This is a genomic window from Serratia sp. PAMC26656 (assembly GCF_016469055.2).
GTDB lineage: Bacteria > Pseudomonadota > Gammaproteobacteria > Enterobacterales > Enterobacteriaceae > Serratia > Serratia plymuthica.
The window spans coordinates 1-57,671 of record NZ_CP150486.1; the positions used below are offsets into that span (position 1 = coordinate 1).

Genomic DNA, 57,671 nt, shown 5'->3' on the forward strand with positions numbered 1-57,671 from the left:
GTGTCACTTTCGCTTTGGCAGCAGTGTCTTGCCCGATTGCAGGATGAGTTACCTGCCACAGAATTTAGTATGTGGATACGCCCATTGCAGGCGGAACTGAGTGACAACACCCTGGCGCTTTATGCGCCCAATCGCTTTGTGCTGGATTGGGTTCGCGACAAATACTTAAACAATATCAATGGTCTGCTGAATGATTTCTGCGGTACGGATGCCCCTTTGCTGCGTTTTGAAGTCGGCAGCAAACCGCTTACCCAAATCATCAGCCAGACCGTTACTGCCAGCGTCAGCGCACCTAGCGCGCCGGTGGTGCGCGCCGTAGCGCCTTCCCGGCCAAGCTGGGATAACGCGGCGCCACAGCCCGAACTTTCTTACCGCTCCAACGTTAACCCAAAGCACACCTTTGATAACTTTGTTGAGGGTAAATCCAACCAACTGGCGCGCGCGGCGGCCCGTCAGGTGGCGGATAATCCGGGCGGTGCCTATAACCCGTTGTTTCTGTATGGCGGTACCGGGTTGGGTAAAACTCACCTGTTGCACGCGGTCGGCAACGGCATCATGGCGCGCAAGGCCAACGCTAAAGTGGTCTATATGCACTCTGAACGTTTCGTGCAGGACATGGTAAAAGCCTTGCAGAACAACGCCATTGAAGAATTTAAGCGTTACTACCGTTCGGTCGACGCGTTGCTGATCGATGACATCCAATTTTTTGCCAACAAAGAGCGTTCACAGGAAGAGTTCTTCCATACCTTTAACGCCCTGTTGGAAGGCAATCAGCAGATTATCCTGACGTCAGATCGCTATCCCAAAGAAATTAACGGGGTGGAAGATCGCCTCAAATCCCGTTTCGGTTGGGGCCTGACGGTGGCAATCGAGCCGCCGGAGCTGGAAACCCGAGTGGCGATCCTGATGAAAAAGGCCGACGAGAACAATATCCGTCTGCCGGGCGAAGTGGCGTTCTTTATTGCCAAGCGCCTGCGTTCCAACGTGCGTGAGCTCGAAGGGGCGCTGAACCGCGTGATCGCCAACGCGAACTTTACCGGCCGTGCCATTACCATTGATTTCGTGCGCGAAGCGCTGCGCGATCTACTGGCACTGCAGGAGAAGCTGGTCACCATCGATAATATTCAAAAGACGGTGGCCGAATACTATAAAATTAAAATCGCGGATTTGCTGTCCAAGCGGCGTTCGCGTTCGGTTGCCCGCCCGCGCCAGATGGCGATGGCATTGGCAAAAGAACTCACCAACCACAGCCTGCCAGAAATCGGCGATGCGTTTGGTGGCCGCGACCATACCACGGTGTTGCACGCCTGCCGGAAGATTGAGCAGCTGCGTGAGGAAAGTCACGACATCAAAGAAGATTTCTCAAATTTAATCAGAACCTTATCTTCCTAGCGCTATGAAATTTATCGTTGAACGTGAGCATCTGCTAAAACCGCTGCAACAGGTGAGCAGCCCGCTGGGCGGCCGCCCAACATTGCCAATTCTGGGTAACTTGCTGCTGCAGGTGACGGAAGGCTGCCTGCTGCTGACCGGCACCGATCTGGAGATGGAGATGGTGGCGCGCGTTGCGCTGTCCCAACCCCATGAAGCGGGCGCGACTACCGTCCCCGCGCGTAAATTCTTTGATATCTGCCGTGGCTTGCCGGAAGGGGCAGAGATCGCCGTAACGCTTGAAAGCGAACGCATGCTGGTGCGCTCCGGCCGCAGCCGTTTCTCGCTCTCAACGCTGCCGGCGGTAGATTTCCCGAACCTGGACGACTGGCAGAGCGAAGTTGAATTTACTCTGCCGCAGGCGACGCTAAAGCGCCTGATTGAGGCCACGCAGTTCTCGATGGCTCATCAGGACGTGCGCTACTACTTAAACGGCATGCTGTTCGAAACCGAAGGTGAAGAACTGCGTACCGTAGCGACCGACGGTCACCGCCTGGCGGTGTGCTCGATGCCTATCGGTCAGCAGCTGCCTTCGCATTCGGTGATCGTGCCGCGTAAAGGGGTGATGGAGCTGGTGCGTCTGCTGGACGGTGGCGATACGCCGCTGCAACTGCAGATCGGCAGCAACAATATTCGTGCCCACGTCGGTGATTTTATCTTCACCTCCAAGCTGGTTGACGGCCGTTTCCCTGATTATCGCCGCGTATTGCCGAAGAATCCGGACAAAACGCTGGAAGCCGGCTGCGACTTGCTCAAGCAGGCGTTTGCCCGCGCAGCCATTTTGTCGAACGAAAAGTTCCGCGGCGTGCGCCTGTATGTGAGCCAGAACCAGCTTAAGATCACCGCCAACAACCCGGAGCAGGAAGAAGCTGAAGAGATCCTTGATGTCAGCTACGACGGCACCGAGATGGAAATTGGTTTCAACGTCAGCTACGTGCTGGATGTGTTGAATGCACTCAAGTGTGAAGATGTGCGCCTGCTGTTGACCGACTCGGTTTCCAGCGTGCAGATCGAAGACGGTGCGAGTCAGGCGGCGGCGTACGTCGTCATGCCGATGCGGTTGTAGAAATTATCGGGCTATCTTACTTGCCCCTTTGCTATTGGGCAGTGCTCGCAATCCTCACGTACTCTGTGTACGCTCCGGTTGCTGTGCGCTGGCCGTACGCAAATGGCCTGCGACGATTACGCCCTGGGCTGTTCGATGATTAAGATAACTGCAGCATGGCTCTGACGCGTTTACTGATTAAAGATTTCCGCAATATCGAAGCGGCGGATTTGGCTCTGGCGCCGGGATTCAATTTCCTGGTTGGGGCCAACGGCAGTGGGAAAACCAGCGTACTTGAGGCGGTGTATACCCTTGGCCACGGGCGCGCATTTCGCAGCCTGCAGGCCGGAAGGGTGATCCGCCACGACCAGCCGGAGTTCATTTTGCACGGCCGTATTGAAGGCGCTGAGCGTGAAATATCCGTTGGATTAAGCAAAAGCCGTCAGGGAGACAGCAAAGTACGCATCGATGGCAGCGACGGCCACAAAGTGGCTGAGCTGGCGCAGTTATTGCCGATGCAGCTGATTACCCCCGAAGGTTTTACCCTGCTAAACGGCGGGCCGAAATTTCGGCGCGCCTTCCTGGACTGGGGTTGTTTTCATAACGAACCCGGTTTTTTCACCGCCTGGAGCAACCTGAAACGGTTACTGAAGCAGCGTAATGCCGCGCTGCGCCAGGTCAGTCGCTATGCGCAGATCCGCGCCTGGGATCAGGAACTGATCCCATTGGCCGAGCGTATCAGCGAGTGGCGGGCAGCTTACAGCGACGCGATTGCCGCGGATATCACCGCGACGTGCGCGCAGTTTTTGCCCGAATTTGCCCTGAGTTTCTCTTTCCAGCGCGGTTGGGACAAAGAGAGCGACTACGGAGAGCTGCTGGAGCGCCAGTTTGAGCGCGACAGGGCGTTAACCTATACCGCTGTGGGGCCGCATAAGGCGGACTTCCGCATCCGTGCCGAGGGCACGCCGGTAGAGGATTTATTATCGCGCGGTCAGCTAAAGCTGCTGATGTGCGCGTTGCGCTTAGCGCAGGGTGAGTTTCTCACCCGGCAGAGCGGGCGGCGTTGCCTGTATCTGATTGATGATTTTGCCTCCGAGCTGGACACCGGCCGTCGCCGGTTGCTGGCCGATCGCCTGAAAGCCACCCAGGCCCAGGTCTTTGTCAGCGCGGTAAGCGCTGAACAAGTGACCGACATGGCCGGTGAAAAGGGCAAGATGTTCCGCGTGGAACAGGGTAAAATAGAGGTTCAACCACAGGACTAAAATGAGCGAGAAACGTTGATGTCGAATTCTTATGACTCCTCAAGTATCAAGGTATTAAAAGGGCTGGATGCGGTGCGTAAGCGCCCGGGCATGTATATCGGCGACACCGATGATGGCACCGGTCTGCACCACATGGTATTCGAGGTTGTGGACAACGCTATCGACGAAGCACTCGCGGGCCACTGTAGTGACATTCAGGTGGTCATCCATGCCGATAACTCCGTTTCGGTACAGGATGACGGCCGTGGTATCCCGACCGGTATTCACGAAGAGGAAGGGGTTTCTGCGGCGCAGGTCATCATGACCGTGCTGCATGCCGGCGGTAAATTTGACGACAACTCCTACAAGGTATCCGGCGGCCTGCACGGCGTGGGTGTCTCCGTTGTTAACGCCCTGTCCGAGAAACTGGAACTGGTTATTCGCCGTGAAGGCAAGGTGCATGAGCAGACCTACGCCATGGGTGAGCCACAGGCGCCGCTGAAAGTGGTCGGTGAAACCGATCAGACCGGCACCACGGTGCGTTTCTGGCCGAGCTATGAAACCTTCACCAACAACGTTGAATTTGAGTACGACATTCTGGCCAAGCGCCTGCGCGAGCTGTCTTTCCTTAACTCCGGCGTGTCTATCCGCCTGAAAGACAAGCGCACGGATAAAGAAGACCACTTCCACTACGAAGGCGGCATCAAGGCGTTTGTTGAGTACCTGAACAAAAACAAAACCCCAATCCATCCTAACGTGTTCTATTTCTCCACCGTGAAAGACGACATCGGTGTGGAAGTGGCGCTGCAGTGGAACGACGGTTTCCAGGAAAACATCTACTGCTTCACCAACAACATCCCGCAGCGCGATGGCGGTACCCATCTGGTCGGTTTCCGTACCGCGATGACCCGTACCCTGAACAGCTACATGGATAAAGAAGGCTACAGCAAAAAGGCTAAAATCAGCGCCACCGGCGATGATGCGCGTGAAGGCCTGATTGCCGTGGTTTCGGTGAAGGTGCCGGATCCCAAGTTCTCTTCTCAGACCAAAGACAAGCTGGTTTCTTCCGAGGTGAAAACCGCGGTTGAAACGCTGATGAACGAGAAGCTGGTCGATTATCTGATGGAAAACCCGGGCGATGCGAAAATCGTCGTCGGCAAAATCATCGATGCGGCGCGTGCCCGTGAAGCGGCGCGTAAAGCGCGTGAAATGACCCGTCGTAAAGGCGCGTTGGATCTGGCCGGCCTGCCGGGCAAACTGGCGGACTGCCAGGAACGTGACCCTGCGCTGTCCGAACTCTACCTGGTGGAAGGGGACTCTGCGGGCGGCTCTGCCAAGCAGGGGCGCAACCGTAAGAACCAGGCGATTTTGCCGCTGAAAGGTAAAATCCTCAACGTCGAGAAGGCGCGCTTCGACAAGATGCTGTCTTCGCAGGAAGTGGCGACGCTGATCACCGCGTTGGGTTGCGGCATCGGCCGTGACGAATACAACCCGGACAAGCTGCGTTACCACAGCATCATCATCATGACCGATGCCGACGTCGACGGTTCGCACATCCGTACGCTGCTGTTGACCTTCTTCTACCGCCAGATGCCGGAAATCATTGAACGCGGCCACGTGTTCATTGCCCAGCCGCCACTGTACAAGGTGAAAAAAGGCAAGCAGGAACAGTACATCAAAGATGACGAGGCGATGGATCAGTATCAGATCGCCATTGCGATGGACGGCGCAACCCTGCACACCAACGCCAGCGCGCCGGCACTTGCCGGTGAACCACTGGAAAAACTGGTGGCCGAGCACTACAGCGTGCAGAAGCTGATCGGTCGTATGGAACGCCGCTACCCGCGCGCGCTGCTGAATAACCTGATCTACCAGCCAACCCTGAATGAAAGCGATCTGAGCGATCAGAGCAAAGTCCAGGTATGGATTGAGTCGCTGGTGAAACTGCTGAACGATAATGAGCAGCACGGCAGCAGCTATGACTCGGTGATCTTCGAGAACCGCGAGCGCCAGATGTTTGAGCCGGTGCTGCGCATCCGTACCCACGGCGTGGATACCGACTACCCGCTGGACTTCGAGTTCTTCCACGGCGGCGAATATCGCAAAATCTGCCAGCTGGGCGAAAAACTGCGTGGCCTGATCGAAGAAGATGCCTTCATCGAACGCGGCGAACGCCGTCAGCCGGTAGACAGCTTCGAGCAAGCGCTGGAGTGGCTGGTGAAAGAGTCACGCCGTGGCCTGTCGATACAGCGTTATAAAGGTCTGGGCGAAATGAACCCTGAGCAGCTGTGGGAAACCACCATGGATCCGGAAAGCCGCCGCATGCTGCGCGTGACCGTGAAGGACGCCATCGCTGCCGATCAACTGTTCACCACCCTGATGGGTGATGCCGTTGAGCCGCGCCGTGCCTTTATCGAAGAAAATGCCCTGAAAGCGGCTAATATCGATATCTAACGCGTACTTTTGCCGTAAAAATCCGCGCCGGGCAACCTGCGCGGATTTTTTTACGCTTTTTTTAGCGCTGACACTGCAGGCTTAAACGCGTTAGCATGAAGAAAATACACCTGGGAGAGGACGTTATGGCTATTGAACTGATTGCAATTGATATGGACGGCACGCTGCTTGATCCGCAGCACCAGATTACGCCTGCGGTGAAGCAGGCCATCACCGAGGCGCGCCGCAAAGGGGTTCACGTGGTGCTGGCTACCGGACGGCCTTACGTCGGCGTGCAGGATTATCTGCGTCAATTGGACATTCAGGGCAGCGGTGATTTCTGCATTACCTATAACGGTGCCCTGGTTTTACAGGCCGCAGACGGCGCCTGTATCTTGCAGGAAACCCTGGATTTCGAAGACTACGTCTATGTTGAACGGTTGGCGCGCGAGTTTGGCGTGCACTATCAAGCGTTTGATTTCGATACCCTGTATACGCCGAACAAGGACATCGGCAAATACACCATCCATGAAGCCCACATGACCGGTATTCCATTGAAATACCGCAGCGTGGAAGAAATGGATCGCCAGATGCGTTTCCCTAAAGTGATGATGATTGATGAGCCGGAGCTGCTCGACAGCGCGATTGCCCGCCTGCCGGCCGAAGCGTGGGAGCGTTACACCATCCTGAAAAGTGCGCCTTACTTCCTGGAGATTTTGCATAAGCGGGTTGATAAGGGCACCGGGGTGAAAATGCTGGCCGAACACCTCGGCATTGCGCAGGAAAACGTGATGGCGCTGGGCGATCAGGCCAATGATACCGCGATGATCGAATACGCCGGCGTTGGCGTAGCGATGGGCAACGCCATCCCGGAACTGAAAGCGGTGGCGCAGTTCGTTACCACCGCCAATACTGAAGACGGCGTGGCGCGCGCCATTGAGAAGTTTGTGCTGAATGCCTGAGGCGTTTTTTGCACCCAGGGGCGCCTCTGCGCCCCTGAAGCGCGTTAGAGCCGCGCTAAAATGCCTTTCACAATTTGTACGTCCTGAATCGCCAGCCCGGTAAGATCGGCAATAGTGATCTGTTGTGGGCTGCTGCGCAGCCTTCCCCCCTGCGCCAGAGCAGTGCCAAATTCAACGATCGGCTTCGATGTCAGCAAACCTTGCCGATAAGCGGTGGCGATCTCGCCATAGTCTGCACACTGCGATAAAGCATCAACCAGCAACAGGTCCGCCTTGGCGACCAAATCGGTCGCCAGCTCCTGCTTGCCGTGGGCGTCTGCGCCAATCGCCGTAATATGGGTGCCAGGCTGAATATCCGCCGCCTGCAAAATGGGCTCGCGGCTGGGGGTGGTGGTGACAATCAGCCGACAATGCGCCGCCAGCTCTGCCGCATCCTGGGTGGTCTGCACCCGAAAGCCCTCGGCTTCGGCATCTTGGCGAAAGGCTTGCAGAGCCGGTTCGTTGCGGCCCCATACCCAGACATCGCGGCATGGGGTGAGCGGTTTTAGCTGCTGCAGTTGCAACCGGGCCTGCATGCCGCAGCCGACGATGCCGATCGCCGGGATGTCCGTCGGGGCGCACAGCTCGGCGGCAATACGCCCCGCCAGCGCGGTGCGTAACGCGGTCAGCCAGCCTTCGTCCAGCAGCAGCGCCTGCGGTTCACCGGTCAGAGCAGAGAAGGCCATCAGCAATCCCTGATTGCTGGCCAACCCTTGCGCCGGGTTGCGATAGAAACCGGCGGACACCTTGACGACAAACTGTTCATCGCCTTCCAGCCACGCCGATTTAATACAGCAGTCGCCTGCGGCCTGCTCAAACAGAAAATGCTGCACCGGCGGCTGTTGTACCTGTTGGCGTGAGTAAGCAATAAATCCAGATTTAAGCAGTGAGGTGATGTTATCTGCGTCGAAACTGTCAATTATCTGCTGCTGGTTAATGATTTTCATCGGCGATGGCCTTGAGGTATTTCTCCAGCACGATGTTTTTTCCGCACAGCACGACCGCCACTTTTTTTCCCTGAAATTCCGGCGCCAGTTTGATAGCCGCCGCCAGAGCTACCCCGGCCGCGCCTTCAATAATCCAGCGATCGCTGGCGGCAATCTGGCGCATCGCCCGTTTGATTTCCGTTTCACTGACCAGAGTTTTGCGATCGATCAGCCGTTGGCACAGTGGGAAGGTAATGGCGTTAGGCTCCACGCCGCCGGCTGTGCCGTCGGACAAGGTCTCCTGCTCCTCTACCGGGAAAATATGGCCGGCTTCCAGCGCGCTGTACATGCTGGTGGCATTCTCAGGCCAACAGGCGATAAGCTGGGTTTTCGGCGACAATTGCTGCAGAACGGTGCCAATACCTGAAATATAGCCACCGCCGCCTACGGCGACAATCACCGCATCCAGATCCGGCTGCTGTTCGACCAGCTCCATGCCGCAGGTGCCTTGGCCGGCAATCACTTGTTCGTCGTTATAAGGGGAAACATAGACCTTCCCCTGTTCCTGCGCCGCTTTCTCGCCCGCCTGTTCTGCTTTCAGAGCATCCCCCGGCACTGTCACGACTTTACCGCCCAAAGCGCGGATGGTTTCAAGCTTGATCGCGGCGGCGGTTTCCGGCGCATAGACCGTCACGCTGACGCCCATCAGTTTGCCCGCCAGCGCCATCGCCTGGCCGTGATTACCGCTGGAGGCGGCGATCACCCCGCGTTGACGCTGTTCGTCACTCAGCAGCCGCAGTTTATTGCTGGCACCGCGAAACTTGAATGAACCGGTTGGCTGCAGATGATCGCATTTCAGATACAGCTCGCAACCCAGTTGCTGCGACAGCAGCACGCTGCGCTCCAACGGGGTCACGCGTACCTGAGGACGCAACTGCTGATGGGCGGAAACAATTGCGTCGAATAAGCTGCTCATACCGGTTCCTTTTATTTTCATCGGGTTGACGACCTTGTTGATCTGATTTTCCACATGGGTATCGCTCATTGATGTGGACTTTAAAATCCATATTGTACTTTATTGTATTTATTGTAAACCCCCTGCGTCGACGGAAAGCACCTTGATGGGCGATGTGAAGCCTTTGCCCAATCCGGTAAGATGGTGACTTAGTGCCAACATGTGCAGGGGAGCCGCCATGAGCTATCGGGAAAAACAGCTGACTTTTGAAGCACGTGGACACCAGTTAACCAATATCAACGTCTGGACGCCAGACAGCCAGTGGCTGGCTTACGACGTGCGCCCGAACGGCGCTTCTTTTACCGGCCTGAGTATTGAACGGGTGAATGCCAACAGCGGCAAGGTCGAGGTGGTATATCGCGCGCAGCACGGCGCACATGTGGGCGTAGTGACCGTTAGCCCGGACGCGCCGGCCCGTTACGCTTTTATTCACGGCCCGGAACATCCGGACAGCGTTTGGCATTACGATTTTCATCACCGCCGTGGCGTGATCGTCAGCGAACCGGATCTCGAACTGGCCATGACTCTTGATGCGATGGATATCACCGTGCCCTATACCCCCGGGGCGCTGCGCGGTGGCACGCACGTTCACGTGTTCAGCCCGGACGGCAGTCGCCTGAGTTTTACCTATAACGACCACGTGATGCACGAGCTGGACCCGGCACGGGATCTGCGTAACGTCGGTGTGGCTGTGCCGTTGCAGGGCGTAAATCCACCCAAGCAGCATCCGCGTGAATATGATGGCAGCCATTACTGCGTGTTGGTCAGCGAAACGACGCCGCAGCCGCAGCCGGGCAGTGACCAGATTAACCGTGCCTACGAAGAGGGTTGGGTCGGGCAACGTGGCTATCTGCGGCCCGATGGACGTCAACAGCGTTGGGCATTGGCGTTTATCGGCGACACGCGTTCCGCTGCCGGCGAAAAGTTGCCGGAAGTGTTTATTGTCGACCTGCCGCGCGACGACGCCGATTACGCTAAAGCCGGCTCCCGGCCACTGCAGGGTACCTCGACCCATTTACCCGCACCCCCTTTGGGGGTGCGCCAACGTCGCCTGACATTTACCGGCGGGCGTCGTTATCCCGGCGTTGTCACCGCACCGCGCCACTGGCTGCGCAGTTCGCCTGATGGCAGCATGATTGCCTTTCTGATGAAAGATGACGAGGGCGTAGTGCAGCTGTGGACAGTTTCGCCGAACAGTGGTGAGCCGCGCCAAATTACCCGGGGTGAGCATGGGATCCAGTCTGCGTTCAGTTGGCACCCGCAGGGCGGGCGAATCGCGCTGGTGTGCGATAACAGCCTGATGCTGTGCGAGGTGCCCAGCGGCCGCATGCAGCGCCTGACGAAACGCACCGCGCAGCCACCGTCGGGCGATGCCATTGTCTTTTCGCCGGACGGTAACCAAGTGGCGTTTATGCGCGAGGTTGAGGGTTTCAGCCAGATTTTTGTGGCTGCGGTGTGATCAGGATGCGGGCCGGGCAGCCCGCGTCAGAGTCTTTTAATGTGCGGCTACGCTGGCTGCATGGCTGGGATCGCCGCTGGCCGCCAGGTTCTGCTCTTCGCCGCGCAGGATACGTGCTCTCGGTGAGTCTGTTGTGTCGTCACTGCCGGAGCGCATATAGTCGTAAGGCAGCAGCACGGTGTCCATCACGGCCGAGAAGGGCAGATCCAGCGCCACCAGCGGCATCATCGCCCAACTGGTGTTGTCGTCCTTCAGCATGCCCACGCTGGCGCGGGTACCCGGATAGTAGCCCTGATTCGGGCCGGTGTGGCTCATGACGCTGGAGCAGCCGTTTGTCGCCAGCAGCATGCAACTGGTTGCTATCACTTTTATCGTTTTCATTATTCCATCCTGCAGGGTGCTGTTCCCTAAAATTTGCTGATCTATAACATCTTGTCGATGTTTTAAAAGGAGCAAGGTCTCGCTCTGTGGCGGCTCTCTCACTTTATTGTAAGGGATAAAAAAACTTTCGCCGAACTGATTGTCATTTTTTTGATCGCCGCCGGTTGAAATGAGGCAATCAACCCCCATTTTCTTATCAGAACAAAATTAAGAATTTGCCGTAAGGGAATTCTTATTATTAGCCGGTCCATAGTGGAAGGCTTAATTATTAAACCTCGCTGAAGTGCCTTAGGAGGCTGTTTTATGCGCAATTTTGACCTTTCCCCGTTATACCGTTCCGCCATTGGTTTTGACCGCTTGTTTAACGCGCTGGAGGCTGGGCAAAGCCAGGGGAATGGCGGCTACCCACCTTATAACGTTGAGCTGGTGGATGAAAACCATTATCGCATTGCGATCGCCGTGGCCGGGTTTGCCGAGCAGGAACTGGAGATCACCACCCAAGACAATCTTCTGATTGTACGTGGCGCCCATAATAACGAACCTGCTGAAAGAACCTACTTATATCAAGGTATTGCCGAGCGTAACTTCGAGCGTAAATTCCAGCTGGCCGAGCATATCCAAATTAAAGGTGCGAAGCTGGAAAATGGGTTGTTGTATATCGACATGGAACGCATTGTACCGGAAACATTAAAACCGCGCCGGATTGAAATTAAATAACTTTTATTTCATCAGCGAAACGTCTCGCTGGTGTTAAATGTTAACTTGCCCGCCGTCAGGGGGCATAGCTTAATTTACCCTATGAATTTTAAGTGACAGCCAGGCGACCCGCTCATTCATCCCACGGCGCTTACTAAGGTCAGTGACTGGGGTGACAAATTTGCCGGGAGCAGATTTGAACGGGCCACATAACCGAGAACGACGCTGTAGCTTGAAAGACAACGGGTAACATCTCGCTTCATAGAAGGAGTTTTATATTATGCGTAATTACGATCTGTCACCTTTGCTGCGTCAGTGGATTGGTTTCGACAAGTTGGCCAGCTCAATGGGCGGCCAGGAACCCCAGGGCTTCCCGCCGTACAACATCGAGAAAAGCGACGACAACCACTACCGCATTTCTCTGGCACTGGCTGGGTTCAAACAAAGCGAATTGAATATTGAAGTGGAAGGGCCACGCCTGACCGTGAGCGGTAAGCCGACGCCGCCGGAAAAACAGGTGGAATATCTGCATCAGGGGCTGGTGTGCAAAGAGTTTACTCTGACTTTCACGCTGGCTGAGCACCTGCAGGTTTCTGAGGCGCAGTTTGAAAATGGCCTGTTGCACATAGATCTGGTGCGTCAGGTGCCGGATGCCTTGCAACCGCAACGTATTGCCATCGGCACCACGCCGGGGTTAGAAGCTCAGTAACCGACAGAAAAAAATCGGTAATAACACGGGGGAAGTCCAAACGGGCTTCCCCCGTTGCATTCTGTGGCGTAACCCACATTCCCCCCGTCCCGCTTATGCCAGAATCCCTATTAATTGTGTGCTTTTAACCGCAGACCGGTTGTTAAACTTCTGGCAAGGATGTGACCTATGAGCGATATCGCCCTGACCGTCAGCATGTTGGCGTTGGTGGCCGTTCTCGGGCTGTGGATGGGTAACTGGAAGGTGTATGGCGTCGGGCTGGGCATTGGCGGGGTCCTGTTCGGCGGCATTATCGTGGGGCATTTCGCCCAGAGCTGGCAAATCAGTCTTAACGGCGACATGCTGCATTTCATTCAGGAATTCGGGCTGATCCTGTTCGTTTACACCATTGGCATTCAGGTGGGCCCAGGTTTCTTCTCTTCCCTGCGGGTGTCCGGGCTGCGGCTCAACGGTTTCGCCATTTTACTGGTGCTGGTTGGCGGCGTGGTGGCGGCGGCGGTTCACAAGCTGTTTGCCGTGCCGCTGCCGATCATTCTCGGCGTGTTCTCCGGCGCGGTCACCAATACCCCCGCACTCGGTGCCGGGCAGCAAATTCTTACCGATCTGGGGTCAGATCCGGCGCTGGTCGATCGCATGGGGATGGGCTACGCCATGGCCTATCCGTTCGGTATCTGCGGCATCCTGCTGGTGATGTGGCTGATCCGCCTATTCTTTCGCATCAATATCGATAAGGAAGCGCAGGCGTTTGAAAACAGCCTGGGCAATCACCACGAACTGCTGCACACCATGAACGTGGCGGTGCGTAATCCCAATTTGCAGGGGATGGCGATAAAAAATGTGCCGCTGCTGAACGGGGAGGAGATCGTCTGCTCACGGCTGAAACGCGGCGAGCTGCTGATGATACCCGCGCCGCTCGAGAGGCTGGAGTTGGGTGACTATCTGCATCTGGTAGGAAAGCGCGAGAGCCTGGAAAATGCCCGGCTGGTGATTGGCGAAGAGGTGGACGTTTCGTTGTCAACGCGTAGCACGGCGTTACAGGTGGTGAGGGCGGTGGTGACCAATGAGAAGGTGCTGGGCAGCAAAATCCGCGATCTCAACCTGAAGAAAAAATATGACGTGGTGATCTCACGCCTGAACCGTTCCGGGGTTGAACTGGTGGCCGGCAGCAACGTTACGCTGCAATTTGGCGATATCCTCAACCTGGTTGGCCGGCCGGAATCGATTGAAGCGGTTGCGGCCATCGTCGGCAACGCTCAGCAGAAATTGCAACAGGTGCAGATGCTGCCGGTATTTATCGGCATCGGGCTGGGGGTGTTGCTGGGTTCTGTCCCGCTGTTTGTTCCGGGTTTCCCGGCGGCATTGCGCCTTGGGCTGGCCGGCGGTCCGCTGGTGGCGGCATTGATCCTCGGGCGTATCGGCAGCATTGGCAAGCTGTACTGGTTTATGCCGCCGAGCGCCAACCTGGCGCTGCGCGAGTTGGGCATTGTGCTGTTTCTGGCGGTGGTGGGGCTGAAATCGGGGGGGAACTTTGTCGATACCCTGATGCATGGCGAAGGGCTGGCGTGGATTGGCTACGGCGCATTGATTACCGCCATCCCGTTGTTCAGCGTAGGTGTGCTGGCGCGGGCAGTGGGCAAGATGAATTATCTGACGCTGTCCGGCATGCTGGCAGGTTCGATGACCGATCCGCCGGCGCTGGCCTTCGCCAACGGCCTGCACCCGACCAGCGGTGCTGCCGCGCTGTCTTACGCCACGGTTTACCCTCTGGCGATGTTCCTGCGCATCATGTCTCCGCAGTTGCTGGCGGTGCTGTTTTGGGCGATGTAGCGAGCCGGGGCGCTGCTGTTACCTGCTAACTGCGCCCCGGCTCAGGCGTTAGCCCGCTTCCTGATGCGCGCGTTCGATCTCTTCCGCCAAAATCGCCACGCCGCGCTCGATTTTCTCCGGATCCGGCACGTAGTTCATCCGCATGCACTGGTGAGTATGCGGCCATTCATGCTCCAGCCCCGGGAAGAAGTAGTGGCCCGGCACCATCAGTACGCCGCGTTTTTTCAGGCGCTGATACAGCAGCTCGGTGGTGATCGGCAAATCCTTGAACCACAACCAAAGGAAAATCGCCCCTTCCGGTTTGTGGATCAGGCAACGCTCTGGCGACAGATAGCGGCGGATTATCTCGATGGTGTGTTCAACGCGCTGTTTGTAGAACGGGCGGATCACCTCGTTCGACAGGCGCAGCAGATCGCCGCGTTCGATCATTTCCGCTGCCATCGCCGGCCCCATGCTACCCGGTGACAGGCTGATGATGCCGTTCATGTTGGTCAGGGCGCTGATGACTTTCTCATCGGCAATCACGATACCGCAGCGTGAGCCGGGCAACCCGAGCTTGGACAAGCTCATGCACAGGATGATGTTCGGGTTCCACAGCGGCGTCGCTTCGCTGAAAATGATACCGGGGAATGGCACGCCATAGGCGTTATCGATCACCAGCGGAATATTGCGCTGTTGCGCCAGCAGATCGAGCTTCATCAGCTCTTCGTCGGTGATCACGTTACCGGTTGGGTTGGTCGGGCGTGACACGCAGATCATGCCGATGTCGTCGCCAATGTGCAGGTGTTCGAAATCAACGTGATATTTGAACTGGCCTTCCGGCAGCAGCTCGATATTGGGCTTGGCCGAAACGAACAGACCCTCGTCCAGCCCGGCGTCGGCATAGCCGATATATTCCGGCGCCAGTGGGAACAGCACGCGGCGACGGCTGCCGTCGGCATAACGCCCGGCAAACAGGTTAAACAAGTAGAAAAATGCGCTCTGGCTGCCGTTTGTCAGTGCAATATTCTGTGGTGAAATCTGCCAGCCCAGCTCGTTGCGCAGCAAAGTAGCCAGTGCTTTCAGCAGGGCGTCTTTGCCCTGCGGGCCATCGTAGTTACACAGCGCCTCGGTCAGTTTGCCCTGGTCGAGCATGTCCTGACACAGCTGTTTGAAGTAACTTTCCATCTCTGGAATTTGCGCCGGATTGCCGCCGCCGAGCATGATGGCACCGGGCGTGCGCAGGCCTTCGTTCAGGTCATCCATTAAACGGGTAATGCCCGCGTAACGGGTAAATTTGTCGCCGAAAAGTGAAAAAGTCATAGGTGCAGCAGTATTGTTTTTAGCAGGTAATCGCCCACCATACCGCCAGATAATTTTCGGCGCAATGCGGTTCATAAAACAACCACCGGGGATAAACTTCACCCGGTGGTTGTTTTCCAGCAGATTGTACTGAATTAATGTGACCGATCGCCGACCCACACCACCATCACCTTGTCGTCGCCAAGCCGGCGGCTGAAGGCATAGTAGCCTGCGGTTTGCTGCGACAGTTGCACACCGGCCCCGATCGCCGGATGGCGGGCGCGGAACTGCCCAAGCCGTTGCCAATGCGCCAGCAGCGGCGCTTTGGCGCCTTGCAGTTCACTCCAGTTCATATCGGAACGCGTGCCCTGCAGCGGATCCGACCCGGTCGGGCCGAGCTGACGACCGCTTTCATCACCGTAGTAAATTTGCACCGCCCCAGGGGCCAGCAGCAGCAAATCTGCCGCACGCTGCTGCAATGGCAGCGAATCTTTGGCGTCGCTGGCGAAGAACAGCCGGGTATCGTGCGAGGAGAGGTAGCTCAGTACGTTGAAATCCTGCAGCTTGTCGGCCATTTGCTGGTAAGTGGCATCGATACTGGAGAAACAGCTCAGCGCCTGCGAAGCCTGATCCTGAAAATCGAAATTGATCATCGCGTCAAAGCCATTCTGGTAATAGTCGCTTTTCATTACGCCGTGGCCCCAGGCTTCGCCGGTCACCCAGAATGGGGCGTCATCCAGCGCCTGGTGTGGGTTGGCGGCTTTCCATTGCGCCAGCGCCGCCGTGGCACGCTGTTTCAGCAGCGCCAGCGTGGGTTTCTCCACGTGCTTGGCGGTATCGACGCGGAAGCCGTCGATACCGTAATCGCGCACCCATTGGCTGAGCCAGGTGGTCAGGTAGTCGCGGGTCGTGGCACCGGGAATATCCTGTGCGGCGGTGTCGGGTTTGTGGCGATAGAACAGCGGCAGGCCACTGGCGCCGGGCGCTTCAGTTTTGATGTCCGGGAGGAAGGCCAGTGACATGGTGAGGTCGTTATAACCCGGCGAGTCATAGTCGCCGATATCGGTACGGATCCAGTTTTTTCCCCACCATGGGCTCCAGCCTGCCTTGTCGCTGAAATTAATGTAATCGTTGAAGCTGTGCCAGTTTTGGCCTGGACCAGGCCGCCAGTCGCCCCAGTTTTTACCCAGCGTTTTTTCGATCTCCGCGTCCTTCAGGTAGAGCAAGCCGAATTGGAAGGTCTGCATATCGGCCAAGGTGGCGTAGCCGACATGGTTAACCACCACGTCGAACAGAATGCGGATGCCGCGTTGGTGCGCCTGTTCGACCAGTGTGCGCAGGTCTTGCTCGGTACCCATATTGGCGTCGAGCCGGGTCCAGTCCAGTGCGTAGTAGCCGTGATAAGCGTAGTGCGGGAAATCGCCTTTGGTGCCGCCGCCGACCCAACCGTGGATCTGTTCCAGCGGCGAGCTGATCCACAGTGCGTTGACGCCAAGCTGTTGCAGGTAATCCAGCTTTTGCGTCAGCCCAGCGAGATCGCCGCCGTGGAAGGTGCCGATCTCCTGCATGCCGTCGCTGCGACGGCCGTAGCTGTGGTCGTTGGCCGGGTTGCCGTTTTCAAAGCGATCGGTCAGTGCGAAATAGACCGTGGCGTTGTGCCAGTTGAACGGTGCCGGTTTTTCCGTGCCGGCGGATTCCAGCAGCAGCATGCCGCCGCTGCCTGCGGCAGGCTGAAGGGTCACTTTGCCCAGGCTGACCTTGGCCGTTTGGCCGGAATAGAAATCGCGTATCGTTTCGCCTTCGGCGAAGGTCGCCGCGACGTCAAGGGTGACGGGTTTTCCGTCCCAGCGCTGGCAGGTGCGCGTTGCCGCTGCTGCGGTGGCCTCTGGGGCCGTTTTCAGGCTGAGTTGCAGCGTTGGCGTACCGCTGCGGGTATCGACCCGCACCTGGTATTCACCGTCGCGAAACAGTCGCCAGTTGACCTCTGGGCCATCGCCGCATGGTTGCAGCGACAGGGTTTGATTCAGCCTGGCCGCAGTGGTCGGCTGCCAGCATTGCCGATCCTGATAAATTTTCAGCGGTAGTTCGCCCTTGGGCAGCGTGGCGTGGCTGGTGAACAGCCCGGCGGTCGATTCGTCAAAGGTCGGGAAGCTTTTCAGCGTCCAGCTTGCTAGTGCGGCCGGTGACAGCAGCATCAGCAGGGGTAGGGTCAGGCGTTTCATGGCTCTCCTTACGCGTGGCAGGAAGCGTTTTTATTCTGGGGTAATGCTCAGTGTGACAAATGAAGAAAAAATAGCCTCATCCCGATGGCGTATTTTCGGGGAGGAGAGAGAAGGGGGAGAATCCAGTCTGTTATCCGGTGTTTTTTTAATCTATATTACAATGTATACATTGTAGTGTGAGGTGACCTATGAGCGTGATGTCCGTTCGACTCCCGGAAGATCTCAGTGAGCAACTAGAAGCTTTGGCCAAAGCGACCGGCAGAACAAAATCATTTCTGGCCGGACAGGCTATCCGGGATTTCATCAACCGTGAAGCCTGGCAAATTGCGGAAATTCAACAGGCCATCACTGAGGCGGATAAGGGGGATTTTGCTGCTGATGATGAAATGGAAGCCCGCTTCAAGAGGATGGGAGTGAGTGATAACGATGAAAATTAAATGGCTAAGGAAAGCCGCAAGCAATTTTGACGATGAATACGATTGGCTTTATCTGGAGAGTCCGCAGGTAGCGACAGAATTTGCCAGGGAGGTTTTTCGTTTAGTGAGTTTACTGGTTACGAATCCGGCCCTGGGCCGGGCCGGCAGAGTGATGGGAACCCGGGAAATCGTGATGCAGACCTTCCCTTATCTGATCCCCTACAGAATTAAAAGCAATGAAATACATATTCTTAGGATATTTCATATGCGGAGACGCCCACCGAAAGGCGGTTGGTAGTTTTGCATGGATGCCAGTGGGTCACCCGCTGGCATCCGGGCAAGTTACTTCTTCAGCAATTGCGGATTGACGCAGTTTTCTTTTACCGTACCGGTCAGGGCGGCAATCAGGTTATCCACCGCGCATTCGGCCATCGCATTGCGGGTTTCATGAGTGGCGGAGCCGATGTGCGGCAGCGCCACCACGTTCGGCAGCGTCAGCAGCGGCGAAGAGACCGGCAGCGGCTCTTTCTCGAAGACGTCCAGCCCGGCGGCGTGGATCGTCCCGTTCTGCAACGCTTCGATCAGTGCTGCTTCATCCACCACCGGGCCACGGCCGGCGTTGATCAAAATACCGCTCTTTTTCATCTTCGCCAGTTGGTCGCGGCTGATCATATGGAAGGTTTCTTCGGTCAGCGGCAGCGTGATGCAGATGAAATCGGACTCGGCCAACAGGGTATCCAGATCGCAGCGGCGGGCGTTAAAACGCGTCTCGGCCTCTTCGTGAGTACGGCGGGCGTTGTACAGTATCGGCATGCCGAAGCCGAAATGCGCACGCTGCGCCAGCGCCAGGCCGATGCGGCCCATGCCGAGGATGCCGAGGGTTTTATGGTGCACGTCGACGCCAAACCAGTCCGGCCCGATGCTGCCTTGCCATTCACCGGTTTTTACCCGCTCGGCCACTTCCACCACGCGGCGCGCCGTCGCCAGCACCAGGCTCATGATGGTATCGGCGACGGTTTCGGTCAGCACGGTCGGGGTATGCATCAGTACCACGTTATGGGCGTTAAGCGCGTCGACGTCGAAATTGTCGTAACCGACGGAAATGGTCGAAGCGGCGCGCAGCTTGGGCGCCTGTTGCAAGAAAGCTTCATCAATCTTGCCGCCGGAACCGATGATCCCTTCCGCCTGAGCGAGTGCTTGTTTCAGCTCGTCGCGGTTATCCGGCGACAGGCCGTCGAAGGCGTGCACGGTGAAGTGCTGTTCCAGCCGTTGACGCAGGTCGGTGGGGATGCTTTTGTACAATACGATAGAAGGCTTCATCACGAACTCCAGCAATACCCTTTGTCTTTCAGGCTGTAGCGTTGTTGGCTACAACCTGAAATCCATTGGATATGTTCAACAGAAAATAAAGTATAACGAGATCAGGCTACTTGTGGATGAACCTCGTTGCGGGCGGGTTTGACGATCAGCGTCACGACTACCGCCACGACCAGCGCTATCGCCATAAACATATAAGAAGCGGACGGGTTGCCGGTTGCGCCGTTCAGGTAGCCGACGAACCAGGAGCCGAAGAAGGAGCCCAGCGCACCCATGCTGTTGATCAGTGCCATCGCGCCACCGGCGACGTTTTTCGGCAGCATTTCCGGAATGATGGCGAAGAAGGGTCCGTACGGGGCATACATTGCCGCACCGGCGATCACCAGCAGACCGTAGGAAACCCAGAAATGGTTGGTGCCGACGGCATAGGAACCGAAGAACGCCAGCGCGCCAATCAGCAGCAGCGGCCAGACGAACAGTTTGCGGTTCTGCATTTTGTCCGAGGCCCAGGACACCAGGATCATGGAGATAGTCGCCGCCAGGTAAGGCACCGACGACAACCAGCCGGCTTCCACCATGCCCATTTGCATGCCGCTGCGCAGAATGGACGGCAGCCACAGCACGAAGCCGTATACGCCGATGCTCCAGGCGAAATACTGTACGCACAGCAAGATCACGTTGCGTGAACGGAAGGCTTCGCCGTAGTTGCGCACCGCCTTGATGCCTCTCTGCTCCTCGTCAAGCTGCTTTTGCAGCGCAGATTTTTCGTCTTCGCTCAACCATTTGGCCTGCGCCGGCTTGTCTTTCGCCAGCACCCACCAGCAGAAGGCCCAGAGTACCGCCGGAATACCTTCGATGATGAACATCTCGCGCCAGCCGAAGGCGTGGATCAGGTAGCCGGAAACCACCGACATCCACAACACGGTGACCGGGTTACCGAGGATCAGGAAAGTATTGGCGCGTGAACGTTCTGATTTGGTGAACCAGTTGCTGATGTAAATCAGCATCGCGGGCATCACGGCGGCTTCCACCACGCCGAGAATAAAGCGAATGGCGGCCAGCATCGGGATATTGCTGACCACGCCGGTCAACGAAGCGCAGCCACCCCACAGGATCAGGCACCAGAAGATCAGTTTTTTTACGCTGCGGCGTTCGGCATAGATCGCGCCGGGAATTTGGAAGAAGAAATAGCCAAGGAAAAACAGCGCGCCCAGCAGCGAGGACATGCCTTTGGTGATGCCCAGATCGTCGTTGATGCCGGCGGCTGAAGCAAAGCTGAAGTTAGCGCGGTCGAGGTAGGCCAGGCTGTAGGTGATAAACACGATGGGCATGATGTACCACCAGCGTTTGGCCGCGAGAGTGACTGTATTCATGTTCAGATTCCTCAGTGTCGGAGTGGTGCTCTCCCGGCGAGTCTGGTTGTAGGGCCAGAGGTGTGTGCCGTTCGGAGAAGGCTGTTAACTGTTTTATGTTTGTTATTTTTATTCAGCCAGTGCCGCGCGGGTTGGCAACCCTTCGCTGTCGCCGATAGCCTGGATCGCCAGCGAGCCGATTTTATTGCCGCGTTGCACCGCCTGTTTCAGCGTTTTGCCCTCCAGCAGGGCGCTGATCGTCCCAACGGCAAAGCCGTCTCCCGCACCTACGGTATCCACTACGTTGCTGACTTTGATCGCCGGCACCGTGGCCCGATCGCCGGCGGCGGTTTTAAACCAGGCGCCGTCCGGGCCGGTTTTGATGATCACCGCTTGGACGCCGCGTTCCAGGTAGAAGTCGGCGATGCCTTCCGGCGTGGATTGGCCGGTAAGAATTTGCCCCTCTTTGAGCCCCGGCAGTACCCAGTCGGCAGCGAACGCCAGCTTGTTCAACTGGTCGATCATCACCTGTTGGCTGGACCACAGCACCGGGCGCAGGTTGGGATCGAATGAAATGGTCTTGCCCATGGCGCGCATTTCACGGGCGGCATGGTTGCACAGCTCCAGCGATTGGCCGGACAGGGCCGCAGCCACGCCGCTCAGGTGCAGATGGCGTGCGGAGCCGAAGTAGTCGCGGTTAAAGTCGGCGGTCGACAGGTGGCTGGCCGCTGAGCCTTTGCGAAAATATTCCACGCTGGGATCGGTACCATCGGTGGTTTTCGATTTGATCTGAAAACCGGTTGGATAGTTGCCGTCTACCGTGACTTGCTGGAAGTTAATGCCTTCTTTTTTCAGCTGTTGCAGGGCGAAACGGCCGAAAGCGTCGTTGCCGACCCGGCTGACCCAGCCCACGTTCAGGCCCAGGCGCGCAAGGCCAATCGCCACGTTCAGCTCGGCACCGGCAATGCGTTTGGTGAAGGTCTCGACTTCAGCCAGATCGCCGGTTTGCGTGGCCACGAACATCGCCATGGCCTCACCCAGCGTAACTACGTCCAATGGCGCATTACGCGCCGCTGTCAGCGTTGTCATGATGTTTACTCCGCACGCAGAAGGTTAACGTAGTGGCGGGTAACGGCTTCCAGGCTGTCACCCTGCAGAGGGAATTCGATGCCGCGCGGCGCGTCCAGCGGCAGGCGGGCCAGCAGATCGCGCCAGCTGCCGTCGGTGTCGTCCAGCGCCACTGCGCGCCAGCCGCGCGGGCCGTGGGTGGCGGCTTTAACGTGAACATAGCTGACGTGGTTCGCCAGGCGTTCTGCGGCGGCGAAGGCGTCTTGCTCCACCCAGTGCCAGTTGGCCATATCGAACGTCATGCTGACCGGCAGGTGGTTGTCTTCCGCCGCATGGAAAAAGGCATTCAGCAGCGACAGAATGCCGCAGTCAGGGGTCTGGTCATTTTCCACCACCAGGTTGACCGGGTGCTGCTCCAGCGCCACTTTCAGTTCGGTAAAATCGAAGCCCGGTTGGTAATGCCCAAGGGAGAGCTTCAACTGACGTGCATGCAGCACCTGGGCTTCGGCCAGCAGCGCCGGCAGGTTTGGGTTCAGCGTATGCTGTGGGGTAAACAGCGCTTCAGGAGCGGAATAAACGGCAAAAAGCTGCTGCTGTTCAATCGCCTGAGCCAGCGCCGGCAGGCTTTCCAGCTCCTGAGCGGAAAACAGCTCGCGGCGGATCTCCACGCCATCAGCGCCCGCCCCGGCAATGATCGGCAGTAAAGCGGCTTGCCCACCCTGTTGCTGAACCACATCGGTGCCGTATGCGCCGGTCACTACGATAATTTCTCTTTTCATTTTGGCTCCTGAGGTGGCGTTATTCCCACCGCTGCTGTTAAGGGTACGTTAAATGGAACCGGTTCCAGGTGAAAGCGACAGAATGTAAAAATATGATCGCAATCACGAACATGAGCAAAAAATAGTCTTTCGGAGGAGGCGGAGAGGCGCCGTAAACCGCGCCACTGCTGGGGAAAGAGGAGGTTAGCGGGTGGTGGAGCCGCGCACGATCAGTTCACCGGAGAACATCTGTTCGCCGATAGGCGCATCCAGGCCCTGAATACGTTGCACCAGTTGTTCCAGCGCCGCGTGGCCCATTTGATAGGTCGGCTGCTTCAAGGTGGTGATGCCTACTCCCGCCAGTTCGGCCCATTCCAGCTCGTCAAAGCCGAGCAGGCCGATATCGCTGCCCCATTGAATGCCCAACCGGCGCATGGCGCGCGCTACCTGCAACGTCAGCGCGCCGTTGGCGGACATCACCGCCTTGCGCATACCGCGGTGGCGGGCATTAAAGCCGCTGAGCACGCTTTCCAACTGCTTCAGGTCGTTAAGCGGCGTCTCGGCCTGTTCGGCCAGCAGCCCGTCATGTTGCGCCATGGTTTGGTTAAAGGCGTGCAGCCGCTCCAGCCGGGTATTGACCGTGCCGATGGGTTCGCTGAGAAACAGGATGGCTTCGAATCCCTGCTGCAACAGATGTTCGGTGGCGGTGGTCGCCGCCTCATGGTTGTTCAGGCCGACCACGTCGCAGGCGAAATCAGGGATTTTGCGGTCGATCAGGACCATCGGCAGCATGGATTGTTGCAGCGTCGACAACGCTTCTTCACGCATGCCGACGGCGTTGACCACGATGCCCTCCACCCGGTAGCTGCTGAGCAGCTGCAGGTAGTGTTGCTCCTGATTGACCTCGTTATTGGTGTTACACACCAGCAGGGTAAAGCCGTGTTGACGGCAGGCGGCTTCGATACCGCGCATGACGTCCACCGAGTAGGGGTTGGTGATATCGGCGATGATCAGACCAATCAGGCGCGTTTGCCCGCCCTTCAGGCTGCGGGCCATCTGGCTCGGCCGGTAGTCGAGCTGGTGGATTGCCTGTTCGATGCGCTGTTTGAGATCGTCAGAAAGCAGGTGCTGCTCACCATTCAGATAGCGCGATACGCTGGTCTTGCCGGTTTTGGCGGTTTTCGCCACATCGCTGATGGTGGCGCGCCCCGAGGCGCGCATTGCCTTAACAGTGCTCACTGCCGATCTCCCCTGCGGTTAATTGCCAAGGAGACTACCACACCCGGCGCGGAGCCGGGAATGCTGAATGGCAGGTTGTGTGTGACTAAGGGATGGGCGGAAAGCGAGAAGCGGCGGGGCTTGGCGCCCCGCACGGGATTACTGCAGCGGACTGAGGGTGATCTCGACGCGGCGGTTTTGCGCCTTGCCTTCCGCCGTGCTGTTGGAGGCGATCGGATTATCCGGGCCTACGCCTGAGGTGCGGATGCGGTTTGCCGCCACGCCCTGGGTGATCAATGCGCTACCTACGCCGTCGGCGCGCTGCTGCGACAGGGTCATGTTCAGGGAGCGGGAACCGGAGCTGTCGGTGTAGCCGATCACGTTAACCGCCGTTTTTGGGTATTCCTTCAGCACCATGGCAACGCCGGTCAGGGTGTTGGCACCCGCCGGTTTCAGGGTAGCGCTGCTGCTGTCGAAGGTGACATTGTTCGGCATATTCAGCACGATATTGTCGCCCTGGCGGGTGACGCTGACGCCCGTGCCTTTCATTTTGTCGCGCAGCTTGGCTTCCTGCACGTCCATGTAATACCCCGCGCCGCCGCCCAGCGCAGCGCCGGCTGCTGCGCCGATCAGCGCACCTTTGCCGCGGTCTTTTTTCGACGAGGAGATCATGCCCACGCCGGCACCCAGCGCCGCGCCAATGCCGGCGCCAATACCGGATTTACCGGCTTCAGATTCCCCGGTGTACGGGTTGGTGGTACAGGCTGACAGCGTGAGCGCAACGCTCACCGCGCCGGCAATAATCGCAATGCGTTTCATGTTTTTTCCTTAACAAGCGGATAGAAGCTGAGCCTGTTATCAGGGAAAAATCAGAGGAATACCATGCAGCGGATTCTGAATTGACCGCACCCCGGTGCGGGATGCGTTATTTTTAAGCGAAATCGACAGAATTCAGACGGCCGGCGGCCAGTTCATGATCAGCGTATAAGCCTGGGTTTCTTCATTGAACAGCCGTTGGGATACCTGAAAACCCTGCTTGCGGTAGAACGCGCAGGCACGCAGATTTTGCTCGTATACCTCCAGACTCAGTTGGGGATAGCGCTGCTGTACGTGCGTCATCAGCGCCTGGCCGACGCCGTGGCCGTGAAAGGCCTGTTCGACAAACAGCGCCCCGATAAAACGGTCATCCAGCACGCTGATAAACCCGACGATCTCCCCTGCGTGGCAATACGCCCAGCTTTGCGCCCGCGGCAGATAGCTATCCCGCACCAGCACAGCGCTTTCCCGCCAGTAACTTTCCACCACGAACGGGTGGGCGGCGATGGTGCTGGGTAACCACAGGGCCATCAGCCGCGGCATATCGGTCGGGCGGCAGGGGCGGATCATTTCTGCTTTGGGTAGCAAATACACCCGGTCAGATGATCGTTCACCAACCCGCAGGCCTGCATAAAGGCGTAACAGATGGTGGAGCCGATGAATTTGAAGCCGCGTTTTTTCAACGCTTTGGACAAGGCATCGGACAGCTCGGTTTTCGCCGGCACCTGGCTCAGCGCTTGCCAGCTGTTGAGCTGTGGCTCGCCACCGACAAAGCCCCAGATAAAGGCGGAAAAATCTTCGCCGGCCGCTTCCATGGCCAAATAAGCTCTGGCGTTGGTGATGATGGCCTCGATTTTGCCGCGATGGCGGATGATGCCGCTGTCTTGCAGCAGCGTTTCCACGTCCTGCTCGGTCATGGCCGCCACCCGTTGCGGATCGAAATTGTGGAAGGCGCGACGGTAATTTTCACGCTTTTTCAGCACAGTGATCCAGGAAAGCCCGGCTTGCTGGCCTTCCAGGCACAGCATTTCAAACAGTTCACGCGCATCGGTGGTCGGTGCGCCCCATTCTTTATCGTGATAGTCGAGATATAACGGATCTGCCGTCACCCAACCGCAACGTTCGCTGGCCATACTGCCTGTCCTTAAGCTGTGTTTATTTACAGTAATCATCGCCTGAAGCGGCAAGCTTGGCAAGCCCCTGATTGTTTTATCATCAACTGGCTTGACGTGACGGAAAAGCCAGCAATATTTACTAGATGGCCGCAGGCAGAAAAAGGCCAATGATAAAAAACGGGTTTCCTTCATTTGCTGGCTCTCAGGAGTCTCTTCATGCCTCTAAAAATAACTTGCATGCCCCGCCCGGCGGTGCTTGCAGTGGCGATATTATGCAGTATGACTGCTCCGGCGCTGGCCTATGACCAGGTTTACGTATTTGGCGATAGCCTGAGCGATACCGGCAACAATGGCCGCTTTACCTACGACGGCAATAAACACCTGCTGTATGACGAAGTGCTGGCGCAACGCATCGGCGCTGCGTTGGTGGCGTCGGACGACGGTGGCTACAACTATGCCGCCGGCGGCGGTGTGGCGGTGCCGGCGCTCAACCCGGCGGACAATACTCAGGATCAGGTGCAGAGCTACCTTGCCAGGGCCCATGGCCGGGCCGATGGCGACGGTCTGTATATTCACTGGATTGGCGGCAACGATCTGGCGGCGGCGGCGTTAAACCCGACAACCGCGTCGGGCGTGGCCTATAACAGCGCAGCCGCCGCAGTGCAGGTTCGTTCGCTGTTGAATGCCGGCGCCGGTACGGTGATCGTACCGACGGTACCGAATATTGGTTCAACGCCGCAGCTGATGGAGCTGATTATCCAGCAGGCGCTGACGCCGGTGCAGGGTGCCGCAGTCCAGGCGGCCTATGCCACTCTCCATTCGCTGACTACGCCGGATAATGCTTCGCGCACCCTGGCTATCCATCAGGCGCTGACTTCCGCCGCCGCACAGGCCAGCGCAATCCCGCAGGTGCAGCAGGCGATCGCCGCACAGCTGATTGCCGCCTTTGACAGCCTGAGCGCTCAGGCCGCGCAACTGACCGATTTTTATAACCAGAGTGAGGATCGCCTGCTGGCGCAGGGCGGTGGCAATGTTGTTCGCGTCGATGTGAACAAGCTGTTCGCCGAAGCGATAGCCAATCCGGCGGAGTTTGGCTTCGCCAATACCGCCGGCATGGCTTGTCCGGCTGGCGTGTCGTCGGCGGTGTGCAGTTCCGCCGCGCCAGGTTTCGACGCCAGCCAGTCCTATCTGTTCTCCGATCATTTTCACCCCAGCCCGCAGGCGCATCTGTTGATTGCCGATTACATTCAGGCGGTGCTGGATGGCCCGGCGCAGGTGGTGGCGCTGAATCAGGCGACGGCGGCGATGGCGCGTGACAGCCGCGCGACGCTCGACAGCCGTTTCCAGCAACTGCGCAATGGCGACAACCCGCAGGGTGCGCTGGGCGTCTTCGGCGGCTATGCCGGGCAGCATTATGATTACTCAGCCAATAAGGCGGCGGGCGACGGCAACGCCACCACCCATAATATGACGGTTGGGGTAGATTATCAGTTGACCGAAGGCTGGCTGATTGGCGCGCTGATATCCGGTTCCAATGACGATCAGCAGCCGTCCAGCCGCTATGAATACAAGGCGCGCGGCCTGCTGTTGTCGGCCTTTACCGCCCTTGATCTGTTTGAGCACGGCTGGGTGAATGCCGATCTGCACTACGCGACCATGGATTACGACGACATTCGCCGCAGCATGCAACTCGGGCCGCTAACCCGCACCGAAACCGGCTCGACCTCCGGCAAGCAGTGGGGCGCACGCCTCACCGCCGGTTATGATTTCCCGATCACCTCTTATCTGACGACCGGCCCAATGGCGCAGTTTGCCTGGGATTACAGCAACGTCTCCGGTTACAGCGAGGATGGCAACAACAGTACCTCAATGCGTTTTAACGACCAGACCTACCATTCGCAGATCGGCGCGTTGGGCTGGCGGCTGGACAGCCAATTTGGCCTGTTTAATCCGTATGCCGAGGTGAGCTATCAGCATCAGTTTGGCGACGATGTCTATCGGGCCGGCGGTGGGCTGAAGTCCACGCAAACCTCGTTCACCCGCGACAGCGCTGGGCAGGATAAAAACTGGGTGGATGTGACGCTGGGGGCGAACATGCCTCTGACTGACCAGGTGGCGGCGTTCGCCACCGTTTCGCAAACCGGCGGCCTGAGCAGCGGCGAGCAGTTTATGTATAACGTCGGCGTCAGCGCGCGGTTTTGATCGTTAAGGCTCGTGGGCCTAAGGCACAAGGCCCACACATCTTCATCAGTCATTTTCTTTCCGCTTGCTCCTTCGCCTTATGCGACAAAATCACACAATTGCCATAAATAATGACTCATCTTCTGGTTGGAATCCTTTCCTGCTACGGTTTGAAAATATTGTGTTTATTTGGCATTCGAACCGCAGGGGTAAGGCGCTCGCCGTATAGGCTATTTACATGCCATAAGAAAAAGCATAGTGTATCGACTGTACTTTAGTAGGGTGCTTGAAGTGAGGTGCCTTACGGCGACAACGTATGAAGTTAAAGAAAAAAGTCGCTTTAGAATTTATTGCGCAACACCAGGGAATCATTATTAATCAATAAGATGAGATTTTTCATCGTTGTTATTAGTCCTTCATCCCACTCGAAGGTGCCTTCTGGCGCTTCTATTTTCCTCTCTGGCGATCTGCCTGGTATCGACATAGCGTAAGGATGTTCATTTCAGGTCAAGTAACGGCATTGTTCGCTGATTTTTCAGCTCATCCATCAACCACTTAGTACCATGCCTTTTATCCAGATATAACTTTAGACGAGCAGTCGGTTTGTTTTTTACCCTATGACAATCTCTATTGTGATCGGATCTTAATATATATTTCATAATGTGCCTATCATGATTATTATTTCGATGTGAAATAATAATCATTAAATGCGTTGTTGATGAATGTCAGTTAACAAATGTATCAGTGTGGCATTGGATTAGCATGCTATATTATACTTTTGTTTTCTTTCAAGGAGGTGTTACGTGACTAGCTCATTCTTCGATAATGAATCAATCAATGAGAAAATTAAAAGGGATCTGGAAAACAGTCTTATAAGTTATAATAATATAAAGTACGTTTATGCAATAATGAATAAAAGAAATCCGGCAAATTTTTCTGTCATATCAAACAGAATGGATTGGTTTGAACTCTACACGAAAAATAATTTTCAGTTTATCGACCCCGTCCTTATCACTGCATCCAGTCGGATTACCCCATTTCCCTGGGATGAAAACCTCATCGTCGAGTCAGGGGTGAGATTCTCAAAGTTATTTGACGCGGCTAAAGATTATAACATCGTTAATGGTTATACTTTTGTGCTGCATGATCATCATCATAATCTCGTCGTGTTGTCTTTATTTTTGGATGCTCTGTACTCTGAAAATAGAGGGAAGTTAGAGAAAAATAAAAACAAAATTCAGATGTTATTAATAACTACGCATGAAAAATTAATCACTGAATACCAGAATATTAGCAGTGCGAGATATTTTGAAAGAATAAATGACAAAGAAATTTTCTCCGCTCGCGAAAATGAAGTGCTTTATCTGGCAAGTATGGGGAAATCCTATCCAGAAATTGCACTTATCTTGGGTGTGAAGTTAACGACAATAAAATATCATGTTGGTAACGCGGTAAAAAAACTGGGCGTCACCAATGCTAAGCATGCCATTAGACTTGGAGTCGAGCTGCAGCTCATCAGGCCCGTGCTCCTTGACGCGGAAGGTTAACGGGCGAGTATCGCAATCTGATTTTAAGCCTGGGTTGGTTGATGCGAACGACCAATATTTGCCGGTTGCGGCCGTCAATTTGTACGTAAACCCATTAATTTCTGCGATAGATAATATGAAGCGTCACTATCGGCGGGAGCTGAAATTAACTTAATGCAGAATGCGCTGACCTGAAGGCATCCTTGCCTCAGGGCCTTGCTGTTGTCAGGAAGATGTTTGCTGCATGCCACTGTGATTCGGTAGCGAGCCGTCAGCTCTCATCTTCCTTTCCGGTTGCAGCAGGGTCATGCACAGCATGCTGCAGAACGATACCGCGGCGGTGGCGAAGAACATGGCGCCATAGCCGTGGTGCTGCGCCAACCAACCGCTCAGCATCGGCGCGGTGATCGACGCAATATTGGCGATCGCCAGCGTCATGCCGCTGTAAGCGCCCACCGATGCCTTCGGCGTGACGTCGATCACCACCGACCAATACACGTTATTCACCAGCGCATTCAGCGCATTGCCCAACGTCATCAACAGAATGATTTCGGTGGCCGTGCTCATAAACGGGATCAGCAGGAAGCAGGTGGCGGTCAGCAGCAGCGTCACCGCCGCAAATAGGTTGCGTGCCAGCCGCAGGTTGTCAAAACGCCGCAGCAAAGCATCGGCGATGCGGCCGCCGAGCAGCACGGTAAAGCAGGCGCCGCTCCAGGGGATCATCGCTACATACCACAGCGAGTGCAGATCGTAGTTAAAGGTGTCCTGCAGGTATTTCGGCCCCCAGGTGACCAGCACAAAGGTGACGTAGAGGAAAGAGAAGTAACCCAGGGCGTTAAACACCAGCGTGCGGTTAGTGAAAAATGCCCACCACGGCAGGTGCGGTTGTCGGCTGTCCGGTTCCTGATCGGCGCCGATGGCCGCCAGTTCGCTGGCGTTAACCAGAGGATGCTCCTGTGGCGTATCGGTAAAGACGCGGGCGAACAGCAAAATGGCGATCAGCGAGAACAGGCCCAGCAGGATAAACATGCTGCGCCAGTCATCGGTCAACAGCAGCAGCCCCACCGCCAGCGGTGCGGTGAGCAGCGAGCCTACCTGGGTACTCAACAGGCCGATGCCCAATGAAAATCCCCGTTCCTTGCGCGGTGCCCAGTTGGCGATGGTTTTGTTCATCAGCGCGTAGGCCGGGCCTTCGGCAAAGCCGAACATGATCCGCAGCGCGGCGAAGCCCATGATCGCCGAGCCACCGAACAGCGCCACCCCCAGCTCGCCGGCCCAGGCGGTGGCGATCTCCAGCAGCGACCACAGCGCACCGGCCATCAGCCAGACTTTTTTGGTGCCGATGCGGTCGGCCAGAAAGCCGCCGCACAGCGAACCGAACAAATAACCGAAGCCGAAGTAGCCCAGCACGGCGCCCAGCTGCGCCTTGTTGAAGTTGAATTCATGCGAGATATCGTTGGCGGCGAAGGATAACGCGCCGCGATCGACGTAGTTGATCAGCGCTATAAAAAACACCATGGCGAAAATACGGTAGCGATAGCGGCTGTCGGTTAAGGCGTTGGTCATCAGCGAACCTCCTGAAACGTTTGATATCAGGACGCTGCAAGGTTGGTGCCAGTCTCGGTGTCCGTTGCGGGACGGGGTATGGCGGCGGTGCGGGTACGTTGAACGGGCATCCTGCATGGGCATTTGCCCTGTGATGGTGCATGAAAAGGCGACGCATCTTCGCCGATTCGCACTTGTTGCCGGATTCTGGCTGTATATCTTACGGTCAACGGGTATACTGGCCCATTCCATATAAATCCACTTGTATCGCGTGCGAATTCAACATGCAAAAGTTTGATACCAAGACCTTTCAGGGCCTGATCCTGACACTGCAGGACTATTGGGCGCGCCAGGGCTGCACCATTGTTCAACCATTGGACATGGAAGTCGGCGCGGGAACCTCTCACCCGATGACGTGCCTGCGCGCACTTGGCCCAGAGCCGATTGCCGCCGCCTATGTGCAGCCGTCCCGTCGCCCGACCGACGGCCGTTACGGTGAAAACCCTAACCGCCTGCAACACTACTATCAGTTCCAGGTGATCATTAAACCGTCACCGGACAACATTCAGGAACTGTACCTCGGCTCGTTGAAAGAACTGGGTCTGGATCCGACCATCCACGATATCCGCTTCGTAGAAGACAACTGGGAAAACCCGACGCTCGGCGCCTGGGGCCTGGGCTGGGAAGTATGGCTGAACGGCATGGAAGTGACGCAGTTCACTTACTTCCAGCAGGTCGGCGGCCTGGAGTGCAAACCGGTTACCGGCGAGATCACTTACGGTCTGGAGCGCCTGGCGATGTACATCCAGGGCGTGGACAGCGTCTACGATCTGGTCTGGAGCGACGGCCCGCTGGGCGTGACCACCTACGGTGATGTGTTCCACCAGAACGAAGTGGAGCAGTCCACTTACAACTTCGAGTATGCCGACGTCGACTTCCTGTTCTCCTGCTTCGAGCAGTACGAGAAAGAAGCGCAGTCGCTGCTGGCGTTGGAAAAACCGCTGCCGTTGCCGGCTTACGAACGTATTCTGAAGGCCGGCCACACCTTCAACCTGTTGGATGCGCGCAAGGCGATCTCGGTGACCGAGCGTCAGCGCTATATTCTGCGCATCCGCACGCTGACCAAAGCCGTTGCCGAGGCCTACTACGCTTCCCGTGAAGCGCTGGGCTTCCCGATGTGCAAAAAGAACGAGAACTAAGAGGCAGCCATGACTCAACAGACTTTCCTGGTGGAAATCGGCACGGAAGAGCTGCCGCCGAAGGCTCTTCGTTCACTGGCAGAATCTTTTGCCGCGAATTTTACCGCTGAGCTCGATAGCGCCAACCTCGAACACGGCGAAGTGAGTTGGTTCGCCGCTCCGCGCCGTCTGGCGTTGAAAGTGGCCAATCTGAGCGCTGCACAGGCCGATCGCGAAGTCGAAAAACGCGGCCCGGCGATTGCCCAGGCGTTCGACGCCGAAGGCAAGCCGAGCAAAGCGGCCGAAGGCTGGGCGCGTGGCTGTGGCATCACTGTCGATCAGGCCGAGCGCCTGGTGACCGACAAAGGCGAGTGGCTGCTGTATCGCGCCCATGTCAAAGGCCAGTCCGCGCAAGCGCTGCTGGCAGGCATGGTCAGCACTGCGCTGTCCAAACTGCCGATCCCGAAACTGATGCGCTGGGGCGACTCCGAGGTGCAGTTCGTGCGTCCGGTACACACCGTGACCCTGCTGCTGGGCGATGAACTGATCCCGGGCACCGTGCTGGGTATCGATTCCGCTCGCACCCTTCGCGGCCACCGTTTTATGGGCGAAGCCGAGTTCACTATCGACAACGCCGACCAATACCCGCAGATCCTGCTGGAACGCGGTAAGGTGATTGCTGATTACGAAGCCCGCAAGGCGCTGATCAAGCGCGACGCCGAGCTGGCGGCGCAGCAGATTGGCGGCAAGGCCGATCTGAGCGAAAGCCTGCTGGAAGAAGTGGCCTCGCTGGTGGAATGGCCGGTGGTGCTGACCGCCAAATTCGAAGAGAAATTCCTGGCGGTGCCGGCGGAAGCGCTGGTGTACACCATGAAGGGCGACCAGAAGTATTTCCCGGTGTATGACGCTGCGGGCAAACTGCTGCCGAACTTTATCTTCGTGGCGAATATCGAATCCAAAGATCCGCAGCAAATCATCTCCGGTAACGAGAAGGTGGTGCGCCCGCGTCTGGCCGATGCCGAGTTCTTCTTCAACACCGACCGCAAAAAACGTCTGGAAGACAATCTGCCGCGTCTGGAAACCGTGCTGTTCCAACAGCAGCTGGGCACCCTGCGCGACAAGACCGATCGCATCCAGGCGCTGGCGGGCTGGGTTGCCGGCCAAATTGGCGCCGACGTAAACCACGCTACCCGCGCGGGTCTGCTGTCGAAGTGCGATCTGATGACCAACATGGTCTTCGAATTCACCGACACCCAGGGCGTGATGGGCATGCACTACGCGCGCCACGACGGCGAAGCGGAAGACGTTGCCGTTGCGCTGAACGAGCAGTATCAACCGCGTTTTGCCGGCGATGCGTTGCCGGAATCGCTGGTGGCCTGTTCGCTGGCGATCGCCGACAAGATGGACACCCTGGCCGGTATTTTCGGCATCGGGCAACATCCGAAAGGCGACAAGGATCCGTTCGCTCTGCGCCGTGCTGCATTGGGCGTGCTGCGTATCATCGTTGAGAAAAACCTGCCGCTGGATCTGCAGACACTGACCGAAGAGGCCGTGCGCCTGTACGGCAGCAAACTGAGCAATGCCAAGGTCGTCGACGAGGTTGTCGAATTCATGCTGGGCCGTTTCCGTGCCTGGTATCAGGAAGAAGGCCACGCCGTCGACACTATTCAGGCGGTGTTGGCACGTCGTCCGACCAAACCGGCGGACTTCGACGCGCGCGTCAAGGCGGTGACCCACTTCCGTACGCTGGAAGAAGCGGCGGCGCTGGCGGCGGCCAACAAGCGGGTGTCCAATATCCTGGCTAAATCCACCGATACGTTGAACGATCGCGTTCACGCATCGGTATTGAAGGAAGCGGCCGAGATCCAACTGGCGACCCATCTGGTGGTGCTGCGCGACAAACTGGAGCCGGTGTTCGCGGCAGGCGACTATCAGGATGCGTTGGTGCAACTGGCTGCCCTGCGCGAGCCGGTGGACGCATTCTTCGACAACGTAATGGTCATGGCCGAGGATGACGCCGTGCGCGTCAATCGCCTGACGCTGTTGAGCAAGCTGCGTGAGCTGTTCCTGCAGGTGGCGGATATCTCCGTATTGCAGTAAGCGGTTCTGTCGTGAAAAAGGCGCCTGCGGGCGCCTTTTCTATTGCTGGCGGCGCTGTGCTGCGCCTTCTGCGGTGAGCCGGTATTGTTGCAGACGGCTGTTGGGTTTATCCGGTAGCGTCATTTCGATCCATCCTGCATTCAGCGCAGGTTGCAGATAACGTTCGCGGAAAGATTTCCGATCCTGCAGTTGCAGTGCGCTCTGAATGGCCCCGCGCGACATCTCTCCCTTTAGCGTCGCTAACAGCTCGCCGACTTGGGGGGTGACTTGAGGGGTGACGTGGGGGGTAAGACTTTGCTCCAGCGCCCGCAAAATCATCTCCAGCATAAACTCCACAAAGGGTGCGCAGTCGGTGCGTTGGTTACGGGTATTGAGTGCCTGGTAATATCCGGATTGATTGTTATGCACCAGACTTTCAACCGGTACATTGGCAAACAGCGGGTCCCAGCGTGAAAGAATTAACGTTTGCCACAATCTGCCCATACGCCCGTTACCATCGGCAAAGGGGTGAATAAATTCAAACTCATAATGAAACACGCAACTGCCGATCAACGGCGGCAGGTCTGTTTCTTGCAACCAGACCAGCAACTGATGCATCAACGGGGATACACGCTCTGCCGGCGGCGCCATGTGAATGACCGTTTTTCCGTTCATGACTCCGACGCCACCGCGACGATAATGCCCGGCGTCTGGCAGTAGACTTTCCATCAACATACGGTGTGCGGCGAGTAAATCCGCAACCCGGTGGGCACGCCAATGGTTCAGGTTTGCATAGCAACGAATGGCATTGAGGGCTTCCTGAATTTCCCGTGGCGGTGCAATGATGCGTTTTCCCGCGATGATGGCGGTAATCTGTTCTTCACTCAGGGTATTTCCTTCAATAGCCAGTGAGCCCTGAATAGTGCGGATACGGTTGATGCGACGCAGCCGTAGGCTGTGCTCCTGTTCGGCCTGCATCTTTAGGCGAGCCAGCGCAGCGCCCACATCGGTAGTCAGATGTAGAATGCGTGAGGTGATGGTCAACGGTGGCGGATAGGATGACATGCGCTGGTTGGCCCGGTGAGAAATGATACAAAAGTGTACCATGTGCCAGAGCCCGTGCAGTAGCCTGTTACCTTTGGGCAAGCGGCCTTTCACCACAGAATCGCAACCGAATGGTGAATCGCGTATCGGATCGCACTCAGTTGATCTATTCTTATAGGCGCACGGAGTGCAACAAAAGGGACGGAGTCCGATGAGAAAGCAGGTTTATAACAGGAGTTATGTCACATGGCGGTAGGGATCCAGAGCAGAGTTTTCGCGCGTTGGTTGGCCCCGGTATTGGCATTGTTGGTGGTCATGCAATTGACCGCCTGCGGCGATAAAGAGCCGGAACAACGCAAGGCGTTTGTTGATTACTTACAGAATACGGTTATGCGCAGCGGCGCGAAAATCCCGACGCTGAGCGAAGATCAGAAGCAGAAATTCGGCAACTATGCCGGTGATTACGCCATCCTGGTTGGTTTTTCCCAACAGTTGTCCAAATCGCTGGATGCCAGCCTGACGCCGGCGTTGGATCAGATTAACCAGATCCGCACCGCGCAGGATTACATGAGCAAGCGCGACTCGCTGCAGCAATCCGTTGGGGCGCTGAACCTGTTGGGTCAGCAGATTCAGTCGGCCAAGTCACAGGCGGACACCTCTCGGGCAGCGCTGAAGCAACCTGACGATCTGAAAGCCGTTTATAATCAGGCGTATGACAAGATTGTCACCGGGCCGGCCAATGCGCTGATGCCGGTGATTCCTACTACCGCCAGTTTCGTTCAGGATCTGGTGCAGGTCGGGGATTTCCTGCGCACTCAGGGCAATCAGGTAAGCTTTAACAACAACGGCGTGCAGTTCCGTACTTCTCAGCAGGCAACGCAGTACAACACCATGATGTCGAATCTGGTAGCCAAGCAGCAGGATTTACTGAATGCACAGAAAACCGTTACTAGCGTAACCCAGTAATTGTTTTTAAGAGGCCGGCTTGCCGGCTTCTGTTATTTATCCCCCCAGCTTTCCAATAGCTTGCTCACTTCTTCTCCATCGCTTCTGTACTACACTTCAATTAGTCATCGTATTTCGTCATGTAGTTTTCTTACATTCATCACATCGCTATTTCCCGGCGGGATGAGTGCTCACAGGGAAGGTCTTCCTCAAACCAGGATTCGGTAGTCACTGATAAAATAAATTGTGATTAATGTCACAATTTAAAAACAAACACGCGACGATTAAGTGTGATGTTTATCACTGTTTTTGCGCATTTACGCGGGTTTTGTTCTCGTTGTGTTTTTTTTACACGGAGTAATTGTGACGAATATCACTATAAGTGCCCGGTGTATGGGGTGTTTAGCGTGACGTTGATCACGAAAAGTTCGTGAAGTTCGCGTGGTAAAAACAGCGTGATAGAGTCCACTCGCAGACAGCACCAACACGGCTGGATCGTAACAACAATAATCACGCGCTCTATTGTCAGCGCGTAACAATAGGGGTGTGTTTTATGTTTTCACCAGACATCAAAGTCAAAGTTCAAAACTTTGGCCGCTTCCTGAGCAACATGGTGATGCCCAACATTGGCGCCTTTATCGCCTGGGGTATCATCACCGCGTTATTCATTCCTACCGGCTGGCTGCCGAATGCAACTCTGGCCAAACTGGTTGGCCCGATGATCACTTACCTGCTGCCGTTGCTGATCGGTTTCACCGGTGGGCGGTTGGTGGGGGGCGATCGTGGCGGGGTCGTCGGTGCCATCACCACCATGGGGGTGATCGTCGGTGCAGACATGCCGATGTTCCTCGGGGCGATGATTGCCGGCCCGCTGGGCGGCTGGTCGATCAAGCATTTTGACCGCTGGGTCGACGGCAAAATCAAAAGCGGCTTCGAGATGTTGGTGAACAACTTCTCCGCCGGCATTATCGGCATGTTGCTGGCGATTTTGGCATTTATGGCCATTGGCCCTCTGGTGGAAGTGCTGTCGAAACTGTTGGCGGCCGGCGTACATGTGATGGTGGTGAATAACCTGCTGCCGCTGGCGTCAATCTTCGTCGAACCGGCGAAAATCCTGTTCCTGAACAACGCCATCAACCACGGTATCTTCTCGCCGTTGGGCATTCAGCAGGCTACTGAGGCCGGCAAGTCAGTGTTCTTCCTGATTGAAGCCAACCCGGGCCCGGGCATGGGCGTGCTGATGGCTTACATGTTCTTCGGCCGTGGCAGCGCCAAACAGTCTGCAGGCGGTGCGGCGATCATTCACTTCCTCGGCGGTATCCACGAAATTTACTTCCCGTACGTGCTGATGAATCCACGCCTGCTGCTGGCGGTGATCCTGGGCGGCATGACCGGCGTGTTCACTCTCACCCTGCTGAACGGCGGCCTGGTTTCTCCGGCTTCCCCTGGCTCCATCCTGGCGGTACTGGCGATGACGCCAAAAGGCGCTTACTTTGCCAATATTTCGGCGGTTGCGGCGGCCTTCGCCGTGTCCTTCGTGGTCTCCGCTTTCCTGCTGAAAACCTCCAAAGTGAAGGAAGAGGACGATCTGGAAGAAGCGACCCGCCGCATGCAGGAGATGAAATCTCAGGCTAAAGGCGGTGCTGCAGCGCACGCCGCGGTGGACGGCGACCTGACTACCGTACGTAAAATCATCGTCGCCTGCGATGCAGGCATGGGCTCCAGCGCCATGGGCGCCGGCGTGCTGCGCAAAAAAGTGGCGGACGCCGGGCTGAAAAACATCTCCGTGACCAACAGCGCCATCAATAGCCTGCCGGACGATGTGGATCTGGTGATCACCCACCGCGATCTGACCGAGCGTGCGATGCGCCATGCGCCACAGGCCCAGCACATCTCGCTGACCAACTTCCTCGACAGCAAGCTGTACAGCGATCTGACCGAACGTCTGGTGGCGGCCAACAAAACCACCGATAACCAGCAAAAAGTCATCAGCACGCTTGACGACAGCTTTGAAGCGACCGAGCAAAACCTGTTCAAACTGAGCGAAAGCAACGTGTTCCTTAACCTGCAGGCCAGCGATAAAGAACAGGCAATCCGCTTTGCCGGCGAACAACTGGTTAAAGGCGGCTACGTAGAGCCGGAATACGTCCCGGCGATGCTGGAGCGTGAAAAACTCACCTCCACCTATCTGGGCGAGTCGATCGCGGTGCCGCATGGCACCATCGAAGCCAAAGACCGGGTGCTGCGCACCGGCGTAGTGTTCTGCCAGTATCCGCAGGGCGTGCGCTTCGGGGATGAAGAGGATGAAGTGGCGCGGTTGGTTATCGGCATTGCCGCCCGCAACAACGAACATATCCAGGTGATCACCAGCCTGACCAACGCGTTGGATGACGAAGGCGTCATCGAGCGGTTGGCGAATACCACCAGTGTGCAGGAAGTGCTGGACCTGCTGGGTGGCAAAAAAGTCGGATAACAGAATCATTTTAAAGGGGGCAGCTTGCTGCACCCTTCGACATTGGAAAGGTAGGAATATGAAAGCATTACATTTCGGTGCAGGGAATATCGGGCGTGGTTTTATCGGCAAGCTGCTGGCGGACGCGCACGCCGAACTGACCTTTGCCGACGTTAACCAAACCGTGCTGGACCTGCTGAACAGCCGCAAAAGCTATCAGGTTCACGTCGTGGGTGAGCAGGCGCGGGTTGAGAGCGTGAATAATGTCAGTGCGGTTAACAGCGGCAGCGAAGAGGCGGTGGCGCTGATCGCCGAAGCGGACATCGTGACCACCGCCGTCGGCCCGCAGATCCTGGCTAAAATTGCTGGCACTGTCGCCAAAGGACTGATCAAACGCCATCAGCAGGGTAACACTCGGCCGCTGAACATCATCGCCTGCGAAAACATGGTGCGCGGCACCAGCCAGTTAAAACAGCACGTGTTCGACGCGTTGCCGCAAGATGAGCAGGCGTGGGTCGAACAGCATATCGGTTTTGTCGATTCGGCAGTGGACCGCATCGTGCCGCCGGCGGAAGCGGGCAGCGACGATCCGCTGGAAGTGACGGTAGAAACCTTCAGCGAGTGGATTGTCGATCAGACCCAGTTCAAGGGCCAACCACCGGCGATCGCCGGCATGGAACTGACCGATAACCTGATGGCGTTTGTCGAACGCAAGCTGTTTACGCTCAATACCGGCCATGCCATCACCGCTTACCTTGGCCAACAGGCCGCTCTGCTGACCATCCGTGATGCGATCCTCGACTCGGCTATCCGCCGCGTGGTGAAAGGCGCGATGGAAGAGAGCGGTGCGGTGCTGATCAAGCGCTACGGCTTTGACGCCGACAAGCACGCAGCCTACATCGACAAAATCCTCAGCCGCTTTGAAAACCCGTATCTGCACGATGATGTCGAGCGCGTGGGCCGCCAGCCGCTGCGTAAACTGAGCGCCGGTGACCGCCTGATCAAACCGCTGCTGGGCACGCTGGAATATGGCCTGCCGCACGACAACCTGATCCAGGGTATCGCCGCCGCAATGAGCTACCGCAGTGAGCAGGATCCGCAGGCGCAAGAGCTGGTGGAGTTGTTGACCAAACTGGGGCCAAAAGCGGCTCTGGCGCAAATTTCCGGCCTGCCGGTTGAAAGTGAGGTTGTAGAACAGGCGGTTGCTGTGTATAACGCCATGCAAAAGTAGATTCAGTATGACGAATCCACGGGCGCGGCAAGCTGCGCCCCCATACCCCGACTTCAGCATTGACGGCATCTCCCAGGCCATTCGAAAAGCGACGATGATCGAGCCACAGGCATTTGAAAATCAGGTTCTGGAAAAGCTGAACGCAGGCAAGACGGTGCGCAGTTTTCTGATCGCGGCGGTAGAGCTGCTGGCGGAAGCGCTCAACGTGTTGGTGGTTCAGGTGTTCCGCAAGGACGACTATGCGGTGAAGTATGCCGTTGAACCGCTATTGTCCGGTGCCGGCCCCTTGGGTGAGCTGTCGGTGCGCCTTAAGCTGATGTACGGGCTGGGCGTTATCTCGCGTCATGAGTACGAAGATGCAGAACTGCTGATGGCGATGCGCGAAGAGCTCAATCACGACGGCTCGGAATACCGCTTTGTCGACGATGAAATCCTCGGCCCGTTCGGCGAACTTCACTGCGTGGCCGCGCTGCCGCCGGTGCCGACTTTTCTGCAGCCCGGCGAGGCGGAAGAATCGCTGATCGCCATGCAGCGTCAGCGATACCAGCAGGTGGTGCGTTCCACCATGGTGCTGTCGATTACCGATCTGATCGCCGGCATCGGCGCCAAACAACCGTCCCGGCTTTCTCCTCTCGGCCGCGGTTAAGCAAAGGCCGAGCGCCACTCATCGAACAACAGCCACAGCGCCGTTACCGCCATCAAACCCGCCATCGTCGCGTTAAACAGCCGCAGCTTCCAGGTGACGCGCAGCGCATCGCGCAGGCGATCGCCCAGCGCCGCCCACACCAGCACGCAAGGGATATTCAAGGCGACAAAGCCGGCAACGAGCATTAGCGTGTGGCTAAGACTGGTCCCTTCGCGCGGGGTGAACAGGATCGCGATGTTAATGGCCATCAACCAGGCTTTGGGATTTACCGCCTGGAACAGCGCGCCGTTGAGCAACCGCATCGGCTGCGCCTGCTGTTTGGCATCCGGCGAGGTTGCCTGGAACAGCTTCCACGACAGCCACAGTAAATAGGCGCAGCCAATCACCGCCAGCGGGAAACGGATCGCCCCGGCCCAACTTAGCACCAGCGCCAGCAGGCTGGTGGTCAGGGCCAACTGTACCCCACAACCAAGGCTGATGCCGAACACCATCGGCAGGGTGCGGCGCAGGCCGAAGTTGACCCCAGAAGAGGCCAGCAGCAGGTTGTTGGGGCCGGGGGTGATCGACATCACCGTGACATAACTGATAAAGGCGGTGTCCAGCATAACGGGTTCCTTAAACGACACAGTAGCAAAGGAACCAGCATAAAACCTGCGAGCGGATGGTGACAGAACCAGAAACCCGCTATTGTTACGGGTACAGTTTTGTAAGAAGCAAACTGTACCCATTACCTGGAGAGAAACTGTGACCCTGCTCGATGAAATGCCTGAAACGCGTTATCAGCAACTGGCGGATACCCTGGCGCAGGCCATTCGCCGCGGTACGCTGCTGCCCGGCAGCCGTTTGCCTTCGGTGCGCCGCTGCGCGCAGGCCCACAGCGTCAGCATCAATACCGTGGTGGCGGCCTACCGCGCGTTGGAAGACCGTGGGCTGATCGAAGCGCGGCCACAGTCCGGCTTCTATGTACGCAGCACGTTGCCGGCGCTGAAAGCCGCCTCGCAGCCCAGTAGCCGGATAGAGCCGCCGGCGGACGACGTGCTGGCGCTGATCGACACGGTGTTTGCCGCCCAGCAGAACCCGGCGTTCACCAACCTGTCGCTGGCCTGCCCGCAAACCTCTGATTTTTATCCGGGCGGCAAACTGGGGCGGATGCTGTCGTCTCAGTTGCGTCGCCAGCCCGATCTGATCGGCAAGTACGCGTTGCCGCCCGGCAGTTTGCGGCTGCGCCAGCAGATCGCCCGCCGCTCGATGACGTTGGGTATGCTGGTGGAACCTGGCGATATCACCCTGACCCACGGCTGCATGGAGGCGCTGCAACTGGCGTTGCGTGTGACCACCAAGCCGGGCGACTGTATCGGGCTGGAGTCGCCGACCTATTTTTATCTGCTGCCGCTGCTGGCCAGCCTCGGGCTGAAGGCGCTGGAAATCCCGACCGATCCGCAGCATGGCCTGTCGCTGGACGCGCTGGAGCTGTTGTTGAATGAGAAGCGGCTGGATGCGGTGATCGCCATGCCGACGGTGCAGAATCCTCTGGGTTGCACCATGCCGCTGGCGGCCAAAAAGCGGCTGGCGCGGCTGATGAACGATCATCAGGTGCCGCTGATTGAAGACGGGCTGTACGCCGAGATTCAGTTCGGCGGCGCGCTGTCGCCGGCGGTGAAATCTTTCGATCGCGACGGCTGGGTGCTGTTTTGCTCCAGCTTTACCAAGACGCTGGCGCCGGATTTCCGCATCGGTTGGATCGCCGGTGGGCGTTTCAACGAAGCGCTACGCAAGCTGAAGGCGGTGTCATCGATGGCGGAATCACATCTGTTGTCGGAGACGCTGGCGATGTTCCTGGAAACCGGCGGCTACGATCATCATTTACGCAACCTGCGTAAGCGCTACGCCGCCCAGGTGGAGGAGGCACGTGCGCTGATTGCCCGCCATTTCCCACGCGGCACGCGGGCGACGCAGCCGGCGGGCGGTTTTGTGTTCTGGGTCGAGTTGCCGGACGGGGTCGACAGCGTGGCGCTGTTCCATCAGTTGCTGGAGGAACAAATCTGCCTGACGCCGGGTACGCTGTATTCCCCCAGCGGCCGCCACCGCAACGGGCTGCGGCTCTCTTGCTGCTATCCGTTTAATGCACGTTATACCCAGGCGCTGGCGCGCGTGGGGGCGAAAGCCTGTGAGATGAGCGGATTGCCGCCGGGAATCGAGCAAGGCGAGTAACTGCGTGCGCATTTTGCTACAATGTGGGCATCATTGATTAGCGTGCCGTACAGGCACAGACAGGCCATAAACCATGAAAGAGAAAGAAAAGGCAGAGATTAAGCGCCTTAGCGACCTGCTGGACGCACTGAATCACAAAGACACGGCGGTGATCCAACAGGGCAATATCGACCTGATTGCCCAGCACACCAAAGAAAAAGAGAAGCTGGCGACGGAAATCGAACGTCTGAAAGGCGTGCGCGTCGAGAAGCTGAGTGCGGAAGCGCAAAAGCTGAGCCAACTGCCCTTCAGCCGTGAAATCACCAAGAAAGAGCAGGCGGACATGGGCTCGTTGAAAAAAAGCGCGCGCGGCCTGATCGTGGTGCACCCGATGACCGCTCTGGGCCGTGAGATGGGCCTGAAAGTGGTCACCGGCTACGCCAAAAAAGCATTCTGAAAATCGGGCGCCGTCTGTGGCGCCCCGTTTTCATTGCTTGGTGGTGAAATACGCCTTGGTCTGATAGGGCACGGTCACAGTGTCCTTGCCCTGCAATTCCCCTTCCTCCGCCACCAACTGGCGAATCTGATCGATCACCTGTTCCTGCCGTTGCGGCGGCAAGGCGGCGATAAAGCTGGTTGAACGCACCCGGTTGTAAATCACATCTTCTGCTGCGCCCTGGTGGCCGAACATAAACACCTGCTCCTGCAACGCTTCGAACCCCTTGACCGGAAACAGTTTGCGCCATTCGCCAGTGTAGAAACGCGGTGCGTCGCCCTCGTGTCTGTCGACAATCTGATTCAGCTTGCGCACCCAGCTCACGCGCGCATCGCGCATGTTCCATACCAGACCCAGCTTGCCGCCGGGCTTGAGGATACGCTGAATTTCAGCCAGCGCCTGCGGCGTGGCGAACCAGTGGAAGGACTGCGCGCAAACCACGGCGTCGACTGATTCGTCCGGCAGCGGAATCGACTCGGCGGTGCCCGCCAGCGTTTTCACCTGAGGCAGCGCTGCCGACAGTTTTTCCAGCATCTGCGCTACTGGTTCGACGGCGATCACCTGCGCACCGGTTTCCAGCAGGCGCGGGGTGAATTTGCCGGTACCGGCGCCGAGGTCGATGACCGTCATGCCGGCGTGCAGGCCGATAACCTCACGCAGCCAGGTGGCGATCTCCGGCGGATAATCCGGTCGCCCTTTCACGTAGCGGTCGGCATTGGCCTGATAACCCACGGCTGCGGCGTGGTGGATCGAATGAGAGGGGGGGGTCATAGCTTCTGCTCCTGGCTGAAAGAGGTTGCACAACAGTATACCTGGGGTCTTTTTCAACGCCCCAACAGACGGCGGTTAAGGTTTTCGATACGGCCGGTAGTGATGCGAGTCAGCATGGTTTTGCTCCAGCTCGCGGACAGCCCGGCGACCGCCAGTAGACGGCGATACTGCTCTTCATCGAACGGCATATGCCAGGCAATGCCGATGGCTTCGGCCACAGAGATGTCGCTGTTGCGTGTCGCCAGCTCCAGCGGACGATCGCCGCTGACGACGCCGGCGGACACCACCCGGTACAGCCAGCCGCAGCGGCCGCTCTGCTGCATCAGCACCGAGATGTCGTCGATTGCGAAGTGGTAGTTGAGTTTGAAGCAGGGAGAGCGCGGCTGGGTGACCTGAATCAATGCCTCGCCCCAGCGGAAGATATCGCCCATAAACACGTTGTGCTCGCTCAGCCCCAGCGTGGAAATATTCTCGCCGAAAGCCGGCGCGCAGAACTGTTCCGCCTGTGCAGGAAACTGTTCCCGCCAGTGGGCGTAATGTTCGCGCGGATAGTGGCACAAAGCGCGGTCCGGCCCGCCGTGATAGCTTTTTTCCGCCTGCTCGTCGCCTTCCAGGCCGAGCGGGGTCAGCTTGATGGCGCCGTCCACCAGGCGTTTGGCGATGCCGCTGGGCCGCCCGCCGTCATAAGGCTGGATGGTGCCGATATAAACCTCAGGGTGATGCATATGCGCCTCCGTTCTTTGCGTCAGAGGTTCAGCATAGCCTGAGTTGATCGGGAGGGACAGAACATCCCGCCCGAAAATAACCGGGCGGGGAGGGGCATCAGAACGTGGTCCAGTTGTCTTGCGCTGTTGCTGACCGCGCTTTAATCACCGGGGCTTTTGGCGCGCCGGCTTTCGCCACGGCGGCGGGGGCTTTCTGCTCCGCCAGGCGGAATACCGAGACGCTTTGCAGCAGCATTTCAGCCTGCTCTTCCAGCGAGTCGGCGGCGGCGGCGGATTCCTCCACCAGTGCGGCGTTCTGCTGGGTGGTATGATCCATTTCGACAATCGCCTGGCCGATCTGGGCGATACCGCGCGTTTGCTCGTCGGAGGCGGCGGCGATCTCCGCCATGATATCGCGCACGTGGGTCACCGAGAGGACGATTTGCTCCATGGTGCTGCCGGTATTCTCCACCAGGGTGGTGCCGGTTTGCACCCGGCTGACCGACTCGGCGATCAGCCCTTCGATCTCTTTTGCCGCCTGGGCACTGCGCTGTGCCAGATTACGAACCTCGCTGGCCACCACCGAGAAGCCGCGCCCCTGTTCGCCGGCGCGTGCCGCTTCTACGGCGGCATTGAGTGCCAGAATATTGGTCTGGAAAGCAATACCGTTGATCAGGGTGGTAATTTCGGCGATTCGTCGCGAACTGCTGGAAATATCGCGCATGGTGCTGACTACGTTCTCTACCAGCTTGCCGCCCTGTTGGGCGGTTTGCGAAGCCTCGGTAGCCAGTTGGTTGGCGTGGTGGGCGTTTTCGGCGTTCTGCTTCACCGTGGCGGTCAGTTGCTCCATGCTGGCGGCGGTCTCTTCTACCGCTGCCGCCTGTTGTTCGGTGCGAGAGGACAAATCGGTGTTGCCTGCGGCAATCTCCGCCGCAGCGGTAGAGACCTGGCTGACCCCCATCTGGATTTTCTCAATCATATCGCGCAGGTTTCGGCTCATCGCCGCTACCGCATTCAACAATTGGCCGAGTTCATCGCGGCGGGTGCTGGTCTGCGCCTGACGCAGATCGCCGTTGGCGATGCGTTCCGCCAGCGCCAGAGTGCTGCGCAGCGGCCGGGTGATTTGCAGCGTGATGCGCCAGGCAATCAGCAACCCGGCGATAATGGCAATCAGCGTGGTGATGCCCATCTGCAGCTGCGCCGCATTAATGTCGTTATGGGTTTGCGCCAGTTCGTCCCGCATAAAGGCGTTGACCAGCGTACCGACTTCCTGGGCGCTGTCCCCCAGCCGCTGGCTGGTCTGCTGTTCCTGTTCATAAGCCGGCAGATAAGCTTCGATTCGGTTTTTGTAGTCGTCGAGCGCGCTCAACAGCGGTTGCAGCAGGGGGCGCTGGGCATCGCTGAGCCGTCGGCTGAGTGCGTTTGCTGTGCTGCGCGCGTCATCAATCGCCGCTAACAGCGGCGCTTCGGATTCACGGTTCAGGCTCAGCAACAGGCCGCGTGCGTCGTAGCGCACCAGGGTCAGTTTCTGATTCAGCTGCACAAAAGCCAGTTGCAGGTCGCCATTGGTCAACTGGCGCTCCACCTGATTCAGGCTGTCTTGCACTTCCGACATGTTCCAACTTTGGCGTATCGCATCTTTTGCCGCTACCGCCTTTTCGAAGGCGTTTTGCTGCTGCTGGTATTGGCCGATCAATACCACCAGGCGTTGCAGATCTCGCCGGCTTTGGGTATCCCAGTCCAGCGTCTGGCCCTGGTTGATCAGCCGTACCGCGTTTTCGATATTGGCGCGGTTATTCTTCAGGTACTCAGGCCGGTAGGTCTGGCCGAACAGCGCGCGGTTATATTTGGCCTGATTGATTTCGTCATTCAGCCGGTTGCTGAAATCGATGCGGTAGGCGCGGGATTCGATGATATTCAGGTATTGTGCGCCGGTGCCGGCGATGATCGCCGTCAGCAGTAGCATCAGACCAAACCCCAGGCCGAGCTTTTTACCCACGGTGAGATGAACGAACTTTCCTGCCAGTGTTTGCAATGCCGCCATATTATTTTTCCTTTGCGGGCGAACGTCTATTGAACAAACCATCGGCAAAGGGCGGTCAAACTTTAGCGGATTTTGGGTAAAAAAATGCCCGCTTCACGCGGGCATCATCAGTGCTGGGGGCGAATTACTTCTTCGCAGCGAAGCGTGCTGCCGCTTCGTCCCAGTTAACCACGTTCCAGAACGCTTTGATGTAGTCTGGGCGTTTGTTCTGATATTTCAGGTAGTAAGCGTGTTCCCACACGTCCAGGCCCAGGATTGGGAAACCTGAAGCGCCGGCAACGGCTTCGCCCATCAGCGGGCTGTCCTGGTTAGCGGTAGATACCACGGCCAGTTTGTCGCCTTTCAGCACCAGCCAGGCCCAACCTGAACCGAAGCGGGTTGCTGCGGCTTTCTCGAACTCTTCCTGGAATTTCTCGACGCTGCCGAAATCGCGTTCGATAGCGGCTTTCAAATCGCCACCCAGCGTGGTGCCGATTTTCAGGCCTTTCCAGAACAGGCTGTGGTTAGCGTGGCCGCCGGCGTTGTTACGCATGAAAGTGCGCTTGTCGGCTGGCACTTTATCCAGATCCTGGATCAGCTCTTCAACGCTCAGCGAAGCCAGCTCAGGGTACGCTTCCAGCACGGTGTTCGCGTTGTTGACGTAAGTCTGGTGGTGTTTGGTGTGATGGATTTCCATCGTCTGCTTGTCGAAATGCGGTTCCAGTGCGTCGTAGGCGTACGGCAGGGATGGCAGTGAATAACTCATAATCATCATCTCCAGTGGGGTATGGGCGGCGCAAGGTGCGAGCACCGCGTAAGCAGTCGGATCATTATAGTTAATTAAATGATCTTGAAAATGATTATCAATGCCCTACTTAGTGTAAGGGATTAAATTAATCCACAATGCGCTGCGGGTGAGTAAACACCGTGGCGCGGCCGGGTTTGCTGAAACCGACCAACGTCAGGTTGCTGCGCTCGGCGATTTCTACGGCCAACGAGGTGGCCGCGGAAACCACGAACAGGATCTCGACGCCGCACATCGCGGATTTTTGCACCATTTCATAGCTGGCGCGGCTGGAGACCAGGATCGCGCCCTGTTGCCAATCTTGCTTCGCGCGCACGCCGAGCAGCTTGTCGAGCGCTACGTGGCGGCCGACGTCTTCACAGCCGCCCAGCAGGTCACCCTGCGGCGAAATCCAGCTGGCGGCGTGGGTGCAGCCGGTGAGCTGCCCGACGTTCTGCACCTGCTTGAGCTGCCCCAGCGCGTGGTCGAGGTTGGCGAGAGAAAAGCGTTGGGTGAACGGCAGCACAGGCAGCGGACGGAAGATGTCCGCCAACTGTTCGATGCCGCACACGCCGCAGCCGGTGCGGCCCGCCATGGTGCGGCGGCGCTCCTTCAACCCGGCAAAGCGGCGGCTGGAGAGCTCAATTTGCACCTCCAGCCCGTTACAGGTTTGGTTAATCTCTATACTGTAGATATCGCGCGGTGACTCGATAATGCCTTCGGACAGCGAAAAGCCGAGGGCGAATGCCTCCAGATCTTTTGGCGTGCACATCATCACCACGTGAGAGATGCCGTTATAGACCAGGGCGACCGGCACTTCTTCCGCCAGCCAATCCGGCTGTGCGGTGGCGAGCTGCCCGCGCTGATAAACCTGGGCCTGGGTCACCCCTGTGAGCGGGGTCTCATTTATGTGCTGCTCTGGGTTTATAGTGTTCACTTAACTGGCACCTGTTTGTAACAACCCCATATACGCTGTGGTAATATTGCCGCGTAAAAACAAGATCGATTTTAGCGCTTCCCGCTTCAAGGGGGAAAGCGCCATTTGAAACAATGTGACAATCGAGAGTGAAAGGAGACCCCCCATGCAGGTCAGCAGAAGGCAGTTCTTTAAGATCTGCGCTGGCGGTATGGCAGGAACGACGGTCGCCGCACTGGGCTTTGCCCCGGAAGTGGCGTTAGCGGAGACCCGGCAGTACAAACTGCTGCGCGCCCGTGAAACCCGTAATACCTGTACGTATTGTTCCGTCGGCTGTGGGCTGTTGATGTACAGCCTTGGTGATGGCGCCAAAAACGCCAAAGAAAGCATATTCCACATTGAAGGAGACCCGGATCACCCGGTAAACCGCGGCGCACTTTGCCCGAAAGGCGCGGGGCTGGTCGACTTCATCCACAGTGCAAGCCGTCTCCAGTTCCCGGAGTATCGTGCGCCAGGCTCAGATAAATGGCAGCGCATTACCTGGGACGATGCCTTTACCCGCATCGCCAAACTGATGAAGGAAGACCGTGACGCCAACTTCGTGAAAACCAACGAACAGGGCGTCACCGTCAACCGCTGGCTGAGCACCGGCATGCTGTGTGCCTCCGCCTCCAGTAACGAAACCGGGTATTTAACCCAAAAATTTAGTCGCGCTCTCGGCATGCTTGCCGTAGACAACCAGGCGCGTGTCTGACACGGACCAACGGTAGCAAGTCTTGCTCCAACATTTGGTCGCGGTGCGATGACCAACCACTGGGTTGATATCAAGAACGCGAATCTGATTATCGTCATGGGCGGTAATGCGGCGGAAGCGCATCCGGTGGGGTTCCGCTGGGCGATGGAAGCCAAAATTCACAATAAAGCCAAGCTGATCGTCATCGATCCGCGCTTTACCCGTACCGCATCGGTGGCGGATTTCTACACGCCGATCCGTTCCGGGACCGACATCGCCTTCCTGTCGGGCGTGTTGCTGTACCTGATCAACAACGACAAGATTAACCGCGAATACGTACATGCCTACACCAACGCCAGCCTGCTGGTGCGGGAAGACTTTACCTTCGAAGACGGCCTGTTCAGCGGCTACGACGCCGAAAACCGCAAATACGACAAAACCACCTGGAATTATCAGCTCGATGAAAACGGCTTCGCCAAGCGCGATCTGACGCTGCAGGACCCGCGCTGCGTGTGGAACCTGCTGAAACAGCACGTCAGCCGCTATACGCCAGAGGTGGTGAACAATATTTGCGGCACGCCGACCGAGGATTTCATCAAGGTCTGCGAATACATCGCCGAAACCTGCGTGGCGGATAAAACTGCATCATTCCTGTACGCCCTGGGCTGGACTCAGCACTCGGTCGGCGCGCAGAACATCCGCACCATGGCGATGATCCAGCTGTTGCTCGGCAACATGGGCATGGCGGGCGGCGGCGTCAACGCGCTGCGCGGCCACTCCAATATCCAGGGCCTGACCGATCTGGGCCTGTTGTCGCAGAGCCTGCCGGGCTATATGACGCTGCCGTCGGAGAAACAGACGGATATCGACACCTACCTGAAGGCCAACACGCCGAAGGCGCTGCTGCCGGGCCAGGTGAACTACTGGAGCAACTACCCGAAATTCTTCGTCAGCATGATGAAGAGCTTCTACGGCGACAAGGCGCAGAAAGACAACGGCTGGGGCTTTGACTGGTTGCCGAAGTGGGACAAAGGCTACGACGTGCTGCAGTACTTCGAGATGATGTCGCAAGGGAAGGTCAACGGCTATTTGTGCCAGGGCTTTAACCCGGTCGCGTCGTTCCCGAACAAAAACAAGGTCGTGGCCTCGCTGTCGAAGCTGAAGTTCCTGGTGACGATAGATCCGCTCAACACCGAGACGTCCAACTTCTGGCAGAACCACGGCGAGTTCAACGACGTCGATCCGTCGAAGATTCAGACCGAGGTGTTCCGCCTGCCGTCCACCTGCTTTGCCGAAGAAAACGGATCGATCGTTAACTCCGGCCGCTGGCTGCAGTGGCACTGGAAAGGCGCGGACGCCCCGGGTGAGGCGATGAACGACGGGGAAATCCTGGCGGGCATTTTCATCCGCCTGCGCGAGATGTACGTGCGTGAAGGCGGCGCGGTGCCTGAACAGGTGCTGAACATGACCTGGGATTACCTGACGCCGGAAAATCCCGCTTCGGAAGAAGTGGCGATGGAAAGCAACGGCAAGGCGCTGGCGGACATTCTGGACGCCGACGGCAAAGTGCTGGCGAAGAAGGGCGAACAGCTCAGCACCTTCGCTCACCTGCGCGACGACGGTACCACCGCCAGCGGCTGTTGGATCTTCGCCGGCAGCTGGACGCCGGCCGGCAACCAGATGGCGCGGCGCGATAACGCCGATCCGTCCGGCCTCGGCAACACGCTGGGTTGGGCCTGGGCCTGGCCGCTCAACCGCCGCATTCTGTATAACCGCGCTTCGGCCGACCCGCAGGGGAAACCCTGGGATCCGAAACGTCAGTTGCTGGAGTGGGACGGCGCCAAGTGGGGCGGGGTGGATATCCCGGACTACAGCGCCGCCGCGCCGGGCAGCGACGTCGGGCCGTTTATCATGCAGCCGGAAGGCATGGGCCGCCTGTTCGCCACCGACAAAATGGCGGAAGGGCCGTTCCCGGAACACTACGAGCCGTTCGAAACGCCGCTCGGCACCAACCCGCTGCACCCGAACGTGATCTCCAACCCGGCGGCGCGCGTGTTCAAGGACGATCTGGCGGCGATGGGCACCTCCGACAAGTTCCCGTATGTCGGCACCACCTATCGTCTGACCGAGCACTTCCACTACTGGACCAAGCACGCGCAGCTCAACGCCATCGCGCAGCCGGAGCAGTTTGTGGAGATCGGCGAGAAGCTGGCGGAGAAAAAAGGCATCAAGCACGGCGATACGGTGAAAGTCAGCTCCAACCGCGGCTATATCAAGGCCAAGGCGGTGGTGACCAAGCGTATCCGTACTTTGCAGGTGAACGGCCAAGACGTCGACACCATCGGCATCCCGATCCACTGGGGTTACGAAGGGGTGGCGAAGAAAGGCTTTATCGCCAACACGCTGACGCCGTTTGTCGGCGATGCCAACACGCAAACGCCGGAGTTCAAGGCGTTCCTGGTTAACGTGGAAAAGGTGTAACGGAGACGAATTATGGCAATGCAATCTCAGGACATCATTCGTAAATCCGCCACCAATGGTTTCACGCCGGCCCCGCGCGCCCGTGACCACCAGGAAGAAGTGGCCAAACTTATCGATGTCACCACCTGTATCGGCTGCAAGGCCTGTCAGGTGGCCTGTTCCGAATGGAACGACATCCGCGATGAAATCGGCAGTAACGTCGGGGTGTACGATAACCCCGCCGATCTGACGGCCAAGTCGTGGACGGTCATGCGCTTCTCCGAAGTGGAGGAAAACGGCAAGCTGGAATGGTTGATCCGCAAGGACGGCTGCATGCACTGCGCCGATCCGGGTTGCCTGAAGGCTTGCCCGTCGGAAGGCGCAATCATTCAGTACGCCAACGGCATCGTCGACTTCCAGTCCGAGCACTGCATCGGCTGCGGCTACTGCATCGCCGGCTGCCCGTTCGACGTGCCACGCATGAACAAGGACGACAACCGGGTATACAAATGCACCCTGTGCGTCGACCGCGTTGATGTCGGCCAGGAACCGGCCTGCGTGAAGACCTGCCCGACCGGCGCGATTCACTTCGGCACCAAGGACGCGATGAAGCAGATTGCCGCCGAGCGCGTCGGCGAGCTGAACACCCGGGGTTATCAGAACGCCGGTCTGTACGATCCGGCGGGCGTGGGCGGCACCCACGTGATGTACGTGCTGCATCACGCCGACAAACCGCAGCTGTATCACGGTTTGCCGAATAACCCGACCATCAGCCCGGCGATCACGTTCTGGAAAGGCGTGTGGAAACCCCTGGCGGCCATCGGCTTTGCCGCCACCTTTGCAGCCAGCGTGTTCCACTATGTCGGCGTCGGACCCAACCGCGTCGAAGAGGAAGACAACGACGAGCTGCACGATGAGGAGACGCGCAAATGAAGAAGGAAAAGCGGATTCAGCGCTACAGCGCGCCGGAGCGGATTAACCACTGGATTGTGGCGTTCTGCTTTGTGTTCGCCGCCATCAGCGGGCTGGGGTTCTTTTTCCCCTCCTTCAACTGGCTGATGAACATTTTCGGTACGCCGCAACTGGCGCGCATCCTGCATCCCTTTGTCGGGGTGATTATGTTTGCGGCCTTCCTGCTGATGTTCCTGCGTTACTGGAAGCATAATCTGATCAACCGGGAAGACATCGTCTGGGCCAAAAACATCCACAAAATTGCCATGAACGAGGAAGTGGGCGACACCGGGCGTTATAATTTCGGTCAGAAGTGCGTATTCTGGGCAGCTATCATCAGCCTGGTGCTGCTGCTGGCCAGCGGTGTGGTGATCTGGCGGCCGTACTTTGCGCCGTCGTTCCCGATACCGCTGATCCGCATCGCGCTGCTGGTGCATTCGCTGGCGGCGGTCGGCCTGATCATCGTGATAATGGTGCACATTTACGCCGCGTTGTGGGTAAAAGGCACTATCACCGCGATGGTCGAAGGCTGGGTGCCTGCGGCCTGGGCTAAAAAACATCATCCGCGCTGGTACCGAGAGGTCCGCGAGAAACAACAGGAAGACAAACCCTGATGAGCATCCGCATCGTTCCTAAAGAGCAGTTAGGGGCACAGCGCGAGAAGTCCACAACGGCGGAGACAATTCCGCCGTTACTTTTCGCCAATTTGAAAAGCCTCTACAGCCGCCGCGCCGAACGCCTGCGCAAGCTGGCGACGGACAACCCGCTGGGCGACTACCTGAACTTCGCCGCGCAACTGGCCGAAGCGCAGCACCATGCGTTGCACGACAACCCGCTGCAGCTGGATCTGACCGAAGCGCTGCTGAAGGGCGCGGCCAGCGGCAAGCCGCCGCTGGATTTGAGCGTCTATCCGCGCAGCGAGCATTGGCACCGGCTGCTGGGATCGCTGATCGCCGAACTGCGTCCGCAGGCGCCGGAACACATTCTGGCAGTGCTGGATAACCTGGAAAAGGCGTCAGCGCATGAGCTGGAGCTGATGGCCGACGCCTTGCTCAACCGCGAGTTCGGCAACATCGGCAGCGAGAAAGCGCCGTTCATCTGGGCCGCGCTGTCGCTCTATTGGACGCAAATGGCAAGCCAGATCCCCGGTAAGGCGCGCGCGGAATATGGCGAACACCGTCAGTTCTGCCCGGTGTGCGGCAGCATTCCGGTCTCCAGCGTGGTGCATATCGGCACCGTCAGCGGCCTGCGCTATTTGCACTGCAACCTGTGCGAAAGCGAGTGGCACGTGGTGCGGATAAAATGCAGCAACTGCGAGCAAACTCGCGATCTGAATTACTGGTCGCTGGACAGCGAGCTGGCGGCGGTGAAAGCGGAAAGCTGCGGCGACTGCGGCACTTACCTGAAGATTTTGTATCAGGAAAAAGATCCGCATATCGAGGCGGTGGCCGACGATCTGGCCTCGCTGGTGCTCGACGCCAAGCTGGAAGATGAAGGTTTTGCCCGCAGCAGCATCAACCCGTTCCTGTTCCCGGGGGAGTAAATCGCAAAACGCCGGTATTTGCCCCTTACGAGTGGTCAGATGATGAATTTCAGACTGTGCATCTGGCATTCACAGGGGCGAGTTGCTACGTTTACGCAATGACGCGCAACGCGAAAGGAAAGGGACGATGTTGAAGACCATTGCGAAACTCACGGCGATCGCCGTTCTGGCGATCGGGCTGTCGGCCTGTGACAACAAGGAAGACACCAAACCGGCAGTACCTAAGCCGGACCCCAAGCCGATCGTGACGCAGCCCATTGCGCCACCGGCACCGCCGGTGGAAAGCGAGCCTGTGGGGCTGAAGGTATCGCTGCAAAGGGGTAACGTGACCTTTTTACTGCCGGCGGGGTTTAGCGATCAGACCCAGAACAGCGGCATCATCAACGACAGCAAATCCACCATTCAGCGTTTCCTCGACGGCAAGACACGCCAGAGTACCGTCTCCTCTGAAGTGGTCCCGCCTGACGACATGAAGCTCAACACCAGCGATAAAATGCTGAAAGATCTGACGCAAAGCATCATCACCGAGCTGGCCGACCGCTATCAGAATATCAAGACCACCAAAGAAGAGAACTTCAGCGTCGGCAAGCAGAAGTTTCATCGGCTGGATACCGAGCAAAGCGTCAATGGGCAAAAGGTACTCTCCACCTTTGTGCTGACGGTATTGAATAAAAGGGTGGTGACGTTGCAAATGCTGTCACCGGCCAAAACGCCGGAGGCGCACCAGGCGCTGGTTCAGCGGATTATCGACACGTTGGTGGTGAAATAACAACGCTGTGTTTCGACAGCGCGGGGGGAAGACGAATGAAGCTGATAGGCAGCTATACCAGCCCTTTTGTACGCAAGATTTCCGTGATGCTGCTGGAAAAGGGGATCGCGTTCGAATTCGTTAACGATCCGCCGTATGAGCCGGGTAGCCGGGTGGTGGAGCTGAATCCGCTCGCGAAGGTGCCGGTGCTGGTGGCCGACGACGGCGTGGCGTATTACGACTCGCGGGTGATTGCCGAATACCTCGAACTGCTTCCCGCTGCCCCGGCATTTTTGCCCGCCGATCGCGCGGTTGCGCTGCGTATTCGCCAGGTGGAAGCGCTGGCCGACGGCGTAACCGAAGCCGCCGCCACGCTGTTTCGCGAGAGCAAACGCGCATCGGAAAAGCAGGACGAAAACTGGATACTGCGCCAGCGCGACAAGCTGACGCACGGGCTGGACGCTCTGGAGAAACTGGCGCAGGAAAAGACGCTGCTGAATGCCGCCGAGCTGACGTTGGCGGACATCGCTACCGGCTGCGCGCTGGGCTACCTCAATTTCCGCCGCATCATGCCCAACTGGTGCGTCGAACGGCCTGCGTTGATCAAACTGGCCGAGCGGCTGTTTGCCCGCGAAAGTTTTGCCCGCACTTCACCCCCCTGAATTCCCTCACCCCGCTTTGGCGGGGGTTTTGCTTTATGCCGACATCATCACACAAAAAAACCGAGCGACCATGAGCACTGAATCCCACCTTCTTTACAGCCAGTTACCCGCCATCGACCGCCTGCTGCACGATCCCGCTATCGAACCGCTGGTGGCACAATACGGCCAGACGCTGATTAGCGATCTGCTGCGCGAATTACAGTTGCAGGCGCGTGAGACGATCAAGCAGCAGCAGCGGCTGCCCGATTGGTGCAGCGACTGGCCGCAGGCGCTCAGCGCCGGTTTGGCGCAACGGCAGCGTTCGGCGCTGACGCCGGTCTTCAATCTCAGCGGCACTGTGCTGCACACCAACCTTGGCCGTGCCCTGCTGGCGCAACCGGCTATCGAGGCGGTGAGGCAGTCGATGGGAGCGGCGGTGACGCTGGAATACGATCTGGACGGCGCCGGGCGCGGGCATCGCGATCGCGCCGTGGCGGATTTACTGTGCCGGCTGACCGGCGCGGAAGATGCCTGCATCGTGAATAACAATGCGGCGGCCGTGTTGCTGATGCTGGCGGCGATAGCGCCCGGCAAGGAAGTGGTGGTGTCGCGCGGTGAGCTGGTGGAAATCGGCGGCGCGTTCCGCATCCCCGACGTGATGCGCCAGGCGGGCTGCCGGCTGGTTGAGGTCGGCACCACCAATCGTACCCACCTGAAAGATTACCGCAACGCCATCAACGAACAGACCGGGCTGCTGATGAAGGTGCACACCAGCAACTACAGCATCCAGGGCTTTACCGCTGCGGTGGATGAAGCCGAACTGGCGCAGCTTGGCGCTGAATATGGCGTGCCGACCGTCACCGATCTGGGCAGCGGTTCGCTGATTGATATGGCGCAATACGGCCTGCCGGCCGAGCCGATGCCGCAGCGCCTGCTGGCCGCCGGGGTGGATCTGGTGACTTTCTCCGGCGACAAGCTGCTGGGTGGTCCGCAGGCCGGGATTATCGTCGGCAAAAAGGCGCTGATCACCCGGTTGCAGCAGCATCCGCTTAAACGTGCGCTGCGTGTCGGCAAACTGACGCTGGCGGCGCTGGAAGCCACGCTGCGCCTCTATCAACAGCCTGAATGGTTGGCGGAGCAACTGCCGACGCTGCGGCTGCTGACCCGCCCGCAGCAGGCGATGCAGGCCACCGCCGAACGCTTGCTGCACGCGCTGGAACCGCAGTTTGGCGAACGCTTCCAGCTGCGCGCCGAACCGTGCTGGTCGCAGATTGGCAGCGGCTCGTTGCCGGTGGACAGGTTGCCCAGCTACGCATTGACCTTTACGCCGCTCGACGGCCGTGGGGCGACGCTGGAAGCGCTGGCAGAACGCTGGCGCCGCCTTCCTCAGCCGGTGATCGGCCGGATTAACGACGGCCGGCTGTGGTTGGATTTGCGCTGCCTTGAGCAGGAACAGGCGCTGATCGAGGCGTTAAACGCATGATTATCGCTACCGCCGGCCATGTCGATCATGGCAAAACCACCCTGTTGCAGGCGATCTCCGGGATCAACGCCGATCGCCTGCCGGAAGAAAAGCGCCGCGGCATGACCATCGATCTGGGCTATGCCTACTGGCCGCAGCCCGACGGCCGGGTGCTGGGTTTTATCGACGTGCCCGGCCATGAAAAATTCCTCGCCAATATGCTGGCGGGCATCGGCGGCATCGATCATGCGCTGCTGGTGGTGGCCTGCGACGACGGCGTGATGGCGCAAACGCGTGAACATTTGGCGATCCTGCGGCTGAGTGGGCGCCCGGCGCTGACGGTGGCATTGACCAAGGCCGATCGGGTGGACGAAGCACGGGTTGACGAGGTGCGGCGGCAGGTCAGCGATGAACTGGCGCGGCAGGGTTGGCCCGATGCGCCGCTGTTTGTCACCGCAGCAGTGCGGGATCGGGGGATTGACGCCCTGCGCGCGCATCTGCTGGCGTTACGGCCTGATGAGCATGTGCTGACGCGCCGTTTCCGGTTGGCGGTAGACCGCGCCTTCAGCGTGAAAGGGGCGGGTCTGGTGGTAACAGGCACCGCGCTGGGTGGGCAGGTGGCGGTAGGGGATACGCTGTGGCTGACCGGTGCGGACGTTCCGGTGCGGGTACGCGGCCTGCATGCGCAGAATCAA

At 57.9% G+C, this 57,671-nt stretch carries 50 protein-coding genes (1 of these 50 running past the window's edge); 29 read left to right on the plus strand and 21 right to left on the minus strand.

Features of this window, described 5'->3' with window-relative positions:
* From dnaA to yidA, 5 genes are all read left to right on the plus strand, one after another.
* Positions 1-1,392, plus strand: a complete 1,392-nt coding sequence (dnaA, locus tag JEM67_RS00565) for a chromosomal replication initiator protein DnaA (protein WP_004950554.1) — start codon at positions 1-3, stop codon at positions 1,390-1,392.
* A gap of 4 nt (positions 1,393-1,396) precedes the next feature.
* Positions 1,397-2,497: a DNA polymerase III subunit beta gene (dnaN, locus tag JEM67_RS00570; RefSeq protein WP_013810926.1), complete on the plus strand. Its 1,101-nt coding sequence runs from the start codon at positions 1,397-1,399 to the stop codon at positions 2,495-2,497.
* A 155-nt stretch (positions 2,498-2,652) separates the two neighbouring features.
* Positions 2,653-3,738: a DNA replication/repair protein RecF gene (gene recF, locus JEM67_RS00575; RefSeq protein ID WP_006322860.1), complete on the plus strand. Its 1,086-nt coding sequence runs from the start codon at positions 2,653-2,655 to the stop codon at positions 3,736-3,738.
* An 18-nt stretch (positions 3,739-3,756) separates the two neighbouring features.
* Positions 3,757-6,171 (plus strand): DNA topoisomerase (ATP-hydrolyzing) subunit B, encoded by a 2,415-nt coding sequence (gyrB, locus tag JEM67_RS00580; protein ID WP_199636369.1) that lies wholly within the window; start codon positions 3,757-3,759, stop codon positions 6,169-6,171.
* 125 nt (positions 6,172-6,296) lie between these two features.
* A complete protein-coding gene (yidA, locus tag JEM67_RS00585) occupies positions 6,297-7,112 on the plus strand; it encodes a sugar-phosphatase (protein ID WP_013810928.1) in 816 nt (271 codons plus the stop codon).
* A gap of 44 nt (positions 7,113-7,156) precedes the next feature.
* Here the strand turns inward: yidA and JEM67_RS00590 are convergent, their stop codons facing one another.
* Positions 7,157-8,098, minus strand: a complete 942-nt coding sequence (locus JEM67_RS00590) for an ornithine cyclodeaminase family protein (RefSeq protein WP_199636370.1) — start codon at positions 8,096-8,098, stop codon at positions 7,157-7,159.
* On the minus strand, positions 8,085-9,053 hold the full coding sequence (locus tag JEM67_RS00595; RefSeq protein WP_199636371.1) for a threonine/serine dehydratase: 969 nt from the start codon (positions 9,051-9,053) through the stop codon (positions 8,085-8,087). The genes JEM67_RS00590 and JEM67_RS00595 overlap by 14 nt, the downstream gene beginning before the upstream one ends.
* A 217-nt stretch (positions 9,054-9,270) precedes the next feature.
* Here JEM67_RS00595 and JEM67_RS00600 point away from each other — a divergent pair, with 217 nt between their 5' ends.
* The gene (locus JEM67_RS00600) at positions 9,271-10,551 is read left to right on the plus strand and encodes a DUF3748 domain-containing protein (RefSeq protein WP_199636372.1); all 1,281 of its coding nucleotides are present in this window, start codon (positions 9,271-9,273) and stop codon (positions 10,549-10,551) included.
* A gap of 36 nt (positions 10,552-10,587) precedes the next feature.
* On the opposite strand, the gene JEM67_RS00605 is transcribed toward JEM67_RS00600, so the two are convergent.
* Positions 10,588-10,932 carry a YceK/YidQ family lipoprotein gene (locus tag JEM67_RS00605; RefSeq protein ID WP_013810932.1) on the minus strand — a complete coding sequence of 115 codons (345 nt, stop codon included), beginning with the start codon at positions 10,930-10,932 and terminating at the stop codon, positions 10,588-10,590.
* Positions 10,933-11,235: 303 nt separating this feature from the next.
* Here JEM67_RS00605 and ibpA point away from each other — a divergent pair, with 303 nt between their 5' ends.
* The 3 genes from ibpA to JEM67_RS00620 all read left to right on the plus strand — a co-directional run bounded on the left by ibpA (position 11,236) and on the right by JEM67_RS00620 (position 14,164).
* Positions 11,236-11,649, plus strand: coding sequence for a small heat shock chaperone IbpA (gene ibpA, locus JEM67_RS00610; protein WP_004950577.1), 414 nt, complete (start codon positions 11,236-11,238; stop codon positions 11,647-11,649).
* A gap of 259 nt (positions 11,650-11,908) precedes the next feature.
* Complete coding sequence (ibpB, locus tag JEM67_RS00615) at positions 11,909-12,337, plus strand: small heat shock chaperone IbpB (protein ID WP_013810933.1); 429 nt, start codon at positions 11,909-11,911, stop codon at positions 12,335-12,337.
* Between the two features lie 168 nt (positions 12,338-12,505).
* Entirely contained in the window at positions 12,506-14,164 is a 1,659-nt protein-coding gene (locus JEM67_RS00620) for a putative transporter (protein WP_199636373.1), read from the plus strand.
* 48 nt (positions 14,165-14,212) lie between these two features.
* Here JEM67_RS00620 and JEM67_RS00625 read toward each other — a convergent pair whose 3' ends face one another.
* Complete coding sequence (locus JEM67_RS00625) at positions 14,213-15,466, minus strand: valine--pyruvate transaminase (RefSeq protein WP_199636374.1); 1,254 nt, start codon at positions 15,464-15,466, stop codon at positions 14,213-14,215.
* A gap of 134 nt (positions 15,467-15,600) precedes the next feature.
* Positions 15,601-17,667, minus strand: coding sequence for an alpha-amylase (locus JEM67_RS00630; protein ID WP_199636375.1), 2,067 nt, complete (start codon positions 17,665-17,667; stop codon positions 15,601-15,603).
* A gap of 188 nt (positions 17,668-17,855) precedes the next feature.
* On the opposite strand from JEM67_RS00630, the gene JEM67_RS00635 reads away from it, so the two are divergent.
* Both JEM67_RS00635 and JEM67_RS00640 read left to right on the plus strand, forming a co-directional pair.
* Complete coding sequence (locus JEM67_RS00635; RefSeq protein WP_013810936.1) at positions 17,856-18,104, plus strand: CopG family ribbon-helix-helix protein; 249 nt, start codon at positions 17,856-17,858, stop codon at positions 18,102-18,104.
* Complete coding sequence (locus tag JEM67_RS00640) at positions 18,094-18,381, plus strand: type II toxin-antitoxin system RelE/ParE family toxin (RefSeq protein ID WP_199636376.1); 288 nt, start codon at positions 18,094-18,096, stop codon at positions 18,379-18,381. Before JEM67_RS00635 ends, JEM67_RS00640 begins: the two co-directional genes overlap by 11 nt.
* Positions 18,382-18,425: 44 nt before the next feature.
* On the opposite strand, the gene ghrB is transcribed toward JEM67_RS00640, so the two are convergent.
* From ghrB to JEM67_RS00680, 8 genes are all read right to left on the minus strand, one after another.
* Positions 18,426-19,403 carry a glyoxylate/hydroxypyruvate reductase GhrB gene (gene ghrB / locus JEM67_RS00645; protein WP_199636377.1) on the minus strand — a complete coding sequence of 326 codons (978 nt, stop codon included), beginning with the start codon at positions 19,401-19,403 and terminating at the stop codon, positions 18,426-18,428.
* Positions 19,404-19,504: 101 nt separating this feature from the next.
* Positions 19,505-20,773 (minus strand): MFS transporter, encoded by a 1,269-nt coding sequence (locus tag JEM67_RS00650; protein WP_013810939.1) that lies wholly within the window; start codon positions 20,771-20,773, stop codon positions 19,505-19,507.
* 108 nt (positions 20,774-20,881) lie between these two features.
* Positions 20,882-21,841 carry a sugar kinase gene (locus JEM67_RS00655; protein ID WP_126527299.1) on the minus strand — a complete coding sequence of 320 codons (960 nt, stop codon included), beginning with the start codon at positions 21,839-21,841 and terminating at the stop codon, positions 20,882-20,884.
* Positions 21,842-21,846: 5 nt separating this feature from the next.
* Positions 21,847-22,599 (minus strand): sugar phosphate isomerase/epimerase family protein, encoded by a 753-nt coding sequence (locus JEM67_RS00660; RefSeq protein WP_013810941.1) that lies wholly within the window; start codon positions 22,597-22,599, stop codon positions 21,847-21,849.
* 183 nt (positions 22,600-22,782) lie between these two features.
* Positions 22,783-23,799: a LacI family DNA-binding transcriptional regulator gene (locus JEM67_RS00665; protein WP_041415800.1), complete on the minus strand. Its 1,017-nt coding sequence runs from the start codon at positions 23,797-23,799 to the stop codon at positions 22,783-22,785.
* 156 nt (positions 23,800-23,955) lie between these two features.
* A complete protein-coding gene (locus JEM67_RS00670; RefSeq protein ID WP_199636378.1) occupies positions 23,956-24,615 on the minus strand; it encodes an OmpA family lipoprotein in 660 nt (219 codons plus the stop codon).
* 132 nt (positions 24,616-24,747) lie between these two features.
* Positions 24,748-25,182, minus strand: a complete 435-nt coding sequence (locus JEM67_RS00675) for an N-acetyltransferase (protein ID WP_199636379.1) — start codon at positions 25,180-25,182, stop codon at positions 24,748-24,750.
* Entirely contained in the window at positions 25,179-25,745 is a 567-nt protein-coding gene (locus JEM67_RS00680; protein ID WP_013810945.1) for a DNA-3-methyladenine glycosylase I, read from the minus strand. The genes JEM67_RS00675 and JEM67_RS00680 overlap by 4 nt, the downstream gene beginning before the upstream one ends.
* 198 nt (positions 25,746-25,943) lie before the next feature.
* Here JEM67_RS00680 and JEM67_RS00685 point away from each other — a divergent pair, with 198 nt between their 5' ends.
* Positions 25,944-27,929, plus strand: coding sequence for an autotransporter outer membrane beta-barrel domain-containing protein (locus tag JEM67_RS00685; RefSeq protein ID WP_199636380.1), 1,986 nt, complete (start codon positions 25,944-25,946; stop codon positions 27,927-27,929).
* A gap of 782 nt (positions 27,930-28,711) precedes the next feature.
* A complete protein-coding gene (locus tag JEM67_RS00690) occupies positions 28,712-29,455 on the plus strand; it encodes a helix-turn-helix transcriptional regulator (protein ID WP_199636381.1) in 744 nt (247 codons plus the stop codon).
* A gap of 204 nt (positions 29,456-29,659) precedes the next feature.
* Here JEM67_RS00690 and JEM67_RS00695 read toward each other — a convergent pair whose 3' ends face one another.
* Positions 29,660-31,000, minus strand: a complete 1,341-nt coding sequence (locus JEM67_RS00695) for an MFS transporter (RefSeq protein ID WP_199636382.1) — start codon at positions 30,998-31,000, stop codon at positions 29,660-29,662.
* A 263-nt stretch (positions 31,001-31,263) separates the two neighbouring features.
* Between JEM67_RS00695 and glyQ the strand changes: the two genes are divergently transcribed.
* Together glyQ and glyS are read left to right on the plus strand one after the other, a co-directional pair.
* On the plus strand, positions 31,264-32,178 hold the full coding sequence (glyQ, locus tag JEM67_RS00700; protein WP_006321728.1) for a glycine--tRNA ligase subunit alpha: 915 nt from the start codon (positions 31,264-31,266) through the stop codon (positions 32,176-32,178).
* Between the two features lie 9 nt (positions 32,179-32,187).
* Positions 32,188-34,257: a glycine--tRNA ligase subunit beta gene (gene glyS / locus JEM67_RS00705; RefSeq protein WP_126479543.1), complete on the plus strand. Its 2,070-nt coding sequence runs from the start codon at positions 32,188-32,190 to the stop codon at positions 34,255-34,257.
* A 39-nt stretch (positions 34,258-34,296) separates the two neighbouring features.
* Here the strand turns inward: glyS and JEM67_RS00710 are convergent, their stop codons facing one another.
* A complete protein-coding gene (locus JEM67_RS00710; RefSeq protein ID WP_199636383.1) occupies positions 34,297-35,301 on the minus strand; it encodes a Fic family protein in 1,005 nt (334 codons plus the stop codon).
* 225 nt (positions 35,302-35,526) lie between these two features.
* Here JEM67_RS00710 and JEM67_RS00715 point away from each other — a divergent pair, with 225 nt between their 5' ends.
* From JEM67_RS00715 to JEM67_RS00730, 4 genes are all read left to right on the plus strand, one after another.
* Positions 35,527-36,246: a DUF3053 domain-containing protein gene (locus JEM67_RS00715; protein ID WP_013810950.1), complete on the plus strand. Its 720-nt coding sequence runs from the start codon at positions 35,527-35,529 to the stop codon at positions 36,244-36,246.
* A 532-nt stretch (positions 36,247-36,778) separates the two neighbouring features.
* Positions 36,779-38,698 carry a PTS mannitol transporter subunit IICBA gene (locus JEM67_RS00720; RefSeq protein WP_013810951.1) on the plus strand — a complete coding sequence of 640 codons (1,920 nt, stop codon included), beginning with the start codon at positions 36,779-36,781 and terminating at the stop codon, positions 38,696-38,698.
* A gap of 58 nt (positions 38,699-38,756) precedes the next feature.
* Positions 38,757-39,908 (plus strand): mannitol-1-phosphate 5-dehydrogenase, encoded by a 1,152-nt coding sequence (locus JEM67_RS00725; RefSeq protein WP_199636384.1) that lies wholly within the window; start codon positions 38,757-38,759, stop codon positions 39,906-39,908.
* A 94-nt stretch (positions 39,909-40,002) separates the two neighbouring features.
* Positions 40,003-40,554: an MltR family transcriptional regulator gene (locus JEM67_RS00730; RefSeq protein WP_041415802.1), complete on the plus strand. Its 552-nt coding sequence runs from the start codon at positions 40,003-40,005 to the stop codon at positions 40,552-40,554.
* Here the strand turns inward: JEM67_RS00730 and JEM67_RS00735 are convergent.
* Positions 40,551-41,159: a LysE family translocator gene (locus JEM67_RS00735; RefSeq protein ID WP_013810954.1), complete on the minus strand. Its 609-nt coding sequence runs from the start codon at positions 41,157-41,159 to the stop codon at positions 40,551-40,553. The two genes, JEM67_RS00730 and JEM67_RS00735, sit on opposite strands and share 4 nt — an antisense overlap.
* 139 nt (positions 41,160-41,298) lie before the next feature.
* Here JEM67_RS00735 and JEM67_RS00740 point away from each other — a divergent pair, with 139 nt between their 5' ends.
* Positions 41,299-42,765 carry a PLP-dependent aminotransferase family protein gene (locus JEM67_RS00740; RefSeq protein WP_013810955.1) on the plus strand — a complete coding sequence of 489 codons (1,467 nt, stop codon included), beginning with the start codon at positions 41,299-41,301 and terminating at the stop codon, positions 42,763-42,765.
* A 73-nt stretch (positions 42,766-42,838) separates the two neighbouring features.
* Positions 42,839-43,201, plus strand: coding sequence for a YibL family ribosome-associated protein (locus JEM67_RS00745; protein WP_199636385.1), 363 nt, complete (start codon positions 42,839-42,841; stop codon positions 43,199-43,201).
* A gap of 30 nt (positions 43,202-43,231) precedes the next feature.
* Here JEM67_RS00745 and JEM67_RS00750 read toward each other — a convergent pair whose 3' ends face one another.
* From JEM67_RS00750 to fdhD, 5 genes are all read right to left on the minus strand, one after another.
* Positions 43,232-44,011 carry a class I SAM-dependent methyltransferase gene (locus JEM67_RS00750; RefSeq protein ID WP_199636386.1) on the minus strand — a complete coding sequence of 260 codons (780 nt, stop codon included), beginning with the start codon at positions 44,009-44,011 and terminating at the stop codon, positions 43,232-43,234.
* 53 nt (positions 44,012-44,064) lie between these two features.
* Complete coding sequence (gene yiiM, locus JEM67_RS00755) at positions 44,065-44,736, minus strand: 6-hydroxyaminopurine reductase (RefSeq protein ID WP_013810958.1); 672 nt, start codon at positions 44,734-44,736, stop codon at positions 44,065-44,067.
* A gap of 97 nt (positions 44,737-44,833) precedes the next feature.
* Entirely contained in the window at positions 44,834-46,759 is a 1,926-nt protein-coding gene (locus JEM67_RS00760) for a methyl-accepting chemotaxis protein (protein WP_199636387.1), read from the minus strand.
* Positions 46,760-46,883: 124 nt separating this feature from the next.
* Entirely contained in the window at positions 46,884-47,504 is a 621-nt protein-coding gene (sodA, locus tag JEM67_RS00765) for a superoxide dismutase [Mn] (RefSeq protein ID WP_199636388.1), read from the minus strand.
* 127 nt (positions 47,505-47,631) lie between these two features.
* A complete protein-coding gene (fdhD, locus tag JEM67_RS00770) occupies positions 47,632-48,459 on the minus strand; it encodes a formate dehydrogenase accessory sulfurtransferase FdhD (RefSeq protein ID WP_199636389.1) in 828 nt (275 codons plus the stop codon).
* Positions 48,460-48,604: 145 nt separating this feature from the next.
* Between fdhD and fdnG the strand changes: the two genes are divergently transcribed.
* From fdnG to selB, 8 genes are all read left to right on the plus strand, one after another.
* A complete protein-coding gene (fdnG, locus tag JEM67_RS00775; RefSeq protein WP_199636390.1) occupies positions 48,605-51,652 on the plus strand; it encodes a formate dehydrogenase-N subunit alpha in 3,048 nt (1,015 codons plus the stop codon).
* Between the two features lie 12 nt (positions 51,653-51,664).
* Complete coding sequence (gene fdxH, locus JEM67_RS00780; protein ID WP_004950673.1) at positions 51,665-52,564, plus strand: formate dehydrogenase subunit beta; 900 nt, start codon at positions 51,665-51,667, stop codon at positions 52,562-52,564.
* Complete coding sequence (fdoI, locus tag JEM67_RS00785; RefSeq protein ID WP_013810963.1) at positions 52,561-53,196, plus strand: formate dehydrogenase cytochrome b556 subunit; 636 nt, start codon at positions 52,561-52,563, stop codon at positions 53,194-53,196. The genes fdxH and fdoI overlap by 4 nt, the downstream gene beginning before the upstream one ends.
* Positions 53,196-54,125: a formate dehydrogenase accessory protein FdhE gene (gene fdhE / locus JEM67_RS00790; RefSeq protein WP_199636391.1), complete on the plus strand. Its 930-nt coding sequence runs from the start codon at positions 53,196-53,198 to the stop codon at positions 54,123-54,125. The genes fdoI and fdhE overlap by 1 nt, the downstream gene beginning before the upstream one ends.
* Before the next feature lie 127 nt (positions 54,126-54,252).
* Positions 54,253-54,894: a DcrB-related protein gene (locus JEM67_RS00795; RefSeq protein ID WP_199636392.1), complete on the plus strand. Its 642-nt coding sequence runs from the start codon at positions 54,253-54,255 to the stop codon at positions 54,892-54,894.
* A gap of 35 nt (positions 54,895-54,929) precedes the next feature.
* Positions 54,930-55,535 (plus strand): glutathione S-transferase, encoded by a 606-nt coding sequence (locus JEM67_RS00800; RefSeq protein WP_199636393.1) that lies wholly within the window; start codon positions 54,930-54,932, stop codon positions 55,533-55,535.
* Positions 55,536-55,605: 70 nt separating this feature from the next.
* Positions 55,606-56,997: an L-seryl-tRNA(Sec) selenium transferase gene (selA, locus tag JEM67_RS00805; protein WP_199636394.1), complete on the plus strand. Its 1,392-nt coding sequence runs from the start codon at positions 55,606-55,608 to the stop codon at positions 56,995-56,997.
* A protein-coding gene (selB, locus tag JEM67_RS00810; protein WP_199636395.1) for a selenocysteine-specific translation elongation factor crosses the window boundary here: on the plus strand, positions 56,994-57,671 show its start. 1,164 nt of this gene lie beyond the right edge of the window; only the first 678 of its 1,842 coding nucleotides appear in the window; its start codon is at positions 56,994-56,996; its stop codon lies beyond the right edge, outside the window. The genes selA and selB overlap by 4 nt, the downstream gene beginning before the upstream one ends.

Bases quoted from the DNA above. Each gene is read 5' to 3' on its own strand.
- dnaN (WP_013810926.1), top strand. From the start codon at position 1,397: ATGAAATTTATCGTTGAACGTGAGCATCTGCTAAAACCGCTGCAACAG.
- recF (WP_006322860.1), top strand. From the start codon at position 2,653: ATGGCTCTGACGCGTTTACTGATTAAAGATTTCCGCAATATCGAAGCG.
- gyrB (WP_199636369.1), top strand. From the start codon at position 3,757: ATGTCGAATTCTTATGACTCCTCAAGTATCAAGGTATTAAAAGGGCTG.
- yidA (WP_013810928.1), top strand. From the start codon at position 6,297: ATGGCTATTGAACTGATTGCAATTGATATGGACGGCACGCTGCTTGAT.
- JEM67_RS00590 (WP_199636370.1), bottom strand. From the start codon at position 8,098: ATGAAAATCATTAACCAGCAGCAGATAATTGACAGTTTCGACGCAGAT.
- JEM67_RS00595 (WP_199636371.1), bottom strand. From the start codon at position 9,053: ATGAGCAGCTTATTCGACGCAATTGTTTCCGCCCATCAGCAGTTGCGT.
- JEM67_RS00600 (WP_199636372.1), top strand. From the start codon at position 9,271: ATGAGCTATCGGGAAAAACAGCTGACTTTTGAAGCACGTGGACACCAG.
- JEM67_RS00605 (WP_013810932.1), bottom strand. From the start codon at position 10,932: ATGAAAACGATAAAAGTGATAGCAACCAGTTGCATGCTGCTGGCGACA.
- ibpA (WP_004950577.1), top strand. From the start codon at position 11,236: ATGCGCAATTTTGACCTTTCCCCGTTATACCGTTCCGCCATTGGTTTT.
- ibpB (WP_013810933.1), top strand. From the start codon at position 11,909: ATGCGTAATTACGATCTGTCACCTTTGCTGCGTCAGTGGATTGGTTTC.
- JEM67_RS00620 (WP_199636373.1), top strand. From the start codon at position 12,506: ATGAGCGATATCGCCCTGACCGTCAGCATGTTGGCGTTGGTGGCCGTT.
- JEM67_RS00625 (WP_199636374.1), bottom strand. From the start codon at position 15,466: ATGACTTTTTCACTTTTCGGCGACAAATTTACCCGTTACGCGGGCATT.
- JEM67_RS00630 (WP_199636375.1), bottom strand. From the start codon at position 17,667: ATGAAACGCCTGACCCTACCCCTGCTGATGCTGCTGTCACCGGCCGCA.
- JEM67_RS00635 (WP_013810936.1), top strand. From the start codon at position 17,856: ATGAGCGTGATGTCCGTTCGACTCCCGGAAGATCTCAGTGAGCAACTA.
- JEM67_RS00640 (WP_199636376.1), top strand. From the start codon at position 18,094: ATGAAAATTAAATGGCTAAGGAAAGCCGCAAGCAATTTTGACGATGAA.
- ghrB (WP_199636377.1), bottom strand. From the start codon at position 19,403: ATGAAGCCTTCTATCGTATTGTACAAAAGCATCCCCACCGACCTGCGT.
- JEM67_RS00650 (WP_013810939.1), bottom strand. From the start codon at position 20,773: ATGAATACAGTCACTCTCGCGGCCAAACGCTGGTGGTACATCATGCCC.
- JEM67_RS00655 (WP_126527299.1), bottom strand. From the start codon at position 21,841: ATGACAACGCTGACAGCGGCGCGTAATGCGCCATTGGACGTAGTTACG.
- JEM67_RS00660 (WP_013810941.1), bottom strand. From the start codon at position 22,599: ATGAAAAGAGAAATTATCGTAGTGACCGGCGCATACGGCACCGATGTG.
- JEM67_RS00665 (WP_041415800.1), bottom strand. From the start codon at position 23,799: ATGCGCGCCTCGGGGCGCGCCACCATCAGCGATGTGGCGAAAACCGCC.
- JEM67_RS00670 (WP_199636378.1), bottom strand. From the start codon at position 24,615: ATGAAACGCATTGCGATTATTGCCGGCGCGGTGAGCGTTGCGCTCACG.
- JEM67_RS00675 (WP_199636379.1), bottom strand. From the start codon at position 25,182: ATGATCCGCCCCTGCCGCCCGACCGATATGCCGCGGCTGATGGCCCTG.
- JEM67_RS00680 (WP_013810945.1), bottom strand. From the start codon at position 25,745: ATGGCCAGCGAACGTTGCGGTTGGGTGACGGCAGATCCGTTATATCTC.
- JEM67_RS00685 (WP_199636380.1), top strand. From the start codon at position 25,944: ATGCCTCTAAAAATAACTTGCATGCCCCGCCCGGCGGTGCTTGCAGTG.
- JEM67_RS00695 (WP_199636382.1), bottom strand. From the start codon at position 31,000: ATGACCAACGCCTTAACCGACAGCCGCTATCGCTACCGTATTTTCGCC.
- glyQ (WP_006321728.1), top strand. From the start codon at position 31,264: ATGCAAAAGTTTGATACCAAGACCTTTCAGGGCCTGATCCTGACACTG.
- glyS (WP_126479543.1), top strand. From the start codon at position 32,188: ATGACTCAACAGACTTTCCTGGTGGAAATCGGCACGGAAGAGCTGCCG.
- JEM67_RS00710 (WP_199636383.1), bottom strand. From the start codon at position 35,301: ATGTCATCCTATCCGCCACCGTTGACCATCACCTCACGCATTCTACAT.
- JEM67_RS00715 (WP_013810950.1), top strand. From the start codon at position 35,527: ATGGCGGTAGGGATCCAGAGCAGAGTTTTCGCGCGTTGGTTGGCCCCG.
- JEM67_RS00720 (WP_013810951.1), top strand. From the start codon at position 36,779: ATGTTTTCACCAGACATCAAAGTCAAAGTTCAAAACTTTGGCCGCTTC.
- JEM67_RS00725 (WP_199636384.1), top strand. From the start codon at position 38,757: ATGAAAGCATTACATTTCGGTGCAGGGAATATCGGGCGTGGTTTTATC.
- JEM67_RS00730 (WP_041415802.1), top strand. From the start codon at position 40,003: ATGATCGAGCCACAGGCATTTGAAAATCAGGTTCTGGAAAAGCTGAAC.
- JEM67_RS00735 (WP_013810954.1), bottom strand. From the start codon at position 41,159: ATGCTGGACACCGCCTTTATCAGTTATGTCACGGTGATGTCGATCACC.
- JEM67_RS00745 (WP_199636385.1), top strand. From the start codon at position 42,839: ATGAAAGAGAAAGAAAAGGCAGAGATTAAGCGCCTTAGCGACCTGCTG.
- JEM67_RS00750 (WP_199636386.1), bottom strand. From the start codon at position 44,011: ATGACCCCCCCCTCTCATTCGATCCACCACGCCGCAGCCGTGGGTTAT.
- yiiM (WP_013810958.1), bottom strand. From the start codon at position 44,736: ATGCATCACCCTGAGGTTTATATCGGCACCATCCAGCCTTATGACGGC.
- JEM67_RS00760 (WP_199636387.1), bottom strand. From the start codon at position 46,759: ATGGCGGCATTGCAAACACTGGCAGGAAAGTTCGTTCATCTCACCGTG.
- sodA (WP_199636388.1), bottom strand. From the start codon at position 47,504: ATGAGTTATTCACTGCCATCCCTGCCGTACGCCTACGACGCACTGGAA.
- fdxH (WP_004950673.1), top strand. From the start codon at position 51,665: ATGGCAATGCAATCTCAGGACATCATTCGTAAATCCGCCACCAATGGT.
- fdoI (WP_013810963.1), top strand. From the start codon at position 52,561: ATGAAGAAGGAAAAGCGGATTCAGCGCTACAGCGCGCCGGAGCGGATT.
- fdhE (WP_199636391.1), top strand. From the start codon at position 53,196: ATGAGCATCCGCATCGTTCCTAAAGAGCAGTTAGGGGCACAGCGCGAG.
- JEM67_RS00795 (WP_199636392.1), top strand. From the start codon at position 54,253: ATGTTGAAGACCATTGCGAAACTCACGGCGATCGCCGTTCTGGCGATC.
- JEM67_RS00800 (WP_199636393.1), top strand. From the start codon at position 54,930: ATGAAGCTGATAGGCAGCTATACCAGCCCTTTTGTACGCAAGATTTCC.
- selA (WP_199636394.1), top strand. From the start codon at position 55,606: ATGAGCACTGAATCCCACCTTCTTTACAGCCAGTTACCCGCCATCGAC.